The organism is Arthrobacter sp. Soil764 (assembly GCF_001428075.1).
In the GTDB taxonomy this organism is placed as follows: Bacteria; Actinomycetota; Actinomycetes; order Actinomycetales; family Micrococcaceae; genus Arthrobacter.
Genome location: NZ_LMSI01000019.1, coordinates 287,232 through 344,902, shown reverse-complemented (window position 1 = coordinate 344,902; position 57,671 = coordinate 287,232). Strand labels below are relative to the sequence as shown.

Genomic DNA, 57,671 nt, shown 5'->3' with positions numbered 1-57,671 from the left:
GTCGGCAGCGGAAAGAACCTTGATGATCAGCAGCTGGCTGGGCGCTGCTGCGGCGCTCGGGCTGGGGCTGGCGCCGTCAGACGGGCTGGGGTTCGTTGATGCTGCACTCTGCTGGCCGGGAACGGCCAGCGCCAGGTTGGAACCGACCTTTGCGCCCACGAAAGCGTTGTAGATGACTGCGCTGCTGGTCTTGAGCTCATCATTCAGCTCAAGGCTCTCAGGCTCGTTGGCGAACGTATCCTCAAGCTGGGAACCGTCCGTGCCGTTCAGCGCCAGGATGGAGATCTTGGCGATCTGGTTCGCCTTTACGGCGTCACCGCTGCCTTCGGATACCACTTTGATGGTTGGCTCGGTCACGGTCAGGGGCTTGTCGAAGTCCACGCCAGGGGCCTTCTTGTCCCCGTTGTCGGTCAGTTTGAGGGAGTCGAACTTTGCAGTCTCCCCGGCGGACTGGCTGCTGGGCTCCGGCTGGGAGGCGTTGCCTCCGCAGGCAGTGAGGAGCAGCAGGCCGGGAAGGAGGATTGCTAGTAGTCGGCGCACGTAGGAAAACTTTCGTCGGGGCAGGGTGGATACGACATTCCGCATGCCAGCGGAGCATGTCATGGTGAGGTCCCATTAAAAGGACCTTATCCAGAATAGACCCTGAAGCTGGACGTCAGCCCATAGAGTCCAGGAGCGCATCAACACGCTCATCGACGCTGCGGAAGGGATCCTTGCACAGAATCGTCTGGTGGGCGCGGTCATTCAGTTTCAGGTGCACCCAGTCCACCGTGTAATCCCGGCCCAGTTCCTGCGCGCGGCGGACAAAGTCGCCGCGCAGCTTGGCGCGTGTGGTCTGCGGCGGTGCGTCCACGGCTCCCTTGATGACGGTATCGTCGACAATCCGGCGCACGGCCCCACGCGACTGCAGCAGGTAGAACAGCCCGCGGCTGCGGGAAATGTCGTGGTACGTCAGATCCAGCTGGGCAATGCGCGGCGCGTCCAGGCCCAGGCCGTGGCGTTCGCGGTAGTTGTCCATCAGCTTCTTCTTGATGGCCCAGTCGATCTCGGTGTCAATTCCCTTGGTGTCACCGGATTCAATCGCGTGCAGAGTCCGCTCCCACAGATCGAGGATCAGCGGTACGTGCGGGTTGTGCGCGCCGTGCTCCTGGACGAAGGCCGTGACCTTGCTCAGGTACTCCTGCTGGATTTCAAGGGCGGTGAGCTGGCGTCCGTTGGCAAGGCGGACCAGTGCCCGCCCACTGAGGTCGTGGGAGATTTCGCGGATACTGCGGATGGGGTTCTCCATCCTCATGTCGCGCATGATCACGCCCGCTTCGATCATCCGCAGGACCAGGTCCACGGTGCCGACCTTCATCAGGGCAGTGGCCTCTGACATGTTCGAGTCGCCCACAATGACGTGCAGGCGGCGGTAGAATTCCGCGTCCGCGTGCGGCTCGTCCCTGGTGTTGATGATGGGCCGTGACCGTGTTGTCGCGGAGGACACTCCCTCCCAGATGTGGTCGGCGCGCTGGGAGAAGGCATAAGTGGCACCATGCGGGGTCTTCAGGATCTTTCCGGCGCCGGCGATGAGCTGGCGGGTGACCAGGAACGGAATGAGGATTTCGGCCAGGCGGGAAAATTCCCCACGGCGGGGAATGAGGTAGTTCTCGTGGCTGCCGTAGGAGTTGCCGGCGGAGTCCGTGTTGTTCTTGAAAAGGTACACCGTGCCGTTGAAGCCCTCGGCGGCCAACCGGGCCTGGGCCTCATCCACCAGGTCATCCAGGATCAGCTCACCCGCGCGGTCGTGGGCGATCAGCTGTGCGAGGTCGTCGCATTCGGCGGTGGCGTATTCGGGGTGGGACCCGACATCGAGGTACAGCCGCGAGCCGTTGGTGAGGAACACGTTGGACGAGCGCCCCCAGCTGACCACTTTGCGGAAGAGGTACCGGGCCACCTCTTCCGGGGCAAGTGGCCTCGAATCGGGGCTTGAGTAAGAGATCCCGAACTCGGTCTCGATGCCGAAGATTCTCTTGTCCATGTCGTCCTCCTAGGCCAGCAGTGCTGTGATGTCCGCGTCGTTCAGCCTGCGGAAGGCGCGCCGGGATCCGCGGGAGCTTTCGGAAAGCCGGTCCAGGACTGCCACTTCGAGCGCGCCCGGCGGCAGCGGTGCTGCCGGCTGCTCTCCCTCCTGGGCAGGCGTGAGTCCCTTTAAAGCCAGCCGGACAGCGTCAGCGAAGCCCAGGGAGGCCTGCCAACCCGCATCGATGGCTGAAGACACCTTTTCCGCCTGGCCGCCCATGACCACGAAACTGTGTTCATCGGCGATCGAGCCGTCAAAGGTCAGCCGGTACAGGTGGTCGTCCGCCTGGCTGGGTCCCACTTCGGCTACCGCCAGTTCCACCTCGAACGGTTTTTGCTCGGCGGTGAAGACCGCCCCCAGGCTTTGCGCATAGACGCTTGCCAGGCCGCGGGCGGTGACGTCTTCACGGTCATAGGAGTAGCCGCGGACGTCTGCATAGCGGACCCCGGCCTGGCGGAGGCTTTCGAATTCGTTATATTTGCCAACGGCAGCGAAGGCGATCTTGTCGTAGATTTCGCCGATTTTGTGCAGGGACGGCGAAGGATTCTCTGCGACGAGTGCGATTCCGTCGGCGCAGCTGATGACCACAACCGACCGGCCCCGGGCGATGCCTTTCCGCGCGAAATCCGCACGGTCCTTCATCAGCTGTTCAGGCGAGACATAGAACTGCTGGGTCATGTCAGGCCTCCCGTCCGGCGATGGTGCGTGCTTCAATCACGGCGCGCGAAGCAGCCGCGAGGTCGGCCTCGGACACCCGATGCGCTCCTGTCCTGTCCACCGTATAGACCACGGGCCACAACTGCCGGACGGTGTCAGGGCCGCCGGTGGCGGAGTCGTCGTCGGCGGCGTCATACAGGGACTCCACGGCCACAGACAGCGCCTCGGCAGCGGTGAGGTTGGGCCGCCAGAGCTTTTTCAGGGCACCGCGCGCGAAGACGGACCCGGAGCCCACGGTGTGGTGTTCGTGCTCCTCATACCTGCCTCCCGTGACGTCGTAGGAGAACAGGCGGCCCACACCGGCGCTGGTGTCGAAGCCTGCAAACAGGGGCACCACGGCCAGGCCCTGAAGGGCCATCGGGAGGTTGCCCCTGATCATGGCCCCCAGCCGGTTGGCCTTGCCTTCGAGGCTGAGCTGGGTTCCTTCAATTTTTTCGTAGTGCTCAAGTTCAACCTGGAAGAGACGCGTCAGGTCAATTGCTATGCCTGCTGTTCCGGCAATGCCAAGCACAGAGAAGTGGTCTGCCGGAAAGACCTTCTCGATGTGCCTGCTGGCAATGATGTTGCCCATGGTGGCGCGCCTGTCGCCCGCCATGAGGACACCACCGCCATAACTCATGGCAACGATGGTGGTGGCGTGTGGAACCTGCACCGGGACAGCCGTGGACGTGCCACCCTGGAGGGACCGGCTAAAGGGCAATAGCTCGGGCCGGTCCCGTTGCAGGTGCTCCGTAAAGGACGAGGTGGCGTTGGCGGCTACCTGGTTGGCGGTTGATTCCTGCACTCATCACTCCTTGAACGTGGTACTTCAACGTCGGTACAGATTCCGGCCGTCCGCGGCTTCCGCCACCTTCGGGGGTCCGGGTTACTGGCCGCCCTTTTGCACGAATGCCCGGACGAACTCCTCGGCGTTGGATTCCAGGACGCCGTCGATTTCGTCGAGCAGGTCGTCCACGCCTTCGGTCGATGCCGAAGCCTGGGCCTCGGGCGGTGCCGGTGGTGCCTCGGGGATGTCGTCCTCGACCTGGCTGTCACGTGACTGAGGCTGCTGCTGCTCCTGGCCTGCCATTGGTTTCCCTCCTTCTTCCTCCGGTGGATCCGGCGGATCCTCCGATATGCCCATCCTGCCACGGGACGGGCGTTCCGGCGCGGTTTATGCCGCAGGCGGAGTGCTGTTGTGTCCGAGCAGTTCCCCAAGGAACGGTCCCGCTTCCCGGTAGCGCTCGAACAACGCTCCGGTGAGGGCTTTGGTTCCCCTGAGGGGTTCCCTGGTGGGCACCCGTTGAAGCCGTCCGTAGCCCGGCACGTCGAAGATGACCGAATCCCAGCTTGCGCCAACTACATCCTTGCCAAAGCTGCTGATGCATTTGCCTCGGAAGAAGGCGCGGGTGTCGGCGGGGGGCTCTGTCACCGCAGCGGCAATGGCGGCATCCTCCACCACGCGCTGCATGCGGTTCCTGGACAACAGGCGGTAGTAGAGGCCCTTCTCCGGCCTGATGTCGGCCCACTGGAGATCCACCAGGCCAAGCCGGGCGTCGTTCCATTCCAGTCCATCGCGCTGCCGGTAGCCGTCAAGCAGCGTAAGTTTAGCCAGCCATTCCACGGAAGTGGCAGCGGAAGCCCTGTCAGTGTCCAGTTGGGTGAGAACGGAAGCCCACCGTTCCAGAACGTCATGGGTGTGCCCGTCACCGTCCAGGGCGTCGCCCACGCCGGTGTCCTGGGCCAGCTTGGCCGCGGCCTCGTGGTACATCCACTGAATGTCCAGGGCTGTGACCCGCCGTCCGTCCAGCAGGCGCAGCTTTGCGGTCAGCGAGGTATCGTGGCTGACCGTTTTGAGTGCCGCGACGGGCTCGTAGACCTCGATTTTGGGAGCCAGCCCTGCCTCGATGAGGCTAAGGACCATGGCCGTGGTACCGAACTTGAGATAGTTGGACACCTGGCTGAGATTGGCGTCACCGATGATGACGTGGAGGCGCCGGTACTTGTCGGCGGTGGAATGGGGTTCATCCCTGGTGTTGATGATGGGCCTGCGGATGGTGGTCTCCAGGCCCACCTCGGCCTCGAAGAAGTCCGCCCGCTGGCTGACCTGGAAGCCGGGCGTTGAGCTGTCCTGTCCTATCCCCAGCCGGCCGGCGCCGCACACCACCTGCCGGCTCACAAAGAAGGGCGTGAGCCCGCGGACAATGTCGCCGAAAGGGACAGACCGGGGCATGAGGTAGTTCTCGTGGGAACCGTAGGACACGGACTTGTTATCCGTGTTGTTCTTGTAGAGGTTGACCGGCGGGAGGGCGGGATCCGCGGCCAGCCGGCGGACGGCAGCGAGCCCCACCAGGTCGCCGGCAGCATCCCACGCCACCGCGTCCCGCGGGTTGGTGACCTCGGGGCTTGAATACTCGGGATGGGCGTGGTCGACGTACAAGCGGGCACCGTTGCCAAGGACCATGTTCATCAGCAGGGTCCCGGACTCGTCCTGGCCGTCCAGCTCGAGTTCCTCACGGCCGTAGGCCAGGGCCACCGCCTCAGCATCAAGCACGGGCGGCTGGTCGGTCAGCTGGCTGGGGTGTGCAGCGCCACGGTCCACGGTCCAGCCCCGGGCATCGTGCAGGGGCTCTTCATCGGTGTAGTCCCAGCGGGTTTCGGCACCGCCGGCCGCCCGCTGCCTGGTGACCTGGGCATAGGCCTGCACCACCCGGGCACTCATCATGGTGGCATTTGCCGAGGGAGCGGAGGGAGCGTGGATGCCGTACTCCGTTTCCGCCCCCATAACCCGCATGGCCCCGCCGACGGGGAGTGATTCCCCGGCGGCAGGTCCCTTTGCATCCGTCATAGATACTGCCCCGTGGTTGGCATCGTCTCGATGGACTTGCCTGGCTCCTGCCCGGCCTTGCCCTGGACGATGGTACGGATATAGGTGATCCGTTCGCCCTTCTTGCCGGAGATGCGTGCCCAGTCGTCGGGGTTGGTGGTGTTCGGCATGTCCTCGTGTTCGCGGAATTCATCCACCACCGCACGCAGCAGGTGCTCGATGCGGAGCCCCTTCTGGTGCGTGGTCAGCAGGTCCTTGATGGCGTACTTCTTGGCCCGGTCCACCACGTTCTGCACCACGGCGCCCGAGTTGAAATCCTTGAAGTACAGCATCTCGGTGTCGCCGTTGGCATAGGTGACCTCGAGGAACTCGTTGGACTTGTCCGTGGAGTACATGGCTTCAACGGTGCGCTGGACCATGGCGTCAACCGTGGCCTGGATGTCTCCGTTGTGTTCAGCGAGGTCCGACTCGTGGAACGGCAGGTCCGTGGTGATGTATTTGTTGAAGATGTCTGCAGCGGCTTCCGCGTCGGGACGCTGGATTTTGACTTTCACATCCAGCCGGCCGGGCCGGAGGATGGCGGGGTCGATCATGTCCTCGCGGTTGGATGCACCGATGACGATGACGTTGTCGAGGCGTTCCACGCCGTCGATCTCACTGAGGAGCTGGGGCACGATGGTGGTTTCGACGTCGGAGGAGATTCCGGTGCCTCGGGTGCGGAACAGGGAGTCCATTTCGTCGAAGAACACCACGACGGGGCTGCCGTCCGAGGCCTTTTCCCGGGCGCGGGAGAAGATCAGGCGGATGTGCCGTTCTGTTTCACCCACGTACTTGTCAAGGAGTTCAGGCCCCTTGATGTTCAGGAAGTAACTCTTCAGGTCCACGTTCCCGGACCGTTCGGCGGCGCGGGCAGCGAGGGAGTTGGCGACGGCCTTGGCGATAAGGGTCTTGCCGCAGCCCGGAGGACCGTACAGCAGGATTCCCTTGGGGGCCTTCAGCCCGTGTTCACGGTAGAGGTCGGGGTGCAGGAACGGCAGTTCGACTGCGTCCCTGATTTGCTCGATCTGGGGACCAAGGCCGCCGATGTCCTCGTAGGTGATGTCCGGAACTTCTTCGAGCACCAGGTTCTCCACCTCGGAGCGCGGCACCTTCTCAAGGGCATAGCCGGTCCGGGAATCGACGGAGAGGGCATCACCGACCCTGAGCTTCTCGGCTTGGAGCGCACCGGAAAGCCGGACCACGCGTTCCTCGTCGGCCCGGCCAACCACCAGGGCCCGGTCACGCCCCAGCATCTCCTTCAGGGTGGCAAGCTCGCCGGCGCGTTCATAGCCGAGTCCTGCGACGATCAGGAGTGCTTCGTTGAGCAGTACCTCCTGGCCAACCGCCAGTTGGTTGACGTTTACCAAGGGGCTGATGCCCACCCGCATCTTCCGCCCGGCGTTGAAGATATCCACCGATTCCTCGGTGGAAGCCTGGCCGCTGTTGCCCGGGGAAGGCTGCCGCTTCGGATTGATCTGGAGGATGGTGCCGAAGCTGTACGGCGGCTGCCCTTCCTGGTCCAGGGCATTTTTCAGCCGGAGAATCTCCGCCTTGGCCGTCTCAAGCATGCTGACCAGCTTGGTGTTGTTCTGCGTCGCCGCTGCCAGCTGGCGGTCGATGTGCCTGAGCTTGTCCCGAAGTATGTTGACCTGGCGGTCAGCAACCGAGAGGTCGTTGGCGGCAGACTGCTCTGCCGGTGTACGTCCGGAGTCCTGGTTTGGTGTCTCCATGATGTATCAGCCCCTTCCTGCGCTTCTCTTAAAGACATTAGTCCCAAGATGCCGGGTAGGGATGGAGACTCCCGAAATGTGGACTAGTTCGTAACCTCGGGCGTGTCCACCACGTTCGTTCCCGCGATGGCGTCCCGGGCCGCGCGCCGCAGCTTCTTGTCAGATACTGCCCGCTCCCCTACTGCGCCGGGAGTCCAGGCATTGACGTCCTCTTCGTTGAATTCGGTCTTGGACGGCCGGCGCTTGACCGAGATGCCGGTGACGCCGTCGGCGAGACGCCGGGTGACCAGCAGGAATCCGGTGTGGGCCACCATGCGGTGGTCCGGCCGGACCGCCAGCCCTTCCAGGTGCCATCCGCGGACCAGCGATTCCCAGGCGTCGGGTTCAGTGAAGCGGCCGTCCGCACGGATGGCTTCGGCCGTTCGGGAGAGCTGTGTGACGGTTGCTACGTAATTGATCCAGACGCCGCCGGGGGCAAGGACGGTGGCGACGGCGTCGAGGCATTCCCAGGGTGCCAGCATGTCCAGGACCACGCGGTCCACGGAGCCGGGCTCTTCAGCCTTGACCACTTCCTCCTGGAAGTCGCCGAGGGAAATCTGCCAGGCAGGGTGCGGGCCGCCGAAAATGGTCTCCACATTTCCACGGGCGATGTCGGCGAACTCTTCGCGCCGCTCGAAGGAGTGCAGGTAGCCGTGGTCGCCCACGGCGCGGAGCAGGGAGATGGACAGGGCGCCGGAGCCGACGCCTGCCTCCACCACGCGTGCGCCGGGGAAGATATCCGCCATGGTGACGATCTGCCCTGCATCCTTGGGATACACGACGGCGGCACCGCGAGGCATGGACAGCACGAAGTCGGAGAGCAACGGGCGGAGGGTCTGGTACTGCTGGCCAACATTGTTCACCACAACGGAGCCGTCCACCTTGCCGATGATCTCGTCGTGGTTGAGGAAGCCCCGGTGGGTGTGGAAGGCGCCCCCGCGCTCAAGCGTGATGGTATTCATGCGGCCGCGTTCGTCGGTGAGCTGGACACGCTCGCCTTCGCGGAAGGGGCCGCGGCGACGTGCAGCTCCCACCGGCTGCGAGCCGCCGGCTGGAGCACCGGCCTGCGCTGCTCCCGTGGCGTCGTTGACCGCAGTTTCGCTGCTCATGATGTTCCTCGCTCCTGTAAACCCTTTGTGCCGCAGCCAAAGTCCCAGGGAAACCGGGGCTTTGCGGCGGCAATGCACGACCGGCAGGTAACTCTACCGGTTCTGCCCCTGCGGGTGCTTATCGTTGCGCTGCCTCTTTCCGGTGATGGCCGCCAGGACAACGTCCTGGGTCAGCAGCCCGGTGACCCCGCCGTTGTGGTCCACCACTGCATAGTGGCGTCCCTCAACCTGCGATAGGAACTGGATCAGCTCCTGCCCTTTGGACCATTCGGGGACATAGGCGCCGGCAGCCAGGGGAAAAGAAATAGCGGTGACGGGGGTTGAATCAGCGGCTGCCCCGGGCACCGATGCCAGCGCACCGGGGTCCACAACGCCCTGCGGCCGGCCGTCGGGCGCGCACACCACCACGGACTTTGTTCCGGCAGCCGCCAGGCGGAGGGCCTCGCGGACGGTGCCACTGGCAGGTATGCCCACGGCCGGCGTCGACAATCCCGCTGCGCTGACCAGTGGGAGCCGTGCCCGCAGCGTGCCCTGCTGGATGGAAGCAGAGGCACCCATCCAGAGGAATCCGCCCACCAGCACCGTGATCATGAGGAGGCTGAAGTCCGGCTCCTCGCCGGCGAGGTACGGGCGAAGGAGGAACCAGTAGGCAATCGCCAGGACGATGATGCGCCCGCCCCAGCCGGCGGCCACGGTTCCTTTCGCCTGGCTGCCGGTGGCCTTCCATACGATGGACTCGACCAGGCGGCCACCGTCCAGCGGCAGGCCTGGCAGGACGTTGAAGACGGCGATCAGGAAATTGGCCCACATGAAGATGTTGGTCAGGATCTCCGCGACACTTCCCAGGCTGTTGGTGCCCAGCAGCAGCCAGGCCCCGCCGGCGAGGAAGAAATTGGCTGCCGGGCCGGCCAGCGCCACCAGTACGGACCGGCCGGGCGAAGCTGTGAAGCTTTCGAATTGCGTGTGCCCGCCCCAGAGGTTGAGGACGATTTTTTGCGTGGGCCATCCGTAGATTTTGGCGGTGAGGGCGTGGGCGAGTTCGTGCACCAGCACGGAAATCAGGAGCAGGACGGCGTACGCGAACGCCACGATATAGGCGCTCATGCCGAGCATGGGATTGTTCCGCGCCAGAACTGGCCCGTAGGCGATGACTGTGAAGGCTGCGATCACGAACCACGAGTAGGCAAGAACGACCGGAACGCCGGCAATGCGTCCCAGCGGGATCCCTTCACGTCGCCCTGTCGTGGCCGGGGTTCCGGGTTCCGTACCCTGTTGAGTGCCCGGTTCAGCCACGGGAGTCACCGACGGCCGCGGCGGCGGGCCGGGTTGCCCCCGCCTCCAACAGCAGGGCTTCGAGCTCTACCAGGCCGCGGCCGGACAGCGAGTCCCAAAGCGCATACCTGCCGTCGTCCGGCAATGGAACGATGTGCGGAACAGCCACGGTGGTGACGCCGGAGGCGACGGCCGCGGCAACGCCGGGGACGGAATCCTCAAGGGCTACGCAGTGGTGGATTCCGAGATCAGGGTCGCGTTCCTGCAGCATTTCGACGGCGGTCAGGTACGCCTCCGGGTGTGGCTTGCCTTGGGTAACAGTGTCGCCGGTGACCAGGACTTCAAAGTAGGGGCGGGGCAGGCTGGCCACCACTTCCCGGGCCAGCGGCCCCTCGGACATGGTGACCAGGGCGCAGCGCACGCCGGCCAGGTGCAGTTCCTCGAGGAGTTCACGGGCGCCCGGTCGCCATGGCACCTGCTGCTGGACGCTGCTGATGACCTGGGCCGTCAGGGAATCGATGATCTCGCGGATTCCGAGCTCGACGCCGGCCTGCTGGAGCAGGCCCGCGGAGAACGTCAGTGACTGGCCCACCAGTTGCATTGCCTGGTCATGGCTCCAGGTCCCGCCATGGGCTTCCACCAAGGCATGCTCGGCGGCGATCCAGTATGGCTCGGTGTCCACGATGGTCCCGTCCATGTCCCAGAGGACGGCTTTGAGCGGGGAACCGGCGGCAGGATTTCGCATGCAGCCAGTCTACGGGGCGGGGCTGGGCGGAGGCTGTGGGCTACGCCCTTGGCGAATATGAAGCAGGCCTGGTGCACTTTGCGCCGTTTACCGGCGTTTTGCGGCGCTTCATTCCATGCGCGAGTGTCCACCTTGGACGTAGGGTGAAGAAATGAATAGCTTCGAGGGAGACACCGCCGAACAAGGTGCCGGACCCGAGCGGGAACGGTTCCTGCAGCCGGTGGCTGACGGACAGCGCGTAACCGTAATGCTTGCCGCCTTCGAGGGGTGGAACGACGCCGGAGAAGCGGCCAGCGATTCGCTGCGGTACCTGAACAAGTTGTGGGGTGGCAAGAAGGTGGCATCGATCGATGCCGATGAGTATTACGACTTCCAGTTTACGCGCCCCACCGTCCGCAGGAACGCTGCCGGTGAACGCAAGATCAAATGGCCCTCCACGAGAATCTATAAGGCCAGCGCGCCCAACTCCAATGTGGATGTGATCTTCGTTCAGGGGACCGAGCCGTCCTATAAGTGGCGCGCCTACACCGCTGAGCTGCTGGTCCATGCGGAGGCTCTGAACGTGGACTACGTGGTGCTGGTGGGGGCGCTGCTGGCCGATGTCCCGCACAGCCGCCCCATCCCGGTCAGCACGTCATCCGATGATGCCCAGCTTCGGGAACGCATGAACCTGGAAGCGTCACAGTACGAAGGCCCCGTGGGCATCGTGGGGGTCCTGTCCGAGGTGGCGCTGCTGGCCGGAATACCGACCGTATCGCTGTGGGCCGCGGTGCCGCACTATGTGGCACAGGCGCCCTCGCCCAAGGCACAGCTCGCCCTCCTGCACCGCATCGAGGAGCTCCTGCAGGTGCCGCTGGATACCCAGGAGCTGGCGGAGGAAGCGGACGCCTGGGAGCGTGGCGTGGACGAATTGGCCACCGAGGACCCGGAAATTGCCGCCTACGTACGCCAACTGGAGGAAGCCAAGGACACCGCCGACCTGCCCGAGGCCAGCGGGGAGTCCATTGCCCGCGAGTTTGAGCGCTACTTGAAGCGGCGGGGCCAGGACCGGCCCTGACGCGGGAGAGACGTTAACAGGAAGGAGGCGGGGCCGAGAGAAATCCTGGCCCCGCCCCCGACGCTTCTATGTTTGTCAAGCGGGTGGAAAGTGGGCGCGGGTGCTGACCACCGGCTCGCCCTCTCCCCCGGGCGTTTTTTGCGTGCTGCCGGAGCATTGCGGAGCTGTGCCCGGCGAAGCGGGCACGTGCGATCCGCAGGACAGCAGCAGAAAACAGAAAAGCGCTTTTACAGCCCGAGCGAAGCGAGGACGGTGCAGTAGACCTGGGCGCTGGCCAAATGAGGCCGGAAAGCGGAGTCTTCGAGCAGCGCGTGGTTTTTCGGTCTAGGTTGTGGTGCTCTGGCGTGCGGCGCGGGCTTACTGGTGGCGGTAGAGCGTTGCGCTGCTCCAGACAACGAGACGGGCAGCGTCCTCGGCGGTGCGGCCTTTGGCGCGGGCGTCCCGGGCGATCGCGAGTTTGTCCGCGATGACGGCCGGGTCGGCCGAAGCGTGTGCCGTTCTGGCGTGCTGCGGCGATGCCGACATTGACGCGCTCGACGATGAGCTCGCGTTCATACTCGGCAAGAGTTGCGAGCATGTTCAGCATTAGCCGGCCGGTCGAGGTTGCCGGGTCGATGCCATCGGAGATGGAAAGGACCTGAACACCGCGGCCGGGCAGCAGGGCCACCGTGTTCAGCACGTCGATGAGCGACCGGCCCAGCCGGTCGACCCGCCACACAACAACGGTGTCACCCTCCTCGGCATACTCGAGGAGCCTCTTCATTCCGGGCCGCTCAATCGCCGTCTTGCTTCCGGACGTCACGTCAGCGAAGACATCGCGTTTTTGCACACCGGCAGCGACCAACGCATCCAGCTGGAGCTGGGCGTCTTGGCTGGAAGTACTGACGCGGGTGTAACCCAGTAGCCTCACACGGCAATTCTGACTCGAAAAAGCCCCGATGCACCTGCGGCGAGACGATTTACCGCGAGACGCCTTTACGAGACGACGGGTACGCGGCTATTCCGACTGCTGGCGCGGCCGTCGCTGGCCCTCTCGAGACCCGGGGCCAGTGTCTTGAAATGCTGTAGTTTTCCGGACAAGAGTTGGAAACTTCAGACCGACCTGGAGAGCCGTGCCACAAACCCGGTCACTTCCGACCGGGCGATCATCCAGGCGTCAGCAAGGGGTAGGAAACCAAGTTTCTCAATTCCTAGATATGATCGACACGCCAACTGATGCTAGGACACATACTCCGAAAGCCGCACAGTCCTGGTACTTCGCCCAACCAACTTTCCAATCCTCACGCAATCAGCAGGAATCATCGTGGACGAACACCTTCTACTTATGCGCCGGTAGACTCTTTTGAACTAATTCAATAAACAAGGCAAGATCCTTGCCGTTCTGACCGTAGTCAAACAGTGTCGTTTTCAGCCTAGGCCGACAACTCGCCTGCGCCACAGTGCCCTCGGCGTCCTCCATAAGCCTCACTTCTATGACTTCCCCCCACGTCCAAAAGTTGCCCCGCACATAGACTCGCAGTCCTATGGGCCCCTCCTCCATCCGACTGAATCTGCCGTTGCTGTGAACTACCGAGCGAATTCGATCGGTGACAGCATCAGGTTCGATATTGACGCGGAATGACTTATGCGCTTCAACACCCCTGTATTCAATACCAGCTTTCGCAGCTATCGCCTTCGACTTCCTCGTTCGTGTAGCCATAACCGGGCCTAGAATAATTACTACGAGGAGGCAGATTGCGAGGACCATCAGGAAAGGAAATCCCCAAACAGGTATGGATGGAGCCTCGGCGCGAACAGTAACAGCATCGAAAAAGTTTGGCATTTCAGCGCGCCCACTCGAACCCTGGCGTGCGGCAAATAAAATTCCCATAAACAATTGATGTCATTGCCATCCGACTACCCCCGATAACAGCGCCTGCCACAGCTCCACCTGCCAGCCCGAATAGGACGCCGACTGGATTTGCGCTTGAAGCGCCCGCAGCTGCACCCATGACGGCTCCTACCAGTGCACCAATGGCCATGCCTCGGAAGAAGCCATTGGTGATTTTTTGTTGCACGCAATCGTCGGCAGCATCCAGGCCAGTCGGATCCGTCATATTGCAGGGATTTGCTTGAGCATAGGCGTATCGGTTTTGTTCTTGTCCGGAGGGGTCGGGTTGGGTGAAGCGGCCGCGGGCGGGGTGGTAGTAGCGGGCTCCGAATTTGATGCGGTTGCTGGTGGTGTCGTTGTAGCCGCCGGCGTAGGTCCAGGGGTTGGTGGCGGCACTGGTTCCGGTGGTGCCGGTGTCTTCTCCCCAGGAGTCGTAGCTGTAGGTGGCGGCTTTGGCTTGGGCGCTGTCGGTGAGCAGGATGGTCGAGCCGAGAGCGTCGGTGGTGTAGTAGTAGCTTGCCCCGCCGCTGGTGCGCATGCTGATCAGCGTACCTCCGGGGTCCGGGATGAACGAAGTGGTCCCGCTTGTCCTGGTCTGCTGGGTGACGCCCAGAGAGCCGTTCAGGAACGAGGTGCTGCCGGCGGTGAGGCGTTCGTCGTTTCGGGTTCCGGCGTAGGTGTAGTTCGTTACCGTGGAGCCGTTCGTGCCGGCTGTGAATTGGTTGAAGACGTTGTAGGTCAGGTTTGAGGCGGAGCCGCCATCGATGAAGTTGCCGTTCGCGTCATAGGAGTACTTGGTGGCTCCCGTGGTCGGGGTGGAGCAGTTCCCGTTGGTGGGTCCGTACCAGCAGAGCTGGTCCGCGGCGTTGTGGGTGGAATAGCTGGTGGCGGTCCCGGTCTTGGCGGCGGTGAGTCGGTTGCTGTTGGCGTCGTAGGTCCAGAATTCGGTAACCGTGCCGGTGACAGCGGAGGTGAGCCGGTTGAGTTTGTCGTATCCGTAGGTGGTGACCGCTCCGGTGTCGGTGGTCATGGTCTTGCGCTGCGCACCGTCTTTCGTACCGTTGAGGGTGTAGGTGTAGGCCCGCTTGGCCAAGACCGTGTTGCCGGTGTTGGTCGCGGTGATGGCCGTGATCTTGCCTGCACCGTCGTAGGTGGTGGTGTTCCTGACCCCGTTAGGGTATTTGGTGCCGGTACGGCGGTTGGCTTTGTCGTAGTCGAAGCCCGTGCATTTGGTGCCGTTCGGGAACACCAGAGTGGCTGGGCAGGAGCCGCCAGGTTCGGCCAGGGCAGTCAGCCGATTCGCCCCGTCATACCGGTACGTCACGGTCCCGAGCGGGTCGACGTAAGTCAGGACGTTCGATGCCCCGTCGTAGGTGACGGTGGTGGTGACCCCGCCGATGGTCTTGCCGGTGGGCCGGTTCTGGGCGTCCCACGTGTACGTGGTGGTGCCGGCTGCATCGACCCTGGTGGTGAGGTTCCCGGCGTTGTCATAGGTGTAGGTGACGCAGGTCGCCGGAACGCAAGTCGCGGCGTAGCGGATCTGGGTGATCCGGTCGTTGTTGTCGTAGGTGAAGGTCGCGGTCTGGTTCTTGCCATCCTTGGCTGTGGTGACCCTGCCTGCCGCGTCATAGGTGTACGTCGTGGCCCCGAGCGGGGCGGGCGGGGCGACCGTGGCCGGGTTTCCAGCCGCGTCGTAGTTGTAGGTTGTTTGGTTGCCGTTCCCGTCCGTGGAGCGGCATAGTGACCCGGGCTTGGCGCCACAGATCGTCCCTGCAGCGTCCCCCTGGTAGTACTTCCGGGGTGTGCCTCCGAGGTTGTCAGGGGTCAGGATCGCCGACGGGTTTTTGGTGTTCGGGTCGTACTGGATGGTGCTGGTGTTGCCCTCACTGGTCGTGGAAGTGTCAGGGCGGTAGTTCAGCAGCGGGTCCCCGACCGCCGTGGGGTAGGTGAAGGACACATCCCCGCCGGTGCCCGTGGAACCGGCCAGCGGGGAGGTGATCTTCGTCAGGGAATTAGTGGCGTTGTACGCCGCGGAGGTGGTCTGGCCCAGACCATTGGTGATGGTCAGCCGGTTGTCGTGGCCGTCAAAGGTGGCCGAGGAATTGTTCCCGTTCGGGTCGGTGCTCGTCAGGACGCGGGTTTTGCTCGCGTCCAGGGTGTAGGTGGTTTGTTTGCTGTTCGGGTCGGCCAGGTAGGACAGGCTTCCGTCTGTGTTGTGCGTCAAGGTCCAGGTCGCGGCCGCGGCTGATCCTTGCCCGTAGGTGATGGTGTTGACCCACCCGTCCGTGGCGTAGGCGAGGGCGGTGATGTTCGTGCGGCCGTCGGTGAAGGAGCTCAGTTTCCCGTTGGTGTAGGCGAACGTGGTTATGGCGCCGGTGGCGTCGGTGATCTTGGACATCCGTCCCTCACCTCCGCCGTATTCGATGCTCACGGTGCGGTTCAGTGAGTTGTCCGTGATCGCGGAGGGCTGGTTAAGGTTCCTCGTGTCGTTGTAGACGTAAGAGGCTGTCCGGCCCTGGGTGTCGGTCGTCTGCGTCAGCCGGCCGTTGCCGTATGTATAGGTCACGGTGTTCGGGTTCGTGCTGTTCGCATCGACGGACCGGACCAGGGCGAAGTTGGTCCCGTCGTCCTGGTAGACGTTGGTGATCCCGCTGTCGTTTAACCGCAGCCAATACTCAGTGGTGGAGATTTTCGTCAGGGACGCGTTCAGCTCCGGCGCCATCGCGTACACGCCTCCAGTGTTCGCGAAGGTGTACCAGCCACCGTCCGGGGCCGTGTAGATCATGTTCCCCGTTGCGGGATCGGTTCGTAGGGCTGTTTCCAGCCGGCCCATGGACAAGGTTGGGCGGTGGTCGTACTTCGAGTTGTATCGCCATGCGACGTTCATGTCCTGCCCGACACCCCTGATACTGAAGAGCCGTCCGGTCAGCACCGTGTTGCCGCTGGTCGGGTTGATAGCGAGTTTGGCCGAGTCGGTCAGGGTGTGCGAAACCATCGAGGCCTTGCCGCGCGACCCTGACTCCGTCCCGTTCACCGTGACCGGGGGCAGGAGGTTCGCGTTGCTGAACCAGCCCTGCGAATCAATCACGACGTGCACCGGGCTGGCGCCCTCGTTGTAGATCTTCACCGTCCCCGTGATCGCACTGGGCCGGACCACCACATTGTTCGAGACCGGATCCGCGGAGTAGTTCACAGTGCTCAGGTTCGGCTCGGGCTCATCCGCAGGCCAGACCCGCAGGAACCCGACCCCTACCGAGTTCTGCGGGGTCACATTCAAGACGACACCTGCAAGATTCGTCGACGCAGCGGGCAGGCCGCCGACCCCCGGCGATCTGAACCTCGATCCTGCCATAGGCCGGGATCGGGCTGCTCGTCAGTCTTGAATCGTAGAGCCTGGATTCCACGGTAGTGAAGGCGCTGTTCGATACCTGCCCATCGAAGTAGCCCTGGATATCGACAATCACGTGCACACCAACGGCGTACGCGTAGTGCTTGATATCCACCACACCGGCAGAGTTGAGGTTCAACACCGCTGCCACTGCTGTGGTCTCATTTCTCCGGAAGTTCACCGATGTCCCAGCTCCACCGCCGGCGTCGAAGCCACCCCCGGGAAGCGTCTCAAGAATAGGGTCGGCAGTAGTGTCAGTGCTCACGACAGTGATGTTCGCGAAAACAGCCGTCGCCGTGTCCGGGACCCCGCCTTTGCCCTTTAAAGTCAGGCTCTTCACTCCCGTGCCCGTCCAGAGACCTGCAGGATAGCCGGTACCGTCACGGGTATCGATCACCCTGGAGGTCGGGACCGAGACGAAACCGCCCGGCGCGGGGGTGTCCCCCGCCGTGAAATAACCCTGCACGTCCACCATGAACTGCTGCGACGTGGAGGCAATCAGGGCAAGCTTCCCGTCCGTTCCCACTGCGACAATGGCGGAATTGGAAACAGTGTCTCCCGTCCCTGAAAACAGCACGGTCGTCTCGCGCTGCCTCCCCGTATTGGGGACCACCTGCGCGGCACTGGCACCGGTACTGTTCACCACCGTCAATGACACCAGCACAGCGTCCACACCCGTGGTGGGGACACCACCGGCCCCCAGGATCTGGAACGGGTACCAGGTATCGGGCGTCAACGGCCCCGTGATCCCGCCCAACCCTGTCCTCGTATCCACAACCCGGCCCTGCACCGGCACGAACACGCCCGCCTGCACCGAAGGAGTCGACTGCATGGGAGCCAACGATGGAGCCTGCACAGAGGCTGGAGCAACAGGGGCAGAACCCGCAATCTCAGGAACGGCGAAAGCGGGCGCACTCAGCCCAGCGATCGTAATGCCGAAAGCAACAACAGCGGTGATGGCAGCCCTGATGGCGAGAAAACCAACCGAGACAGGCCTAAAAACGGCAGAACGAATCGAGCCCTGAACAGTAGACATCCCCCACGAACTTTCTACGAACAGATCCGCGGCAATCCCCAGTTCCCGAAAGCCCGACCCCCCCCAACGAGTGATGCCCCGACGCTAAACCCACCCAACTCCAAGCGGCAACGATCCTGATCAAAACCTTGGACAAACCTGCGGAAGGGCCCCTCATCGTTCCAGAGAACCGTGCCTAGCTTTCGTATACTGGCGCGTTGCACTGGCTTAGCAATGCCTGGAAGTTCGGAGGACTCCCTCGCACGGGGCCGAGAATCCTAGGTGATGCGCTAGGTGTGCTCCTGTTCCAGGCAAGGGGCTGCCCCGGCAGTGTGGGATGGGGCCGGTTCCGCGGTGGCGTACAGGGTGTTGAGTTGGCGGTAGAGGGTTCGGGCGATGTAACGCTAGAGGGACCTCCGGACCTCGCGGGTAGCTGCGGCCTTCTTGAGTGCGTTTGGTGACGTAGTCCCTGTTCCGGGATCGTGGACCATCCGTGTCATCGTGATGGTGTGCAAGGCCCGATTGAGGCGCCTATCACCGCCCCGGTTGAGCCTGTGCCGGACAGTGTTACCGCTCGAAGCTGGCAAGGGACTCACCCCGGCCAGGGAGGCGAAGGCAGCTTCACTGCGAACCCTTCCCGGACGCGACCAGACTGTCACGCAGTAGCGACCGTGACAGCCCCGGCGCCCACCATCTCCAACAACGGTGCAGCGGGGCTTTGCTGGATCAAATCTGTCATGCGCTTCTGGTTCACAGCCAGCTGAGTGGTCACTTCCAGAACGCGGCGCGCCAACCGAACTGCTTCCTCCCGGGGGCGTCGAAGCCCTGGAGCCCGATGCCTTAGAGCCGGATGCCCAGGAGGGCGTCCACCGCATCCTTAACCAGGGCGCGGTCTGCGGGGCTGGCAGCAGCACCGCCGTCGTTCGCGGACCGTGCCCAGCGCGAGACAGCGCCAACCGCTGCCGGCGCGTTGAGGTCCGCCGCCAGTGCCTCACGCATTTCGGCCAGCAGGGCCTGGCCCGAACCTTCCGGAGCGTGGTCGAGCGCCTTCCGCCAGGCTGCCAGGTCCGCCTTGGCAGCAGTGAAGCCTTCGTCCGTCCACGACCAGTCGGACCGGTAGTGGTGGGCAAGGATTGCGAGGCGGATGGCTGCCGGGTCTTCACCGGCGGCGCGAAGCTTGGAGACCAGCACCAGGTTGCCCTTGGATTTGCTCATCTTCTCCCCGTCGAGCCCTACCATCCCCGCATGCGCGTAGTGCCGGGCAAGCGGCACCTCCGCCAGGGAGTAGGCATGGCCGGCCCCCATCTCGTGGTGCGGGAAGATCAGGTCCGAACCGCCACCCTGCACCGTGAAGGGCGACGGCAGGTACTTCTGGGCAATGACGGTGCACTCGATATGCCAGCCGGGCCTGCCTGCGCCCAGGCTGCCACCGGGCCAGCTCGGCTCGCCCTGCCGTTCCACTCGCCACAGCAGCGGATCAAGGGCCTGCCGCTTCCCGGCACGGCCGGGGTCCCCGCCACGCTCGGCGAAAAGCTCCAGCATTTCGCTTTCACCAAGGTGGGAAATGCATCCCAGGGCCCAGGCGTCCGGTGCCGTTGACTGCTTGCCGGCCGCTTCGACGTCGTAATAGACATCTCCGTCGGGTTCCCCGTTGGTGCCGGCGACCCGATACGCGAGGCCCAGGCTGACCAGCCTTTCCACCTCGGGCACAATCAGGCCGATGGATTCGACCGCGCCCACATAGTGGTCCGGCGCCAGCACATTCAGGGCCTCCATGTCTGTCTGGAAGAGCTGCACCTGTTCGGCGGCGAGGTCCCGCCAGTCGACGCCGGTGGCGGTGGCGCGTTCCAGCAGGGGGTCATCCACATCCGTCACGTTCTGGACGTAGGAGACGTCGCCGCCGGCGTCGCGCCACGCGCGGTTCAACAGGTCAAAGGCCACATAACTGGCGGCGTGGCCCATGTGGGTTGCATCGTATGGCGTGATGCCGCAGACGTACATGGATGGCCTGGCTTCCCGTTCCAGCGCCACTTCGCGGCCTGCCGCAGTATCGAACAGCTGCAGGGCGGGCATGTTTCCGGGCAGGGCAGGAACGGGGCGGGAAGTCCAGGATTTCACAAGCCAAGCCTAGTCCTAGGCGCTGATGACCCCGAAACCGAGCAGGAGGTACAGGGCCAGTCCCAGGAAGATCCGGTACCAGACAAAAAGCCGGTAGCTGCGGGTGGACACGAACTTCAGGAACCAGCCAATGATGACGTAGCCCACTACCAGTGCGATGACGGTGGCGAGGGCGGTTTCCGGCAGGCCAAACGGACCGGAGATGCCCTCCTTGGTCACCACCTTGTACAGCTGGTAGAGCCCGCTGCCGAAGACCGCGGGGATGGCGAGCAGGAATGAGTACCGCGCCGCAGCTTCACGGGTGTACCCCATCAGCAGGCCGGCGGTGATGGTGCCCCCGGAACGGGAGACGCCGGGAATCAGGGCCAGGGCCTGCGCCAGCCCGTAGAGGATGCCGTGCTTGTAGGTCAGGTGGGTAAGGTCCCGTTTCTGGGTGCCCACGGCGTCGGCCACAGCGAGGAAGAGTCCGAAGACGATCAGCATGGTGGCCACGATCCACATGCTGCGGAGCACGGATTCGATTTGGTCCTGGAAAAGCAGGCCCAGCACGATGATGGGAAGGCTGCCCAGGATCACCAGCCAGCCCATGCGGGCATCGGGATCGTGCCGCGGCACCCTGCCCCTGAGGGAACCTGCCCAGGCTTTGACGATGCGCACGATGTCGCGCCAGAAAAAGATCAGGACGGCGGTCTCAGTGCCGAGCTGGGTGATGGCCGTAAACGCCGCGCCCGGGTCCTCCGCGTTGGGGAGGAACTCCCCCACGATCCGCAGGTGTGCGCTCGATGAAATAGGTAGAAATTCGGTCAGTCCCTGCACTAGGCCCAGCAGGGCCGCTTCAAACCAGTTCACGCTAAGACCCTACGGCATGGCAGGAGGGCATCTGCCCGTAAGCTTGCTGCTATGCAGCAGCGTTACGTGGGGAACAGTGGATTGCGAGTCTCTGCCCTCTCCCTGGGCACCCGGTCCTGGGGCGGGGAAACTGATGAACAGGACGCGTCCGAGCTGCTGCGTACTTTCCTTGACGCCGGCGGCCGGCACGTGGACACCTCGGCGTCCTACGCGGGCGGGGGCTCGGAGGCGATCCTTGGCTCGCTCCTGGGTGATGTTGTGTCCCGGACTGAGATTTCCATCTCCACCAAAGCGGGGATGACGACGCCGGACGGGCGCCGTGCGGTGGACACGTCACGCAACGCAATGCTCACCGGACTTGACGCGAGCCTGGCCAGGTTGGGCACCGACTATGTAGACCTCTGGTTTGCCGAGGCGTGGGATGGCAATGTTCCCCTCGATGAAACGCTGGCTGCGCTGGAATTCGCGGTACGGACCGGGCGGGCGCGGTACGCCGGAATTTCGAACTTCAAGGGCTGGCAGGCGGCGAAGGCCGCGGCCACCAGCAGTGTGCCGTTGGTGGCTGTCCAGGCCGAATATTCCTTCCTTGAGCGGACTGCAGAGGCGGAACTGATCCCGGCAGCCGAGGACGCCGGGATGGGCCTGATGGCCTGGGCTCCGCTGGGCAGGGGTGTCCTTACCGGGAAATACCGGGGCGGCATTCCCGGAGGATCACGCGCGGCGTCGGCCAGCGAAGCGGCCTATGTGGAGCCTTACCTGGAGGAGAAGCCATCGCGCATCGTTGATGCCGTGTGCATGGCGGCCAACGGCCTGGGCCGGAGCCCGCAGGATGTCTCGCTGTCATGGCTGCTGTCACAGCAGGGAGTTGCCACCGCCATTGTGGGCGCCCGCACACCTGTGCAGTTGAAGGAGATCCTCGACGTCCAGCCCGCGCCGCTGCCGCCGCAGATTGCGCGCGCCCTGGAGGATGTTTCCGCCTTTTAGAGCCGGCCGCATTCGACCGGGGCTGCTATTCCTCGACGATTTCCAGGTCCTCGTCCTCATCCACGTCGGCTTCTTCGTCCTCTTCGTCCTCGTCGTCAAAGACCTGCAACGGAGTGACCTCGTTGTAGGCCTCGTAGAGCGCGTCCTCGTAAACTTCGAAGGCATCGGCAACGGCGAAGAAAGCTGACTCCACTGAGGGGTCACCGTCCCCGCGGCGGTTCGATGCTGCTATAAGGTGTTCTTCCAAAGCGGTGGTCAGGGACGAAAGCGCGACACGCGGATCGATGCTCATGACTTCACGTTAGCCGGAAAAGGACGAAAATGGAGAGCAAATGAAGGAACAATTTCTCACCAGCTCGGTCCAGCGGGAGCGGGATTATTTGCGGCAGTACGAGTACCTCGTACTGACCGTCAGCCCTGATGACTCCCTGCCGGAGGCACGCCGGCGCCTGGTGGAACACTCCGAATACGGCAAGTGGGAATTGGAACGCAGCAAGCTCTACGTGGGCGGCGGCAGGCGCTTTTGGCTCCGGCGCCGCGTGATGCAGGTCCAGCGGACCGTCTAGGGAATGACAGTCCAGCGGACCCTCTAATTTTCCAGCGGGCCCAGCCAGGCGTTGGCCACGGTGTTGTGTGCGGATTCGTCGTCGGAGGGGTGGAACATTCCCGCGAGCACGTCCCGGTAGAGCCGCTCCAGCTCGGAGCCCCTGAAGTAGCTCGATCCCCCGCTGACGCGGATGGCGAGGTCCACCACGCGCCGCGCCGTTTCGGTGGCATTCACTTTCAGCCCCACCAGTTTGGGGAACCATTGGGCCCCGTGGTCGGCCAGGGCGTCGACGTCGGCCGTGACTGACCGGAGCTGCGGGTACAGGGTGTCCATGGCCATGGCAGCGTCCGCCACTTTCCAGCGGATGTCCGGGGCCTGTGCGTAGCTGCGTCCACCGTTCTTGAACGAGGTGCGGCGCTTGACCGCCTCCACGCCCACGGCCAGTGCGCGTTCACCCAGCCCGGTGTAGACGGCGGCCAGGAGGCTTTCGAAGCACGCGAAGATCGCGAAGATCAGCGGGTCGGCGTTGGGGCCGACAGGCAGCTTCCGGAAGATCCGGTCCGGCGGGACTGTCACGCCGTCAAGGACCGTAGTGGCGGACTGGCTGGCCCGCATGCCCAGGGTGTCCCAGTCGTCCAGGATCCGGTAGCCGGGCGTTTCACGGCTGATGAACCCGTGGACGAGCTCCCCGGCCCCGTCACGCGCAGCAGCATCCTTCCCGAAAATTCCCAACCGGGTCCAGGCCGGCGAGAGGCTGGTGAAGATCTTGGTCCCGGTGAACGAGTAGCTGCCATCCGGATCCGGCGTGGCCACCGTCCGTGAGTCAAAGAGGACTGAGTCGTTGCCCGCCTCCGAGTTGCCAAACGCGAAGAGTTCGCCCTGGGCGGCTTCCTTGAGGACGAAGGCCAGGGAGTGGTCGCCGCGGGCTGCGAGGACGTGCGCGACGCCGGTCCACACCAGGTGCATGTTGACGGCCAGCGCGGTGGCCGGGGCGGCCGTTGCCAGCCTGCGCTGGCACTGCGCCGCCGCTTCGAGCCCAAGGCCCGGGCCGCCGTCGGACGCTGGCACGAAAAGCTTCAGGTACCCTGCCGCCGCAAGCTCCCGCAGGTCCTCGTGGAAAAAGGCGTTGACCTGGTCGTACCCTGCGGCGCGGCCCCGGATGCGCTCCAGGAGCTCATCCGGCAGCAGGTCCTCTGGAGTCACGGTAGATCCCTCTTAGTAGTTGGTGAGCAGCGTGTTCAGCACCCGGGCGCCGAACTTGAGGGAGTCCGCGGGCACACGCTCGTCCACGCCGTGGAACATGCCGGTGAAGTCCAGCTCGTCCGGGAGCATGAGGGGTGCGAAGCCGTAGCCGGTGATGCCCAGCCGGCTGAGCGACTTGTTGTCCGTACCGCCGGACAGCGTGTAGGGCAGCACTTTTGCGCCGGGGTCCTCTTTGTGCAGGGCATCGATCATAGAGTCCACCAGGTTGCCTGCGAACGGGACCTCGAGGGAGACGTCGTTGTGGACATAGCTGACGTCCACTCCGTTGCCGGCGAGTTCGCGCACGATTTCGAGGACCTGCTGTTCCTGGCCGGGCAGGGTGCGGCAATCAACCAGGGCCTCGGCAGACTCGGGGATGACATTGTGCTTGTAGCCGCCCTTGAGGAGCGTCGGGTTCGTGGTGTTCTGCAAGGTGGCCCCGACGAACCGGGCCACGGTGCCAAGCTGGTCGAGCAGGAGGTCAGGATTGTCGGCGTCGAACTCGACGCCCGTGAGTTCTGTCACTCCGTCAAGGAACTGCCGGGTGGTGGGCGTGAGCTCGATGGGCCACTTGTATTCACCGATGCGCGTTACGGCGGCTGCCAGGCGGGTCACGGCGTTGTCCGTGTTGATCTGCGAGCCGTGGCCTGCCCGCCCGTGGGCAACGAGCCGGAGCCAGGAAATGCCCTTCTCCGCCGTCTGCAGCAGGTAGGTCCGCTGCCCGCCAATAGTTGCGGAGAATCCGCCCACCTCGGAGATGGCCTCGGTGGCACCTTCGAAAAGTTCCGGGCGGTTGTCCACGGCATAGCGCGCGCCGTAGACGCCGCCGGCTTCCTCGTCAGCGAAGAACGCAAAGATGATGTCCCGCTTGGGCTTCCTGCCTTCCCGGGCGAAGTTCCGCAGGACTGAAAGGATCATGGCGTCCATGTCCTTCATGTCGACGGCGCCGCGGCCCCAGATGAGGCCATCCTTCAGTTCCGCACCGAACGGGTCCACAGACCACTGGTCGCGCAGGGCGGGAACGACGTCAAGGTGGCCGTGGACCACCAGGGCACTGGCGGAGGGGTCTTCCCCTGCCATCCTGGTGACAACGTTGGCCCTGCCGGGGGCGGATTCGAAGATCTCCGCTTCCAGGCCCACTTCCTCAATGAGTCCTGCGGCATACTCTGCCGCGGCACGCTCCCCCGGCCCTGACCCGTCGCCGTAGTTGGAGGTGTCGATCCGGATGAGTTCCTGGCAGATCCGGACAACTTCATCCTCGGGCAGGACGTCAGGCATTGGAGGCTCCTTGATGGGAATGACTGCTTGGCACGAGCTGAATCGCTGTCCTCAGCCTACCTACTCGCCTCGATTCGTTGTTCCCGGAAAGTCATGTTAGAGTTTTTCTCGCTGCTTCGGAGAGGCGCGAAACGCTGAAAGGCGGGACGCCTTCCCGAATTACCACCTGCGCGGGTGGCGGAATGGCAGACGCGCTAGCTTGAGGTGCTAGTCCTCGAAAGGGGGTGGGGGTTCAAGTCCCCCTCCGCGCACAAACGGAAGCCCCGGAAAATCACTGATTTTCCGGGGCTTTCTTGTATCACGAGCCATGTGTGGCCTGGTTCCAAGCATGCATGTATGGGACGGTGCGGAGTTGCGTCCCGGATTCCCGCCTTTTAAGTCCTAGGCTTTCGGCATGAACCCCTTAGTGGCGATCGGACTGGTGCTCCTGGCCGCGATTGCCTGGATGGGCACCATCCTGACCTTACTGATTGCCTTGGTCAAAGCCCGGAGCCGGCCGCCGGCCGACCCCAGGAGCGCTCTCCGGACCATGGAGAACCTCAACTCCAATGAGAGGGTTACCCAAATTTAGGTGGGTGCCGGATGCCGCGGAGCTGAGGCGGACCGTCCGGGAGAGCGCCCGCAATCACCAAACCACGCAGCGAGCAGGACCCGGAGTCAAGGTTCCAGGTGCTGGCCCGGGCGGTGGGAGAAGCCATCACATGGCCGGCTTGGGCGACCGCCACGGCTGTTGCTTTGAATCGCGGGCGTGGCGACCATGGAAAGCATGGACAAGAAAGGCCTCGGCGCCCGCCTGGCCGTTACGCTGTGCCTTCTGGTGCCGATAGCCGCCACGACGGGGTGCGCCTATGACTATCCGGATCCGGCGAGCACGCCGACAGCCGAACGCGGCCGCCCTGCGACAACTGACCCGTCACTGATCACGGAATCAGCCACAGGACCCGCTGATCCTCTGGTTCTTCAGCGCGAGGCAAGAAATTACCAGGACCTGGACGCACTCCTGAAAGCCGTGCCCGGGCCGGTCCTCCTCTTCCAGGAGGGTCCAATGGATGGCCCGGCCAGGGGCTTTGGGGGCAGGGAACAGGTGCCAGTTGCGGGCCAGTACACGGTTACTGCTGCCTGCGTCGGTGCCGCCAGCGCCACCATCTTTATCCGGCAGGAGCATCCCACGGTCACCCTCTGGCCGGTCGAGCTCACAGCTGACTGTCCGGGAACCACGTCCCAGGTCATCATGCTTCAGCAAGGCTACGTTTCCGCGCACCTCTCCCTGCCAAGCCCGGGTGATAGGCCCCGGACCGGGGCAGTCGCCGGAGTCCGTGTGACCGGTTTAGGCCCTCACCCGTGGTCGGCTCCGCTTCTCCACCAAGTTGAAAGGGCGGTGTCCCCGTTGTCTCCCATAAAGTTAAGCTGTCCGGCGAGGGATCCAGGATCGTTATATGAGCCGCCCCTTAGTAGTCGATGGCTTTCCGATCGATGGACTTGAGGGCGGCGAGGCGGGCTTCCACTTCGGTCTGCTCCCCGAGGTCTTCCAGGGACGCGAACTGGGCCTCCAGGGACGAAGCGGCGAGTTCCTGCTGGCCGCGGACAGTGGCTTCCTGCCGGCGGATGTTCTCCTCGTACCGGCCGATCGCCGACGTCGGGTCTCCGGCGTCAAGGGCCTTGAGCGCATCGTGGACCTGGGACTGGGCTGCGGCGACCCGGGAACGGTTGACCAGTTCGTTCCGCTTGGCGGTCAGCTCCCCGAGCTTGCCCCGCATCTCGCCCAGACCGTTCTTGAGCTTGTCGACGACCTGGTTCTGCGCGGCAAGATCTGGTTCCTGCGCTTTGGCAGTGGATTCAGCGGTCATCTGCCGGCCGATGGCGACCTTGGCCAGGGCATCGAACTTGTCAGCGTCCACGGCGTTCCCGGCGGCCCGGAACTCGTCGGCCTTGCGGGAGGCAGCGATCGCCTTACTACCCCAGGTGTTGGCCTCGTTGACGGCGCGGGCGTGGTCTTCCTCGGCCATCCGGAGGTTGCCGATGGTCTGCGCCACCGCGGACTCGGCTTCACGGATGTTCTCCGAGTAGTCCCGGACCATCTGGTCCAGCATCTTCTGCGGGTCTTCCGCGGAGTCCAGAAGGGCGTTCAGGTTGGCCTTGGCCAGCTGGGCGACGCGGGCGAAAATACTTTGCTTCACGGGGATCTTTCTATTGGTGATGGATTTCGCATTTTATGTGTACGGCATCGACGGATGCCAGCACCTCGGAGCGGGCTGAAGGGATCGCCGCTGATTTCCGGGGACGCTCGGCTGATGGTTTCAGTGATGACGATGATGTCGTAGGTCCTCGTCCCCCGCCGTGCACATGGTGGCGTGAGCAGGTCAGCAGGAGGGGTAGCCTAGGTGCAGCCGCGCCAGAACGCGTGTTTGCCCACGTCAATCGGGGTTTACGGCCTTCTGCGCTTCACCGCTCATGAGGATGGCGCCCGGCTGCGCCGACAGGAAGAAGGAACTGTGCACAAAACCAAACCGCTATCTCTGGCGATGGCGGTGATCGCCGTCGCTGGCAGTGCCTTCCTTGGAGCCGGCAGCGCCCAGGCAGCATCCCAGGTGAACAACCCCTGCCAGCGGCTGTCCGCGGGTCAGGTCAAATACAACAGCTTCGGCGCCAACCGCGTCACGTTCGCCACCGCCACAAGCCGTGACTCCAACGTTGTCACCATCACCGGCTGCGTCCGGTCCGGCAACAGCTACATGCAGGAATGGCAGGACTGGGGCTACTCCGGCCTCAAGGGCTTCGCCCCGCCGGGATTGACTTGGGAGGACACCTTCAAGTCCCCCACCGGCTCATACAGTGTCACGGAGGCCCTTGGCCGGGCCAACCCCGGGACAGCTTTGGCGTACCACACGGTCAATGCGGACTCCCGATGGGGCGGGGAATATGGCCCCACCTACAACCAGTACTTCGAGGGCCGCGGCGGGCCCTCTGACGAGAACCTCTACACCTACATGAACCAGGGCTACTACGAGCAGGCGGCGGTGATCAACTACAACCGCCCGCCCGACATGAACACTGTGCAGGGCGCCTCCTATGCGATCTTCCTGCACGCCGGGAGGACCACCTCCGCCGGCTGCCTCTCCACGAGCCTGGATGTGGTCAACCGGTTCCTGCGAAGCAACCGGCCCGGAGACCGGATCATCATGGGAGCTATCGATGACGTCTTCACCCCGTACTCATCCAACCCCTTCGGATCCATCACCGGGAAGTACTCCCAGACCGACGGGCCCGCCGGCGGCCTGGGCAGCCCGGCTTCCAATGAGACCGGCGGCTTGAGGAACGGCGGCGCCTTCCAGAACTTCCAGGGCGGAGCCATTGTCTGGTCCCCCGCCACGGGCCCGAAGCTCTCCGTAGGTGCCACCCGCAGCAAGTGGGCTGAGTACGGATTTGAGAACGGCCGCCTCGGCTACCCCGTCACCGATGAGGTGGCTGGCCTCAAAGGTGGCGGCGTGTATCAACTGTACGAAGGCGGAGCGATCCTCTGGTCGCCCGCAGGCGGGGTACACATTTCCGTTGGCGCCATCCGTGACCGCTGGTCGGCTACGGGATTCGAGAACGGTTTCCTGGGCTACCCCGTGAGCGACGAAATCAGCGGACTGAAGGACGGCGGGCTCTACCAGGCCTACCAAGGGGGAGCGATCTTCTACTCGCCGAAGACCGGCGCGTTCGCCGTCGCCGGCGTGATCAACAGCAAGTGGCGGGAACAAGGGGCCGAGAATGGTGTGCTGGGCTTCCCCGTCACCGGCCAAAACGGGGGGATCAAGGGCGGCGGATCCTGGCAGGGCTTCGAAGGCGGCGCCATTATGTGGTCCCCGGCCACCGGTGCCTTCATCAGCAGCAACGGTCCCATCCGCGACAAGTGGGCCTCCACCGGTTTCGAGTCGGGCGGCCTTGGCTACCCGGTCAGTGACGTCGTGACCGGACTGAAGGACGGCGGCGCGTTCCAGAGCTACCAGGGCGGCGCCATCCTGCTGACACCTGGCGCCGGCCCAATCCTGTCCATCGGTTCCATCCGTAACGTCTGGGCCGGGCAGGGCTTTGAGCACGGCTCACTCGGCTACCCGACCACGGATGAGTACGCCATCTCCGGCGGCGTCGCCCAGAACTACCAGGGCGGCGTCATCTACCACGTGCCGAACGTTGGGACCTACGCCGTCACCGGGGACATCTTGGCCAAACACGAAGAGATGGGCCGCTCCCTCGGCGCGGCCGTCAGCCCGCAAGTGGCCATCAAGGACGGCGGCCTGTACCAGAACTTTCAGCGCGGCTCCATACTGTGGTCCCCTGCCAGCGGAGCCCATGTCTCCATCGGCGGCACCCGGGGTGCATGGGCACAGGCAGGATTCGAAAACGGCTACCTCGGCTACCCCACCAGCGATGAGATTCCTGTCGGCGGCGGCGTCAGGCAGAACTACCAGGGCGGGACCATCTTTTGGTCCCCACAGCTGGGCGCGTACTCGATGTCCTCGGACTACAGCTCCAAATTCGACGCCATCGGCGGCCTGGTGGCCCTGGGGTTCCCCGGGACCAACAAGGTGACCGGGCTGAAGGACGGCGGCTCGTACGTGAACTTCGAGAGGGGGGCGCTGATTTCCAGTCCGGCCACCGGTGTTCGGCTCTCAACCGGCAAGACCCGCGACGCCTGGGCGGCCACCGGCTTCGAGTTCGGCAGGCTCGGCTATCCGACGACCGACAACTATGTCACGGCCGACGGCGGGACCGGCCAGGATTTCCAGGGCGGACGGATCACCGTTCCCACCGGCGGCCAGGCCAGGATCGAGTACGGCAGCTTCTAGCCCTCCGGAGCGGCTGTACCAAGGAACCCTCCCCGGCCTCCACGGGGAGGGTTTTTTGCTGTCACTTTGGGATGCAGGGCTTGGAGTAGCCGTTGAGCCGTCTACCGCAGGAATACTGCGACAAAAAACTCGTCCTAATACCGCTGAGGCCAACCCCACTCCGGCCGGGAATCGAGTACTACAGTGGATGCATGGCTCCCAGCCGCCGTCCGCTCGATGACCTGCGCGAAACCATCGGCCATCTGGCCGATCAACTCAAGCTGCCTGGTTCAGAACGCGTCGACGACCTGGTCGGTGATCTCATCGGGGCAAGGCCGGGGCCGGCCAGGCCGCTGTCGGAAGTGCAGGCCGAGCTCGACGCGCTGGTGGGCCTGGAGACCGTGAAGGAACAGGTGCGGGCCCTCGTAGCACTGCTCCAGGTCCAGGCCCGCCGAAAGGCGCATGGCCTGCCGGAGGTGGCCACCTCACAGCACCTGGTGTTCCTCGGAAACCCGGGCACGGGCAAGACCACCGTGGCGCGGCTCCTGGCCGAGATGTACCGCGCGGTGGGACTGTTGCAGAAAGGCCACCTCGTTGAGGTCGACCGTTCGGGTCTGGTGGGACAGTACGTAGGCGCGACAGCCATCAAGACGGACCGGGTGATCCGGCGAGCGCTGGACGGCGTCCTGTTCATTGACGAGGCCTACGCGCTGGCCCCCGAGGACGGCCGGATGGACTTCGGTCCCGAGGCGATCGAGGTCCTGCTCAAACGGATGGAGGACCATCGCCACCGCCTGGTCGTGATCGTAGCCGGGTACCCCCGGTTGATGGAGTCCTTCCTGCTCTCGAACCCCGGTCTGCGCTCCCGGTTCGCCCGAGAGATCACGTTCCCCGACTACTCGGTCGACGCACTCCAAACGATCTTTCACCAGATGCTGGCGCAGCACGAGTACACGCTGGAGCCGGGGGCTGACCAGATGCTACGCCGTATCCTCACCGGGCTTCACGCGGGCGAGGACTCGGGCAATGCACGGTTCGCCCGCACCCTGTTCGAGCAGGCGCTCAACCGCCAGGCGCTGCGACTGTCGCTCGACGAGGAACAAAGCCTCGATGCGCTCGACCGCGAGGCTGTCATGACGCTCACCGCGGACGACATTGTCCAAGCCGCGCTGGCTCTGGGTGAGGAACCTGAACCGGAACCGACGCCGGAACCGGAGCAGCCGCGCTGGTGGCGCTGGCTGGTCTGACCACAGTCCGCCACGCTCCTTTTCGTGCCCCCGGGAAGAGGGCAAAGCTGCCGCCGCATGCTATTGCCAGGCCGTCCGCACGAGCGGAAACTTGACTCATTGGGCTATGAAGTCAGCCGAACCATTGCGGAAAGCCACGCGCCATGTCCACCCCTGCTGGCCATCATCCAGCGCCTGACCTTCCGTTCGCGGGATTCCTGTCGAAACAGGCTCCCTGGATCTTCCGTCCATCACCTCACCTGTCGGCTGCCGTTGCGCCATGCATCGGCGACGAGGGTGATCGCTCGAGAAGCCTTCGCAGGAACGGTTCCACGTCTACGCAGACAGTCGAGTCATGAGTACGGTTCAGGCGGTAGCTTTGATATTCGTTGCCGCCTTCGTATGGATCGGCCTGACCATTCTCGTTCTCCTGGAGATGCGGCGCCGCAGGAAGGGCTCGTCGAGAGTTGCTTCAGCGCCTGCGTCTCCCGACCCCATCAGCTACCGGCCTCACAGGCCCTGGGGGCGCCCCCGACCCCTAACCAGTCCCACCCCGGCTCAAAGGCGGCACAGGGTGAGGATCAGGAGAGTCCGCGGCTGACGACCCTCCCCTGGCCAGGGCGCAAAGGCAGCCCGCCAACCAGCCGGGCAGTCATCGATTCAATGGTCGACACGATCATATTGGAGCCAGCGATACTCGGGCGGCCGGGCTACCCGCCCGCCGGGCCTGAAGCATGGCCCCTGGGTCTCGGCTACCGGGGCAAAAATGTTCGAACTGAAATCAATACAGCGGCTGGCCGTAGCCTGCCGCCGGCGAGCCCCGGCATCACTTTGCCAGGGGCACTGCCGTCCGCACCGAACCCACGACGTCCAGGATTGCTTGGGCGGTGATTGCTGCGGCGTCAGGTTCGGCGACGAGCGCTTCATGGGACGCAAAATCGATGGTTTTGTGAAGGCTGTTGGCAGACAGCGTGGCCAGCCCGTTCTGCGAAGCCTCGTGCTTGGCGTCATTTCCGACGCCCGCTGTCAGGACGACAAGGGGTTTGCCCGCAAAGTCCTGCAACGATGCGGCTTCTTCCATCGAGGTGTTTGCTTGAACGTACTCGTCAAGAGTGCTGCGCATGTTGCCTGCGTCAGCAATATTGGCGCGGACTTCGCCCCGTTGATGTGGCGGGAGGCTGTTGACGTCCTCGAAAGGGGCATACAAACGCAGCGCACCAACCCGGCCCAGTATTGAGATGAAGGCCGTGACCCGGCCAAGGAGGTCATATCCGCCGCGGACTGCAACCGGCCGGGGCACCGGTGCTGGTGCGCGGTCCGTAGAGTCGATAAGCACCATGCCGGCGACCTCGTCCGGGTAGTTGGCGGCGAAGGTCTGCACGTAGAGACCGCCAAAGGAATGACCAGCCAGCACGTAGGGTCCCGGAACGTTTCCGCTGTGCAGCAGGGTGTGGAGGTCCGCAGCTATCTGTGTGGCGTCCTGGACTGTGTCGGCAGGCCCGCTCCAGCCCCTGCCGGCCCGATCGTAGACACACACCCGTGTCCGGCCGGAGACTGCAGTCGAAAGCAAGGCGTGGTTGGATGACATCTCACCGGCTCCGGGCTGGAGCAACACGGTGGGGCTTCCCGTGCCTGTGCAGTTGAGGTGCAGGCTGTAGCCGCCGACGTCCACCAGCTGGCCGGGCATTGGGAAGGCTCCCGCATCAGCCGCGGCGCCCAGGGTCTGGTAAGCGCCACCTAGCGAGGCAAGCGCCAGCACCGCGATGACCGGGTACAGCACCCATCGCCTGCTCCGGCTATGCAGTTGCTGGCGTGAACGGAAAAACATCCAGATCACCAAAGCCAGCAGGACGGGCGGCCACACCCAGCTGACCACGATATCCACCGGGGCGCCGAACCACGCCAACAGCAAACCGGAAACGCCCATGAAGAGTGCAGGTGCCACGGCCCCCCGCTGCGGCTGGTCAGTGAAACGGACTGACAGAAGGGCCAACAGGCCCCACCCCACCGCAAAGCCGCACAAAACGGCACCCATGACCTCACTCTCACGCGCCCGGATGAAAGGGGCAGCTGCCAGGAGCATTCCAGCGAAGAGGCCTACTGCCATTGTTCCGGCCACAACCCAGCCAATGCGCCATCTTGCTGCGGAACTCTGGCCGGATGGGTGTGTTCGACCACTGCGCAGGGGACGGGGGCCGGGAAGGGGCGTTCTGGGGGTAGCGGCCACGGTGGGCTCGATTCGTTGTAATGCGGCTCCGCGCGAGGACAGTCAATCCCCCACACAAATGGCACGTGCCGTCTCTTTGACTATAGGCCCGGATCGCAGGGTTTGACCCTGCTTTCGTTGGGATTCCGATGCGTGCCCGGGAACGTCGAATCCAAGAGGCTGCCGGGCCCAGTCTTGAGCGAAACTTGCGGCGAACGTGGGCTGCCGTTTCGGAACCGGCCTTACCGTTGAAATCAAGGTCCTGCTGCTGGGGCAGGGCCTTACACATAGGGACAGGGCCGGCGGCCAAGGTATCTCTGAGACCGGATGCCGCCCCCCAATCGCCGCCGGCCCATATCCCATGTCCCCGTGTGAGCCCGGCCTTCAGGATCAGGCCAAACGGGCCTTCACAATCTCGCTGACGGCCTTGCCGTCGAAGCGGCCGCCAATTTTGGGGGTAACGGATTTCATGACCGCGCCCATGGAGCGCATGGTCAGTTCCGTGCCATCCGCTGTCAGGGCGGCGATGACCTCATCGACGATCTGTTCAGCTTCCGCCCGGGTCAGGGCTTTAGGGAGGTAGGCTTCGATGATCTCAGCTTCGGTGATCTCCGCCTGGGCCCGGTCGTCGTGGCCGGCAGAAGAATAGGTGGCGGCGGTGTCACGGCGTTTGGCCGCTTCCTTCTGCAGGAGGGCGGTGATCTGTAGGTCGTCGAGCTCCACCGGGGTTTTGCCGGATTTTTCCCGCGTCTCGATTTCGCCCAGGACGTTGCGCACAGTTGTCAGGCCAACCTTGTTGCCCGCCTTCATGTGGACGATGACATCGGCCTTCAGCTTTTCCTTCAGTGACATGGGTCTGACTCATTCTCTCGTTGCAGATGGGAGTTATAGGGATCGCGGCCGGGGGTCCAATACCACCGGACGCACTTTTGCGGGAGCCGGACCACGGCCACGGCGAGCGCGCCCTCGTTTGGGACGATCCTGCATAAGCCTATTCCCGCCGCCCCGTTTGGGCGTTTCTGCTTTGAACTTTTTCGGTTCCGTCTACCAGCAGCGGCAGGTTCATGCCCGGCCGTAGGCTAGTTTGAAAACCGCAGCGGCCTGTTCCCCGGGCCCGGAAGGAGCGCCGAGTGGACAGCACGGTTGGCAGGTGGTTTCTGAATTGGGCTGAGTGGGGCAGCGCTGCATCGGATGTACATGCTGCCGGTACGGAATCCGGACCCTGGTCAGAAGGCAATCTGGTGCGTCCCCTGATTCATGGGGCAACCTACTTTTCCAGGCTGCATGAGGAGCTGTCGGTGCTGCAGGCGGGAGACCGCGTGTGGTTCACGGACTGGCGCGGCGATGCCGACGAGCAGCTGGAGGCAGGCGGCACGACCATTGGCGGGTTGCTCGCAGGGTTGGCGCGCTCCGGCGTGGAAGTACGGGGCCTTGTCTGGAGATCCCATGGCGAAAAGGTGTCCGCCCCTATCAGCGGCCGCTCGAATGAACTTCTCAGCCGGAAGATCAACGACTCCGGCGGAGAGTCGCTGTTGGATCAGCGAGTGCGTCTCTTCGGCTCCCATCACCAGAAGCTGGTGGTCATCCGCCGTCGTACCGATCCCTCCCGCGATGTGGCGTTTGTGGGCGGACTGGATCTTTCACACAGCCGTCGCGACAACGCAGGCCACGCGGGAGACCCCCAGGCGGTAAAAATGGATTCCCGTTACGGGCAAAGGCCCCCGTGGCACGATGCCGCCCTTGAACTGCGAGGCCCGGTGGTTGCAGATGTGCTGGCGGTGTTCGCCGAGCGGTGGAACGATCCCCACCCGCTGGACCGGCGTACCCCGTACCGGATGCTGCTGCAGCGCCTTGCCCGTATGCCCAGGCATCCCAAGCCGCTCCCTGAGTCCGCTCCTCCCCCTCGGCCGGCAGGTCCGCATGCCGTGCAGCTCCTGCGGACCTACGGCGTGAAGCACCCGCCATTCCCCTTCGCACCACATGGCGAGCGGAGCATAGCGCGCGCTTACACGAAGGCGTTCGCCCAGGCCCGTTCGCTCATCTACGTCGAAGATCAATATCTGTGGTCCACAGAGGTGGCGGCGGGAATCGCAAGCGCCCTGGAACGCAACCCCGGGCTGAACGTGATCATCGTTGTGCCCAGGTACCCGGACACCGATGGCCCGCTGAGTGGACCGCCCAAGCGCCTGGGGCAACTGCGCGCCATCAGCATGCTCCGCCGGGCCGCGCCTGACAGGGTAGGGATATTCGACCTCGAAAACAGTCAGGGGACTCCGATCTACGTCCACGCCAAGATCTGCATCATTGACGACACCTGGTTCACCTGCGGATCAGACAATTTCAACCTGCGGTCCTGGACCACCGACAGTGAGCTCACCTGTGCAGTAATGGACACCTCCGCCGACAGCACGCCGCATGCTGACTCCGGAACCTTCCCGCACCAGCCGCTCGCCAAGGAACTGCGGCTCGAGCTCTGGGCGGAACACCTGGGCCTTGAGAAAGACGATCCACGGCTCCACGGAAACGGGGCAGCACTGCAGCTGTGGAACAGCACGGCCGATGCCCTGGACCAGTGGCACAGTGAGGGCCGCCATGCGCCCCGCCCGGCAGGTCAGGTGCGCCACCATGTCACGGAACCCGTCCCGCCCCTCCACCGCCTGTGGGCCGATCCCATCTACCGGTTCCTCGTGGACCCTGACGGCCGGCCCCGCCGGCTCCGCGGCACGCCCCGGTTCTAGGGAACACCCGCCGGCCGCGTGCCCGCTTCCAGCCCCGGGGCATGTCCCCTGCCCCTTCCTGCCTCCTGGGCGGCAGGGGTTCGGTAGGTTTGAGGCGTAAAGCAAATGCATCCGGACGTGGGAGAAGACGTGAAGGCAATTGTGTACGGGGAAACCGGTCCCTCATCAGTGCTGCAGCTCCGGGACAAGCCTGTGACGGACCCAGGTCCGGGCGAGGTCCGGGTCCGTCTGGTGGTGTCGGGAGTGAACCCCACTGACTGGAAGTCACGGGCCGGAAGCGGCAGCAGCAAACTGGACACCGCCAAGGTTCCCAACCAGGACGGAGCCGGCCTTATCGACCAGCTCGGTCCGGGAGTGGCAGGATTCGGCGTGGGCGACCGTGTCTGGCTGTGGGATGTGGCCTGGGGCAGCAACGAAGGAACCGCGCAGGAATATGTCGTGGTGCCCGCCCACAAAGCAGTGGCGCTTCCCGACGCCGAATCCTTTGACACCGGCGCCTCGCTCGGGATCCCCGCACTGACAGCGCACCGGGCGCTGACGTCAAGGGAGGATGGACCGGCGAAGCTCTCCCCCGGCGCCCTGGCAGGCCGGACCGTGCTGGTCACCGGCGGTGCAGGCGCGGTGGGCCATGCAGCCATCCAGCTGGCACGGTGGGCCGGTGCTGACGTCATCACGACCGTCAGCGGAGACCGGAAAGCGGAACTCGCCCTCCGCGCCGGCGCAGCCGAGGTCATTAACTATCGGAAGGCCGACGTCGTCCAGGCCGTCCATGAGGCAGCCCCCGGCGGGGTGGACATCATCGTGGACGTCAACGCACCAGCGAACATCGGCTCCGACCTGCACGTGCTCAAGCCTGGCGGCACCATCGCAATTTACGCCGCCAACCCCGGCGAATCACTCACGGTCCCCATCCGCGAAAGCATGACCAGGAATGTCCGCTATCAATTCATCCTCACTTACACGGTCACGGACGAGCAGAAACAGAATGCGGTAGCCGGCGTTGCCGAGGCCCTCGCCGCGGGCGCGCTCAGGGTAGGCGAAGAACATGGCCTGCCCCTGACGCGGTTAACCCTCGCGGAGACGGCCGCAGCCCACGATGCAGTGGAGCAGGGAACAGTCGGAAAGGTGCTTATAGACGTGGCACCGGCGCCCTGAAAAGGCAGTGGCACTATCGCGCCAACCGGTCCCTGGCAGCATGTTCAACCAGGACCGGTATGAACGCACGGACCCTGCCGGCGTCGAGCAGGCTGTGCTCCTGGTGCACCACGTCCTCAATGCGTTCCCGGGGCAGCGCGGGAAACCGTGCCGCAAGCCGGTCCACCACGCCAGTCAGTGCCCGCAACTCCTCGCTTACTCCCATCGGGAAAGTGTCAGGGTTCCGACGAACGCCGTCAAGACTTGACAGCCCGGCCAACTGACCGGCTGCGGGGCCTTCAGCGCAAGGCGTACGACGGCGGGCGCCTGGCTGGGCGTGCTTACCCGCCCCAGGTGCTCCACGCCGATGCACCCGGGGCGGGTCCGCCGTCGTCAATGCAGGTGCAGCCTGCGGCCGCGCGGATGCCGGGTCCGTGCCTGGGGATGGGAACCCGCGGCAACCGGACGGTACCCAATCCGCCGATTCTCCATGCGGAGTTCGCGCCGTTCCTGCCGGCGCGCTTTCCTTTCGGGCCGGTCAATGGCAGACAGGATGGTCAGCGTTATGGTGACCCATAAGAACGCCGACCCCAACACCAAAGCAATCACCAGCTCAGTGCTCATGCACCCAATTTTAGGCCCTCGGGCCCAAAGCCACCCCCTGCAGACCCGCATTAATGCGGCTCAAACCCGCAGGCCTAGAGCAATCCCAGCCCCCTGACGGCAGCCATGACGTCGGGAACCTGGACGGCAAGCAGGGCAGGGTCCGGCTGGGCCGCGAACGTGTCCCCGCGCCGCAATTCAGCGCGGGTCAGGACAACGTGGGGTCCCGGGGGCGGCCCCCAGATTTCCGGCGGTGCCGGTCCAAAAAGCACGACGGAAGGAGTGCCGTAGGCGGACGCCAGGTGTGCGGCGCCGGTGTCGGCAGAGACCACCAGGCGTGCGGCCGCGATGGTGGCCGCGAACTCCCCGAGGCCCAGCACACCGGCCAGCATGGTGGTGCCCGGGAGCCCCGCCAGCCGGCATACTTCCTCGGCGCGTTCCCTTTCCGAGGTCCCGCCGGTGAACACCACCTGGTGCCCGGCCTCTGCGAGCGCCGCTGCCACCGCCGCAAAGCGTTCCGCCGGCCACAGCCTGCTGCCGTAGGCAGCCCCGACGTGGAGGACCGTTGCGCCGGGGACGGGACTGGGGACGTGGGGCGTGTTCAGGCCTACATCCAGCGGGTCCGCATCGATGCCATGCCACTCCAGGAGCCTCACCCAGCGTTCGCGCTCGTGCAGTTCAGGCCGCCACGGCGGGCCCTCCCGGAAGGCGCTGCGGTGGCCAACGGTCTGCCTGGCCTTCAGCGCCTCAATCCGCCCCTGGCTCTCCGGGCCGCTGCCGTGCAGGTTCACGGCCACATCCACCAGTCCTGGTTCCATCGCCAATGGCTCGTCCAAGCCGTGCGTGGGGAACAGTTCGTATCCGCCCACCAGCCCCAGTGCTTCCGACAGCCACCCCTGCGCCGCATAGCGCAGCCGGTGTTCGGGAAACGCACGCCGGATGCCTTTCAGGGCAGGTACGGCCACCAGCAGGTCGCCCAGCTTCAAGGCCCGCAGGACCAGGAGCTCCGGTTTACCGTCAGCGGGAAGCCGCTGGCTGGCTTGCTCCGCTGCCGCCGGGCCGCTCATGCGTCCTGCTTTGCATATACCGTGGCAGCGAGGCTGCGGACATCCTCGTAGACCTCCTGCACGCCGATAGCCGCCACCATGGAGTCGTCATGGATGCACCGGGGTGCGGTCCAGCCCACCTGCGTCACGTCAATGCCGCAGGTGGGGCAGGCCGTAACCCAGGAAGCGTGCACGCGGTGCAGGCTCCGGCCCAGCGCACCCGCGTTGATGACGTTGCCGGCCCAAAAGATACCCACCGTAGGCACGCCCAGCGCCTGGGCGAGGTGCCGGGGGCCACTGTCATTGGCAACCACCACGTCTGCTTCCGCCAGCAGCGCCACAAGCCCTTCCATATCCAGGGCGCCGGCAGCGGAATGGACAGCCGCCGCCCCCGCCCGGGACGCGATCCCCTCCGCGAGATCCTGCTCGCTGCTGTCGCCTATGATGACCACCTGCGAGCCGTCGGCTGCGCAGGCTGCGGCAAGTTCAGCGAACTTTTCAGCGGGCCAACGACGGCGGGGGTCAGTGGCGCCGGGATGGATTACCACCAGCGGACCGTCGCCACCGCCGTTGCCGGCTTTGTGGGTTGCCAGCCCGGCAGCGGGTGCCAGCCGGGCTTCGAGATCGACAGGGAAGGCGCCGGCGAAACCGGCCACTTCCAAGGCCCTGAGTGGTTCGTGCTGGTAATAGAGGTAGGGAATGGTGCGCTCCAGGCTGGCCGCATCGGCGGTCCGTGTCCCTACGGTGTGGCGGGCGCCGAGCCGCAGCAGGAAGGGATTCGAATAGCGGCCGCCGCCATGCAACTGGACAGCGAGGTCGAAGCTGCGGCCGCGCATGTCAGCAAAAAAACGGTCCAGTTCAGCTGAATCTTCTTCCCCGGGCCGGACTCCTTCGGCGAAAGGCAGGACTACCACCTCATCCACCGGGCTTTCCAGGGCTCCCAACAGCGCCTTGTGGATGGGGGTCCCCAGCAGTGTGATGGTTGATCCCGGATACGCCGCCTTCAACGCGGCCATCGCCGGGATGGCGAAAATCAGGTCGCCCAGGCCCCCACCACGCAGGACCACAATCCTCGACACGTCGATGAACTTCTCCAGCACAGGACCGACGCCCACGCCGATTTGTCCTGCACCTCCGAACTCTGCCGTGAGTTGTTCCACACACTGCCCCTTCCGTCATGCAGGGGGACCGGCACACTGTCCCCGCACTGCCCATGCAGCCACACTGCGCTAACAAAGCCTGCGGCTTCTCCTTTGAACCTTTACCCAATAGGCAGCGGATCTACCCTCCCTGTTGGGGAATACCCGCCCTATGCTGTACGTTTCATACCCGACAGCCAATCAAAGAAAAGAGAAGCACCCAAAGTGGCAACCGATTACGATGAACTGCGTTCCGACGTCAAGGAATCGCAGGACAACTCACTCGAGCAGCTCCAGTCAGCAAATGCTCCCGACGCCCGCAGTGTTGTGCAGGAGTTGGACGAGGCTGACGGACTGGACGGCGCCGGCGTCCCTGGCGGCGAATTTGTCGCTGAGGAGCTCGTAGTCCAGGTCATCCCGCAGGCCGAGGATGAGTTCACCTGCTATTCCTGCTTCCTGGTCCGCCACCGGTCGCAGATTGCCCGTCAAAAAGACGGCCACAGCTACTGCACCGAGTGCGAAGGATAATCAAGAACCTTCCCGGGGCGGTAATCCCAACGATACGTCCCAAGCCGAAAGGCACGCCGCACACGGCGTGCCTTTCGGCTTTAAGCCGGCGCCCAGCTGGAGTGCGTAGCGTTGGAGAAGACAATTACGACGCCGACCGGCAGCCAAGGAGGCAACGGTGGACAGCGCAGCCAGCTTATGGAACGCCTTCACCTCAGCGTTCACTCAGTCAGAGGTGCCAAACATCACGTGGGTGGAGATGCTGCTGTCCCTGGCTGCCGCCGTCGCGCTGTCCATACCGCGCCGCACCTGGCGCTACTTTGGGCTCCTGGCCACTGCCATTCATGAACTGGGCCACGCGTTCGCGGCGGTGACGTCCGGGCAGCGGCTGTCCGGAATCCGCCTCAGACTGGACCATTCCGGCACCACCACCTCCTACAGCAGGAGCAGGGTTGCGACGGCCTGGTCCTGCTTCTGGGGGTATCCGGTACCCGCAATGGCCGGCGCCGCTTTTGTATGGTGCGGGCTCCGCGGGTGGGGCCCCGCCGCCATGGCCGTCAGCGCGCTGGTCCTGGCTGTATCGCTCATCTTCCTGCGCAACCTGGCCGGTTTCCTCATCACTGCCGCCGCCATTGCCGCCGCGGCCGCCCTGACAATCCTTGCGCCGGCATCAGTCGTGGGCCATGTGGCCGTCATCTTCGGCCTTGCACTCCTGGTGGCTGCTGTCCGCGACCTGCTCAAACTCACCCAGGTCCACGTCCGGCGTCGGGGAAGCCTTGGGACCTCCGACGCCTACCTGCTGTATCGGGCCACGTCTGTTCCCTCCGTGGTGTGGATTGCCCTGTTCACCCTCCTGGTGGCGGGGTCCTGGCTGGTCGCCTGGCAGCCCGTCTCGGTAATCCTGTTGGAAGGCGCCTGGAACCGGTAGGTGGCGCATAGGCTTGGGGCATGAGCCAGGAAACGCACAGTACCCGAGGAGCCTATGTGACCGGCGGTGCCGAATTCACCCGGGACACCAATTACATTGAGGACCGGATCACCAGGGATGCCGCTCCGGGGAGCAACGGAGAACCGGGGTGGCCGGTGGAAGCAGGCCGGTACCGCCTCATCGCCGCCCGCGCCTGCCCGTGGGCAAACCGGACGGTCATTGTCCGCAGGCTCCTGGGGCTGGAAGAAGCGATCTCACTGGGCCAGCCCGGCCCCACACACGACGCGCGGTCCTGGACGTTCGACCTGGACCCCGGCGGAGTTGATCCGGTCCTTGGCATAGAGCGCCTTCAAGAGGCCTATTTCAAACGTTTTCCGGGTTATCCGCGGGGAATCACCGTGCCTGCCATCGTGGATGTGCGCACCGGCGAAGTCGTGACCAATAACTTCCCCCAGATCACCCTGGACTTCTCCACCGAGTGGACCGAGTTCCACCGGCCAGGTGCGCCGCAGCTCTACCCGGAACACCTTCGGGACGAAATCGACCAGGTCAACAAGCGCGTCTTCACCGAGATCAACAACGGGGTCTACCGATGCGGTTTCGCCGGTTCCCAGGAAGCGTATGACACGGCGTACGACCGCTTGTGGACTGCAATGGACTGGCTCGAAGACCGCCTGTCGCGGCAACGCTACCTGGTGGGCGACACCATCACCGAAGCAGATGTGCGCCTGTTCACCACACTCGCCAGGTTCGACCCCGTGTACCACGGCCACTTCAAGTGCAACCGGCAGAAACTGAGTGAGCTGCCCAACCTGTGGGGCTACGCACGGGACCTGTTCCAGACGCCGGGTTTTGGGGACACCATCGACTTCGTGCAGATCAAGCAGCACTACTACATCGTCCACGAGGACATTAATCCCACCGGCATTGTTCCTGCCGGCCCGGACCTGGGTGGATGGCTGGAGGACCATGGCAGGGAGTCCTTGGGCGGCCGTCCATTCGGCGACGGCACGCCGCCGGGGCCGGTGCGCCAGGGCGAAGAAGTCGCGCGGGGACACGGAGCTTCCCGCTAAGCTGATCACTTAGCAGGAAACCGCTTTCCTCCTACACTGGAGGACATGCAGACATCTCTTGGTTTCGTGGCCGACGGGTACGAAAATGTCCTGGCCTTGTTTGAGTCGTTCCTTGCTGAGGACCCCCGCTACAGCGCGCAGCTTGCCGCCTACCGGCACGGGGTACCGGTAGTGCGCCTGACAGGTGGCCCCGACATGGGTGTCGAAACCCTGACCGGAGCCTATTCCTGCTCAAAGGGGGTTGCGGCCATGGTCATCGCCCTGCTTGTTCAGGATGGTGTCCTTGACCTGGACAAGACAGTCGCCCATTACTGGCCGGAATTCGGCGCCCAGGGAAAGGACAGGCTGCTGGTCAGGGAAGCGTTGTCGCATCAGGCGGGGCTGATGGGTGTCGAGGGCGGATTCAGCCTGGACGAGTTCACCACGCCCGCTGCCGCGGCACGCCTTGCCGCTGCCGCTCCGTCCTGGGAACCCGGGCGGCAGTTCGGCTACCACGCCCTGACCATTGGAATCCTGATGGAGGAGCTGTGCCGCCGTGTCACAGGCGAGGCGCTGCAGGATATGTACCACCGCAGGATCCGGAAGCCGCAGGAAGTGGATTTCTTCCTGGGGCTCCCGGAGGATCTTGAGCCGCGATACCGGGACGTGCTCTACGAGGAAGGCCCCGGCCAGGTTTGGATTGACCCGCTCAGCCTCGAAGGCCTCAACAGCAATGCGCCCGTCAGCACCATCATGGAGCTGCCGAACAACCCCGGCGTCCGGGCCGCCGGAATGTCCGCCGCCGGCGGGGTGGGCTCAGCGGAGGGCCTGGCGCGGCTCTACGCCGCCGCGACCACAGGTGTCGACGGCGGGCAGCCGTTCCTGACGAGCCGGACGGTGGAGGCCATGAGCCGGGAACAGGTGTGGGGCCTGGACCGCTCTTCCGGCCTGGACAACGCCTTTGCCGTCATCTTCATGAAGCCCCACCCGTCGCGGAATTTTGGCAGCCACCGGGCTTTCGGCCACGAGGGCGCCAACGCGGCGATCGGTTTTGCGGACCCCGCCTACGGGCTGGGCTTCGGCTACATCCCGCGCCGCCAGGAGGAAGGCCGCACGCCGGGAAGGGCGCATCGCCTGGCAGCGGAAGTGCGGCGTTCCGCAGCCGGTTTGTCCTGACGGGCCTCCGGCCCTACTGTGGTCCGGATGGGCAATACTCAAGCACGACCGGATGCACGGTGGGCTCGGGGGACCCAACTTCTCAAACAATCGGTGGCGGGGCTTTCCGCTGCCTTTGCGGCGCAGCGGCTGCAGTTGGCTGCCAAGGCCGCGCTTGCCGCGGGCCTTGCGTTCGCCATTGCGCCCCTCATGCCGGGCGCGGCCTCGCATTACGCGTACTACGCGCCCCTGGGCGCCCTGGTGGCCATGTACCACAATGTTGCCGGCTCGGTGCGGCAGGGGGCGCAGGCGCTCGCGGGGCTGGCGATGGGAATCGGCCTCGCCTTCATCCTGGTCAGTATTGCCGAGCCCTCCCCGTTGACGGTGGCACTCTTCATGGGAGTAGGCGTGCTCCTTGGCGGTTTGCCCGGCATCGGTTCGGGAAGCGACTGGATTCCGACGGCGGCCCTGCTGGTCCTGTTGGTGGGCGGCAGCAACGCGGACGATTTCTCGTTCGGATACCTGGTCCAGATGGGTGCCGGCGTGGCCGTGGGCATCGCCGTGAACTTCCTCGTTTTCCCGCCACTTCACTTTGACGCGGCGGCTTCAAGCCTGAATGAACTGCGCATTGCCCTTGGCCGGCAGCTGACCGACATGGGGGCGGCGATCACCGAGGAGTGGCCGCCGAAACATGAGGACTGGTCGCGGCGGTCGGATGAACTGGCCTCCGCCGCAAGCTCGGTGCGTCACCTGGTCAAGGAGGCAGACGCCAGCCGCCGTGCCAACCCCCGGCGGAAACTGCACCCCAGGGACGTGGACAAGGACTACCGCGACCTGCGGGAACTTGAGCGGGTGACGTTCCATATCCAGGACATGACGGACGTGCTCTCCGACGTCATCTGGGAGAGCGAGGTCCCGTACGAAATCCCGTTGCAGGACAGCGAGCCGCTTGCCGCTGCCATCACGGCAACCGGAGAGCTGCTGTCCTCCTACAGCGAGGCTGACGAAGAGACCCAGAATCAGCGGTTCGATGCCGCGAAGGAAGCACTGGAATCCTGCATGGCAGCTGCCGCGGGCAGGGAATCGACCGAAGGTGCCCTGCCCGCCTCCGAGTCGGTCCTCCTCAGCCTCCACCGCATCCTGCGGGCTGTTCGCCCGCAGGACTAGGCCCCGCTGCGGAACACGGGCCGGCTAAAGCGCGGCAACTGTCCCGCTGAAATGCCGGCGCCCGGAGCGGGGGCTCCAGGCGACGAACCGGGAGTGCTTCCACGACCCGGAACCGCTGTGCTCGGTGGCAATTTCCAAGGCAACCCGGGAGGGCAGGAACACCGGAGCCTCGAACTCCACGTCCCATGTGAAAGAGTCGCCACGGGCAGGCCCGACATCTGCGAGCGCACGCGAGGCCAGGTACATCCCGTGTGCTATCGAACGCCGCATGCCCAGGGCCTTGGCCGAGAGCACGCTCAGGTGGATCGGGTTGAAGTCCCCTGACACTGCGGCGTAGGCACGCCCCGTATCGACGCCGAGGTGCCACAGGGCCGTGGGGTCCGGCGGCTGGAAGTCGGCCCTGGGCGGAACGGCAGTGGGTTTGTCGATCCCGGGCAGGAACACCCCCTTGGAGAGGTAGGTGGAGACGCCCCGCCAATACACTTCCCCCGAGCCCCCAGGGCGCACTTCCGCCACGACGTCCACCTGCGTTCCGGACCGGTGGCCGCGGAGGTTTTCCACCCTGGCGGTCATGTCCAGGACGTCCGTGAAGACCAGTGGCGACCTTTGCTGCACGCTGTTGCGCAGGTGGATCATTCCCAGCAGGGGCAGCGGGAAGTCATCGCGGTTCAGGACGCTCATGGCCAGCGGGAACGCGATGGCGTGGATAAAACCTGCGGGCAGGACGTCACTTGCCGTCTCACCGATGAGGTGCTGGTAGGCGGTGAGGTTTTCGACCCCTACCCTCACTCCCCTGACCTCATGGCTCTCGGCCGGGAGGACGGCGGAGTCGTGGGTTCCCAGGAGCCTGCGCCTTGCTGCCTGGGCGGCGGCATTGACGTAGAGCTTGGACAAGGACGGCATCTCGGCCAGGATGACCGGCTGTGCGAGGGTCATGCCCCCACCAGGTTTTGCCCGCACACCCGCAGCACCTCCCCGTTGATTCCGCCTGCAGCATCGCTTGCCAGGAATGCTATGGCCTCGGCAACGTCGGAGGGCAGGCCGCCCTGCTGCAGGGAGTTCAACCGGCGTGCCACCTCCCGGACGCCAAAGGGAATGCGTGCGGTCATGTCGGTTTCGATGAATCCGGGGGCCACGGCATTGATGGTTCCGCCATTGGACGTAAGCAGCGGGGCGCTGGCACGGACCATTCCCATGACTCCCCCCTTGGACGCAGCGTAATTCGTCTGCCCCCGGTTACCGGCGATACCGCTGGTGGAGGCAACAGAAACGATACGCGGCGAAGAGCGGAAGTGTTCGGAGGCCAGCAGTGCCTGGTTGATCCGGAGCTGGGCGGCGATGTTGATGTTGATGACCTGGTTCCATCGTGCCTGGTCCATGTTGGCCAACAGCTTGTCCCGTGTGACTCCGGCATTGTGCACCACGATGTCCAGCCGTCCGTGCCGCTGCACCGCGTGGTCGATGATCCGCCGTCCCGCGTCGGCGCCGGTAATATCCAGCTGCAGTGCAGTGCCGTGTACCTCGTTGGCTACGGCTGCCAGCTGGTCTCCCGCTCCGGGGATGTCCACCAGGACCAGCGTGGCGCCATCGCGGTGCAGCGTCCGGGCAATCTGGGCACCGATGCCGCGGGCCGCACCGGTTACTACGGCCACTTTTCCTGCAAGTGGCCGCTCCACGTCCTCGGGCAGCGCGCCGTCCTCCGTTGAGACCATCAGGAACTGCCCGTCCACGAACGCTGAACGTGCTGAAAGGAAGAACCTGACAGCACCCAGGGCGCTGGGGCTGGTGGAGGTGGTGCCATCAGCAAGGAGCACGCCATTACCCGTTGCTCCCGCCCGGAGTTCCTTGGCCAGGGAGCGCAGGAAACCATCCACCCCCTGCCGTGCCGCGGCAGCTTCGGGAGTAGAGGCTTCCCCCGCGGGGCGGGACAACGTTATGACCCGGCCGCCGGCTCTCAGGTCCCGGAGGGAACCTGCTGCGGCCAGAACGGGCATTTCCAGGTCTGCCGGGTGCCCGAGCTCATCGAGGACCAGGATGATGGCGCCCAGCTTTTCGGCCGGAACGGCATGCCTCCTGACGTCCAGGCCCCAGGACAGCAGCTCAGCGGCAAGTTTGTCTGCGCCGGCTGTGTCGCCCAGGACAACGACGGGGCCCGCAACCAGGGGCTGGCCGGGCTCGTAGCGCCGCAGGACAGCGGGCTGCGGAAGGCCGAGTTTCCTGGCGAGGTTGCGGCCCGGGCCGCTGTTGACCAGTTGGGCGTAAGTATCAGCCATGCCGTCCCCCTACAGAGATTCCAGGATCGCGACGACGCCCTGGCCGCCGGCTGCGCAGACCGAAACCAGGCCGCGGGCAGGACGACCGGTGGAAGCCGCCTTGGCGTGGAGCATCTTGGCGAGCGTGCCAACGATGCGGCCACCGGTCGCCGCAAACGGGTGGCCTGCTGCGAGCGAAGACCCGTTGACGTTGAGGCGCGAACGGTCAATGCTGCCAAAGGCGCCGTCCAGGCCCATGCGGGTGCGGCCGAAGTCTTCGTCCTCCCATGCGGCCAGGGTACTGAGGACGGTGGCGGCGAATGCTTCGTGGATTTCGAAGTAGTCGAAGTCCGCCAGCGTAAGGTTTTGGCGGGCCAGGAGCCTGGGTACGGCGAACACGGGGGCCATCAGCAGCCCGTCCTTGCCGTGGACGAAGTCCACCGCTGCAGCTTCGGCGTCCACTACCGTTGCCAGCTTGGGCAGGTCACGGGCATCTGCCCATTCATCGGATGCCAACAGCACGGTGGAGGCACCATCTGTGAGTGGTGTTGAGTTGCCTGCCGTCATGGTTGCATCTGCCCCGAGGTTCCGGCCAAACACCGGCTTCAGGGAGGCGAGCTTCTCAAGGGACGTGTCGGCCCGCAGGTTGCCGTCCCGCGTCAGTCCGCGGTAGGGGGTCATCAGGTCATCGAAGAAGCCGGACTCGTAGGCGGCCGCCAGGTTGCGGTGGCTGTTCAGCGCCAGTTCGTCCTGTGCTTCCCGCGGGATCTTCCATTGCGCTGTGGTGAGGGCCTGGTGCTCGCCCATGCTCAGGCCGGTGCGGGGCTCGGCCGTGCCGGGCGCCAGGGGTGCCAGGTCCTTGGGCCGCAGCCGGGCCAGGATCTGCAGCCGCTGGGGCAGCGTCTTGGCCCGGTGAAGGTCCAGGACCACCTCGCGCAGTCCCTCGCTGACCACTACCGGCGCGTCGGAGGCTGAGTCCACTCCACCGGCAATGGCCGAATCGATCTGCCCGAGTTTGATCTTGTTGGCCAGGCCAACCACGGTTTCAAGACCTGTGGCGCACGCCTGCTGGAGGTCGTACACGGGGGTCTCGGCGGAAAGTGCCGAGCCCAGGACGGCCTCACGGGTGAGATTGAAGTCCCTGGAGTGCTTGAGTACGGCTCCCGCGGCCACCTGGCCGATTCTTTCGTCCTGGAGGCCGAAGCGTGCGATCAGGCCGTCGAGGGCGGCTGTCAGCATGTCCTGGTTGGAGGATTTTGCGTAAGCGCCGCCGGAGCGGGCGAACGGAATCCGGTTGGCCCCGACGATCACCGCCCTGCGGGTGGCCGGGACGGAGGCGCGGGGCGATCCCTCTGCTGCGGGGGTGGACTGTCCGTCTGTGGACATGATGGCTCCTCTGGTCACAAGTGGTTACCGATACCCAGCGTACCTGATACGCTAGGTATCGTGAACTTCCCGGACACAACTCTCCCCCCGGCCATGGAGGCTCCGTCTTCCGCAGCCCCTGACGGACGTTCCGCACGCTGGCAGACCCACCGGGAGGAACGGCGCCGCGAACTGATTAAGCAGGCCCGCCGTGCGGTGCACGCGCTGGGCAGTGACGCCTCCATGGAGGACATCGCCACGGCCGCAGGCACCTCGAAATCGGTTTTCTACCGGTATTTCGGGGACAAAGCCGGGCTGCAGCAGGCCGTGGGCGAAGTTGTGCTCAGCCAAATGCAGCAACGCATCCAGGAAGCTGCCCAAAGTGCCGTCACTCCCCGGGAAGGCCTGCTGGCCATGGTGGCTGCCTATCTTCAAATGGCGGACACCAGCCCTAATGTCTATACGTTCGTCACCAGCTATGCCCCAGCGGAACCTTCCAACCCGCCACATCCGGCCGCCCTGGGCGGCCCTCTGGGCCACTTCTTTGACGCCATCGCCGACATGATCGCCACCCCCATGCGTTCGCATCTGGGCGACGTCGGCGAAACCGTCATCGGCTACTGGCCCAAAGCGGCCATCGGCCTGGTGCGGAACGCCGGCGAGCAATGGCTCAGCACCCCGGACTCCCCCGCCAAGCCAACCCAGGAAAACATGGCCCGCCAGATCACGGCGTGGCTGTGTGTAGGCATAGCTCCCGAACTCACTCCCGCCCCATCGACCACCAAGTTATCCGCCAAAGAAGGACTGTGACATGACTGACGTAGTGGACCGCCCTGCCCGCAAGGGGCTTCGGCCCGCGGCAACCCCTGCAGCCACACCCATGGGCGACAGCCCTGCCCCCGCCGTCGACGTCGAGGCACTGGGGCGGCAACTCCTCGGCAAGTGGGCCGACGTACGGCTCCAGGCAAGGGAGCTGGCCGCAAGGCCGGAATTGCACAAGATCGAGGGCCTGACGCATACGGAGCACCGTGCCCGGGTGTTCGGCCAGCTGAAATACCTCGTAGAGCATGAAGCCGTGCACCGCGCCTTCCCCGCAGAGCTGGGCGGCGCCGATGACCACGGCGGAAACATCGCAGGGTTCGAGGAACTGGTGGTGGCTGACCCTTCGCTGCAGATCAAGGCCGGCGTCCAGTGGGGACTCTTTGGATCCGCGGTGATGCACCTGGGCACCGCAGAGCACCACACCAAGTGGCTGCCCGGAATCATGAACCTGGAAATACCCGGCTGCTTCGCCATGACCGAAACCGGCCATGGCTCGGACGTGGCCAGCATCGCCACCACCGCAACCTATGACCCCGCCACCGAAGAGTTCATCATCCACACCCCGTTCCGCGCGGCATGGAAGGACTATATCGGCAACGCTGCCATCGACGGCCTGGGCGCTGTTGTCTTTGCCCAGCTGGTCACCCGCGGGGTGAACCACGGGGTACACGCCTTCTACGTCGACCTGAGGGACCCGGCCAGCAGGGAATTCCTGCCCGGAATCGGCGGGGAGGACGACGGCATCAAGGGCGGCCTGAACGGCATCGACAACGGCCGGCTGCACTTCACCAATGTCCGCATTCCACGGACAAACCTCCTGAACCGGTACGGCAACGTCGATGCCGACGGAACCTACACCTCGCCCATCGCCAGCCCCGGCCGGCGTTTCTTCACCATGCTGGGCACGCTGGTCCAGGGCCGGGTTTCGCTTGACGGCGCCGCCGTCGCGGCCTCTAAGGTGGCCCTGAAGGCGGCCATCCAGTACGCCACCGAACGCCGCCAGTTCAACGCCTCCTCGCACACGGAGGAAGAGGTCCTGCTGGACTACCAGCGGCACCAGCGGCGCCTCTTCACCCGGCTTGCCACCACCTACGCGGCCGGCTTTGCCCACGAGCAGCTGCTGCAGAAGTTCGATGATGTCTTCTCCGGCGCCCATGACACGGACGCGGACCGCCAGGACCTGGAAACCCTTGCAGCTGCACTGAAGCCCCTGAGCACCTGGCATGCCCTGGACACCCTTCAGGAATGCCGGGAAGCGTGCGGCGGGGCCGGCTTCCTGATCGAGAACCGGTTCGCCTCACTGCGCGCGGACCTGGATGTGTATGCCACCTTCGAGGGCGACAACACGGTGCTGCTGCAGCTGGTGGCCAAGCGCCTGCTGGCTGATTACGCCAAGGAATTCCGCAGCGTGGACTTCGGCGTGCTGGCCCGCTACGTGGTGAACCAGGCTGCGGGTGCAGCTGTCCACCGCACCGGTCTGCGCCAGGTGGCCCAGTTCGTGGCCGACACCGGCTCGGTCCAAAAGGCTGCGATCGCGCTGCGGGACGAGGAAGGCCAGCGCGCCCTGCTGACCGACAGGGTGCAGACCATGGTGGCCGAGGCCGGGACCGCCCTGAAGGGCAGCAAGCGGCTGCCGCAGGACAAGGGCGCCGCGCTGTTCAACCGGCACCAGAACGAACTCATCGACGCCGCCCAGGCACATGCCGAACTCCTGCAGTGGGAAGCGTTCACGGACGCGCTGCGGCAGGTGGACGATCCCGGGACCAGGAAGGTCCTGACCTGGCTGCGGGACCTCTTCGGCCTGTCGCTGATCGAGAAGAACCTGTCCTGGTATCTCATGAACGGCCGGCTTTCCATGCAGCGGGCCCGCACTGTGGGCGGATACATCAACAGGCTGCTGGAGAGGATCCGGCCGCATGCCCTGGACCTGGTGGACGCCTTCGGCTACGGCGATGACCATGTGCGGGCTGCCATCGCCACTGGCGCCGAGAAGACGCGGCAGGACGAAGCGCGTGCCCACTTCCGGAGCGAGCGGGCCAGCGGGCAGTCGCCCGTGGACGAGAAGGTCCTGCTGGCGCGCACGGCCGGGAACCGGAAGTAGCCGTCCCCCAACAGCAGCAAGGACGACGGCGCCGCCCACCTTGCAAGGCGGGCGGCGCCGCCGTCGTTAATGCTTCACGTGGGTCAGCTCTGTGCCGGCAGCACCGAGCGGTACACCTCGAGGGTGGTTTCCGTAATCGACTCCCAGGAGAAGTGCTTCTCGGCCCGTTCCCGGCCGGCCTGCCCCATGGCGCGGGCCCGTTCGGGATCGGACACGACCTCGGTGAGAGCCGCAGCGAACTCCTTGACGAACTTTTCAGGGTCCAGGGGCGTGCCGGTGCCGTCGGTGACCTGTTCCAGGTCCACCAGCAGTCCGGTCCGGCCGTGCTCAACCACCTCGGGAATGCCGCCCGTGGCGCTGGCTACGACAGCAGCGCCGCAGGCCATGGCTTCGAGGTTGACGATCCCCAGCGGTTCGTAGATGGAGGGGCAGGCGAAGGCGGTGGCGTGGCTGAGCACCTGGATCAGTTCGTGGCGCGGCAGCATCCGTTCGATCAGGACAACGCCCGTCCGCTGCTTCTGCAGGTCCTCGATGAGGGCGGCGGTTTCGGCTGCCAGTTCCGGGGTGTCCGCCGCGCCCAGGCACAGGACCAGCTGGACGTCGGCCGGAAGCTTCGCGGCCGCCCGCAGGAGGTACGGGACGCCCTTCTGCCTTGTGTTTCTTCCCACAAAGACGACGCTTGGCTTGGCGGGGTCGATGCCCAGGGCACGGACGGCGTCGTCGTTTTCATCACGCTGCCACAGCTCCACGTCGATGCCGTTGTGGACCACCCGGACCTTTGCCGGATCAACGTTGGGGTAGCTGCGCAGGATGTCCTGGCGCATGCCCTCGGACACGGCGATGATGGCCGCTGCCGCTTCATAGGCAGTCTTTTCCACCCAGGAAGAAAGGGCGTAGCCGCCGCCGAGCTGCTCAGCCTTCCACGGCCGCAGTGGCTCGAGGCTGTGGGCGCTCAGAACGTGCGGAATTCCGTGCAGCAGGGAGGCCAGATGCCCCGCCATGTTGGCGTACCAGGTATGCGAATGGACCAGGTCCGCGCCTTGGACGTCCGGCACAATGCGCAGGTCCACGCCCAGGGTCTGCACCGCCGCGTTCGCCCCGCCGAGGTCCTCCGGGACCTGGTATGACGTCACCGCGGCGCCATGGTAGTCGGCGTCGCGGGGAGCACCAAACGCACGAACCTGCAGGTCAACGTGCTTGCTAAGCACCCTGCTCAATTCGGCGACATGCACCCCGGCGCCACCGTAGATCTCGGGCGGGAACTCTTTAGTCACAATGTCTATTCGCACAAGACCCAAGGTAGTCCTTCACGCATAACTGTTCTAGTGTGAAGGAGTCCGGGCCTACCGGACTGTCTTGGGGAGTTACGAAGGCGTACAGGAGCGACCATCATGCCGTTAACGAAAAAAGTCCTGGCCATTGTCCTCGCAGGTGGCGAGGGAAACAGGCTGATGCCACTGACGGCAGACCGGGCCAAGCCCGCCGTGCCCTTCGCCGGCAGCTACCGCCTGATCGACTTCGCGCTGTCCAACCTGGTCAATTCTCGCTACCTCCAGATCGTGGTGCTCACCCAGTACAAGTCGCACAGCCTCGACCGGCACATCTCCGAGACCTGGCGGATGTCCACCCAGTTGGGCAACTACATCGCTTCGGTTCCCGCCCAGCAGCGCGTGGGCAAGAGCTGGTTCCTGGGCAGCGCCAACGCCATCTACCAGTCCCTGAACCTCATCCACGACGCCAACCCCGACATCGTGGTGGTGGTCGGCGCGGACCACGTGTACCGGATGGACTTCGCCCAGATGGTGGCCCAGCACGTGAACAGCGGAGCCAAAGCCACCGTGGCGGCCGTACGTCAGCCGCTGCACATGGCCGACCAGTTCGGCGTCATCGAAGTGGACCAGAACGATCCCCAGAAGATCGCCGCCTTCGTGGAAAAGCCCGCCAGCACCCCCGGGCTTGCCGCAGATCCTTCCCAGTTCCTGGCCTCCATGGGCAACTACGTGTTCGACGCCGACGCCCTGGTGGCCGCGCTGCACGTCGATGCCGAGCGCCTGGACACCAAACACGACATGGGCGGGGACATCATCCCGTACTTCGTGAACCAGGGCGAGGCGGGCGTCTACGACTTCACCCTCAACGACATCCCCGGCTCCACCGAACGCGACCGCACCTACTGGCGCGACGTTGGCACCATCGACTCCTTCTACGACGCCCACATGGACCTCATCTCCCCGCTGCCCGTGTTCAACCTGTACAACTCCGAATGGCCCATCTACACCCGGCAGAGCATTTCCCCGCCGGCCAAGTTCGTCCGGGGCCAGAACAACACCGTGGGTACGGCCCTGGACTCCATCGTTGCCAACGGTGTGGTGATCTCCGGCGGCATCGTGGAAGGCTCAGTGCTCTCCAACGACGTCTACGTGGCCAGCAGCAGCCGGGTCATCGACTCGGTCCTGATGGACAAGGTGCAGGTGGGGGCAGGGGCAGTGATCAACCGCGCCATCCTGGACAAGAACGTCAAGGTCCCTGCCGGTGCCGCCATCGGGCTGGACCCGGACCTTGACCGCGCACGCGGCTTCAAGGTCACCGAGTCCGGCATCACGGTCCTGTCCAAAGGCCAGGAAGTACCGGAACCGGACGATGAAGAACGCCAGCTCGCCGCCAGGCACCTGAGCCAGCTCCCCAGCGCCGTGAAGGCGGCCGCGGACCAATACCCCGACATGCGCGAGGCTGCGGACAAGGTGGCCAGCACCCATGCGGCTGCGGCTGCGGAAGCCGCACCCGGCGCCCGGGTTTCCTGACCCGGACACTGCTTCCCCAAGGCATCTGCGGGCCGGGGCACCACTGATGGTGCCCCGGCCTGCGGCGTACGCTGTAAAATTTTCCCAATGAGCTCCCCCGATCTGACCCCTGAGGACATCCAGGCCTGCCTCAAGGTCCTGAACACCATCCACGCGTACGACGAGGAGCACCCGGACTACATCTCGGTGCGCCGCGCAACCGGCAAGATGTTCAAGGCGGTCAAGCGCCACCGCAGGGTCACCAAGCGGGATTCCATTGCCGACGCCGACCGCGCCGTCATTGCCCAAACGGCCACCGCTGCGCCGGACCGGATCGACGACGAGACCCGCGGCAACAAGCTGGCACCGTCGGCCACGGGCAACATCGCGGGGCACCTCATCCGGTCCCGCCCCTGCTATATCTGCAAGCAGCACTACACCCAGGTGGACGCCTTCTACCACCAGCTCTGCCCCGAATGCGCTGCCTTCAGCCACAGCAAGCGCGACGCCCGGACCGACCTGACCGGACGGCGGGCCCTGCTGACCGGCGGCCGCGCGAAGATCGGGATGTACATCGCCCTCCGGCTGCTGCGCGACGGAGCGCACACCACCATCACCACCCGTTTCCCCAAGGACGCGGCCCGCCGCTTCGCCGCCATGGAAGACAGCGGGGAATGGCTGCACCGGCTCCGGATCGTGGGCATCGACCTGCGCGATCCTGCCCAGGTCATGGCCCTGACTGACTCCCTCAACGAGGCCGGTCCGCTGGACATCATCATCAACAACGCCGCCCAGACCGTGCGCCGTTCCGGCAACGCGTACAAGCCGCTGGTGGACGCCGAGGACGAGCCGCTGCCCGCAGCACTGGAAGAGGCCAACGGCGGCCCCGAACTGCTGACCTTCGGCCATGCCCACGACAAGCATCCGCTGGCGCTCGCCGGCAGCGTCACCGAACATCCGGTCCTGGCCGGCGACGCCATCACGTCACTGGCACTGTCCACCGGGTCCGCCTCGCTGGAGCGGATCGCCTCCGGCACCGCCATCGACGCCGGCGGCCTGGTCCCTGACCTTGCCACCATCAACAGCTGGACCCAGGTGGTGGACGAAGTGGATCCGCTCGAAATGCTCGAGGTTCAGCTCTGCAACGTCACCGCGCCGTTCCTGCTGGTCAGCCGGCTGCGCGGGGCCATGAGGCGCTCCAGCGCACGGCGGAAGTACATCGTGAACGTCTCCGCGATGGAAGGCCAGTTCTCCCGGGCCTACAAGGGGCCGGGACATCCGCACACCAACATGGCCAAGGCCGCGCTGAACATGATGACCCGCACCAGCGCCCAGGAAATGCTGGACACTGACGGCATCCTGATGACGGCCGTCGATACCGGCTGGATTACCGATGAACGCCCCCACTTCACCAAGGTCCGGCTGATGGAGGAAGGGTTCCACGCTCCGCTGGACCTGGTGGACGGTGCGGCACGGGTTTACGACCCCATCGTCATGGGCGAGAACGGCGAGGACCAGTACGGCGTCTTCCTGAAGGATTACAAGCCCAGCCCCTGGTGAAGGGCGTATGCTCACCGCATGAGCAACGAGTCATCTACCCCAGTCCAAAACCTCGAACACCATGAATGCTGGGCCTTGCTGCGGACGGTCTCCGTGGGCAGGCTGGCTGTGCTCGTGGATGGGCGCCCGGACATCTTCCCGGTCAACTACACCGTGGACAGCGGCACGCTGGTCTTCCGGACCAGCCAGGGGACAAAGCTGTCGGCAGCGTCCGGCGATGCCCCTGTGGCCGTGGAGGCGGACGGCGTGGATCCGGAAACGGGGCTGGCCTGGAGTGTGGTGATCAAGGGCACCGCGGCCCTGGTCAAGAGCACTGAGGACGTGCTGGAAACCTCCCGCCTGTACCTCTTCCCGTGGCAGTCGGGGCGGAAGGACGCTTTCGTCCGCATCACCCCGGATTCGGTCACCGGCCGCCGCTTCCAGGTCACCGATCCGATGACGTGGTGGACCCAGATCAGCAGCGCCGCCAGAACGGCGCCGGAATAAGGCAGGCGGCATCAGGTTTCCCGGCCGTGGCGGCCGGGAAACCTGGCGCCTCAGGCGAGCTGGGTGATCTCCACGCTGACGTTCAGGGCGGACCCGCCGCCGCCGGACAGGATGCCCTTGAGCGGGGGCACGTCCCGGTAGTCGCGGCCCCGGGCCACCGTGACGTGGAAGTCACCGGCAGGTTTGTGGTTGGTGGGGTCCCAGCTGCGCCAGTCACCGTCCCACCATTCCAGCCAGGCATGCGACTGTCCGGCCACGGTCTCGCCGATTCCCGCGCTTGACCGCGGGTGCAGGTAGCCGGAGACGTAGCGTGCCGGAATGCCGCAGCTGCGCAGGGCACCGATGGCCAGGTGAGCCAGGTCCTGGCACACGCCCTGGCGCTGGCCCCAGGCCTCCTCCGCATTGGTGGTCACAGCGGTGGAGCCGGACATGTAGGTCATCTCGCCCCGCATCCAGGCAAAGACGGCCATGGCAGCTTCGTGCGGGTTCTTCCCCGCCACAACGTCCGGGATGATGCCCAGTACTTCCTCGCCCGGCCCACTTAGACGGGATTGCGGCAGCCAGTCACTGAAGGTGTCCAGTGTTTCCGGTGCGGCCAGGACGTCCCAGCCCACGATGTCCGCTTCCGCAGGGATTTTCCCCGCCCGGTGCACCTCCACCGTGATGTTGGAGACCACCTCGAGGTTCTCGTGGGGCATCTGCATGTCAAAGGCCGTGACCCTGGTCCCCCAGTAGTCGCGGTAGGTGCTCACCGCCGCCTGGGACGGGGACACCTTCACCACGGACTCCAGCACCACCTGCTGCGAATCCGTCAGCGGCGTCATCCGGGCCTCGTTGTAGGACAGGGTGACGCGCTTGTTGTACTTGTAGGCCGTCCTGTGGACGATGCTCAACCGGGTCATGACACTTCTCCCACCCAGGCCAGTTCGTCCGCCTGATTGAAGTACTTACGGGAAATGGCGTCCGAGGCCTGGGACACTGCCTTCTGGACCCGTTCCATGTGCTCGGGAAGCTCGGACATGAGGTCATCCGTCCGGTGGAACTCAAGGAAGGTCCTGGCCTGCCCCACGATGCGGCGGGCATCGTTGATGAAACCCACCCGCTGCGCGGACGGGTCCAGCTTGGCCAGGCACTCGTCGGCGTCCCGCAGCGCGTAGACGATGGAGCGGGGGAAGAGCCGGTCCAGCAGCAGGAATTCGGCGGCGTGCTGGTCGCCGAACGCGGCGCGGCGGGTGCGCAGGAAGGACTCGTAGGCGCCGGCGCAGCGCAGCATGTTCACCCAGGACATGCCGGCGGAGAGCACGTCGCGGGTGGACAGCATCCGGGCCGTCATGTCCGCACGTTCCAGGGAACGGCCCAGGACCAGGAAGAGCCAGCTTTCGTCGTGGCTCACCGTGGTGTCGGCAAGTCCGCTGACCATGGCGGTGCGTTCCAGGGTCCAGTTGCAGAAGCGGTAGGTACCCACCACGTCCTTGCGGTGCTGGCTCAGGCCGTAGTACGTGGTGTTCAGGCTCTCCCAGAGCCCCGAGGACACGGTTTCACGCGCCCGGCGGGCATTCTCACGGGCAGCGCCCAGGGAACCGGCGATGGACGTGGCGCTGGTCTTGTCATAGGCCAGGGCATGGAGCAGTTCGGGCAGGCCGAAATCCTCGCTCTGGGGGCGGGCGCCCATGACCGCGAGCAGTTCCTGGGCGACGCTCCTGCGCTCCTCCATGGGGAGGTGGTT

General features: G+C 64.9%; 50 protein-coding genes, 1 tRNA gene and 1 pseudogene (2 of these 52 cut by a window edge). 19 read left to right on the top strand and 33 right to left on the bottom strand.

Annotated elements, in window-relative coordinates; genetic code table 11:
* The 10 genes from ASG86_RS11250 to ASG86_RS11205 form a co-directional block, all read right to left on the bottom strand.
* Positions 1–540: the 5' portion of an FKBP-type peptidyl-prolyl cis-trans isomerase gene (locus ASG86_RS11250; protein WP_056334035.1), read on the bottom strand. It extends 429 nt beyond the left edge of the window; the window shows 540 of its 969 coding nt (coding positions 1–540); it begins with the start codon at positions 538–540; its stop codon lies beyond the left edge, outside the window.
* Between the two features lie 115 nt (positions 541–655).
* Positions 656–2,020, bottom strand: coding sequence for a Pup--protein ligase (gene pafA / locus ASG86_RS11245; RefSeq protein WP_056333920.1), 1,365 nt, complete (start codon positions 2,018–2,020; stop codon positions 656–658).
* A gap of 9 nt (positions 2,021–2,029) precedes the next feature.
* Entirely contained in the window at positions 2,030–2,740 is a 711-nt protein-coding gene (gene prcA, locus ASG86_RS11240; protein ID WP_056333918.1) for a proteasome subunit alpha, read from the bottom strand.
* A 1-nt stretch (position 2,741) separates the two neighbouring features.
* Positions 2,742–3,563, bottom strand: a complete 822-nt coding sequence (gene prcB, locus ASG86_RS11235; protein WP_056333914.1) for a proteasome subunit beta — start codon at positions 3,561–3,563, stop codon at positions 2,742–2,744.
* Between the two features lie 81 nt (positions 3,564–3,644).
* Positions 3,645–3,848 carry a ubiquitin-like protein Pup gene (locus ASG86_RS11230; protein WP_018761343.1) on the bottom strand — a complete coding sequence of 68 codons (204 nt, stop codon included), beginning with the start codon at positions 3,846–3,848 and terminating at the stop codon, positions 3,645–3,647.
* An 84-nt stretch (positions 3,849–3,932) separates the two neighbouring features.
* Positions 3,933–5,606 (bottom strand): depupylase/deamidase Dop, encoded by a 1,674-nt coding sequence (gene dop, locus ASG86_RS11225; protein ID WP_056333910.1) that lies wholly within the window; start codon positions 5,604–5,606, stop codon positions 3,933–3,935.
* Positions 5,603–7,354 (bottom strand): proteasome ATPase, encoded by a 1,752-nt coding sequence (gene arc, locus ASG86_RS11220; protein WP_056333908.1) that lies wholly within the window; start codon positions 7,352–7,354, stop codon positions 5,603–5,605. Before arc ends, dop begins: the two co-directional genes overlap by 4 nt.
* Before the next feature lie 83 nt (positions 7,355–7,437).
* Positions 7,438–8,502: a tRNA (adenine-N1)-methyltransferase gene (locus ASG86_RS11215; RefSeq protein WP_056333904.1), complete on the bottom strand. Its 1,065-nt coding sequence runs from the start codon at positions 8,500–8,502 to the stop codon at positions 7,438–7,440.
* Positions 8,503–8,595: 93 nt separating this feature from the next.
* Complete coding sequence (locus ASG86_RS11210) at positions 8,596–9,795, bottom strand: site-2 protease family protein (protein ID WP_056334033.1); 1,200 nt, start codon at positions 9,793–9,795, stop codon at positions 8,596–8,598.
* A complete protein-coding gene (locus ASG86_RS11205) occupies positions 9,788–10,471 on the bottom strand; it encodes an HAD family hydrolase (RefSeq protein ID WP_440151918.1) in 684 nt (227 codons plus the stop codon). The genes ASG86_RS11210 and ASG86_RS11205 overlap by 8 nt, the downstream gene beginning before the upstream one ends.
* 199 nt (positions 10,472–10,670) lie before the next feature.
* Here ASG86_RS11205 and ASG86_RS11200 point away from each other — a divergent pair, with 199 nt between their 5' ends.
* On the top strand, positions 10,671–11,576 hold the full coding sequence (locus ASG86_RS11200) for a PAC2 family protein (RefSeq protein ID WP_056333897.1): 906 nt from the start codon (positions 10,671–10,673) through the stop codon (positions 11,574–11,576).
* Positions 11,577–11,933: 357 nt separating this feature from the next.
* Here the strand turns inward: ASG86_RS11200 and ASG86_RS11195 are convergent.
* From ASG86_RS11195 to ASG86_RS11170, 7 genes and pseudogenes are all read right to left on the bottom strand, one after another.
* Positions 11,934–12,486, bottom strand: a pseudogene (locus ASG86_RS11195) (recombinase family protein).
* A gap of 408 nt (positions 12,487–12,894) precedes the next feature.
* Complete coding sequence (locus ASG86_RS20540; RefSeq protein ID WP_156386175.1) at positions 12,895–13,323, bottom strand: hypothetical protein; 429 nt, start codon at positions 13,321–13,323, stop codon at positions 12,895–12,897.
* A 76-nt stretch (positions 13,324–13,399) separates the two neighbouring features.
* Entirely contained in the window at positions 13,400–16,717 is a 3,318-nt protein-coding gene (locus ASG86_RS11185; protein WP_056333891.1) for an RHS repeat-associated core domain-containing protein, read from the bottom strand.
* Positions 16,662–17,666 carry a hypothetical protein gene (locus tag ASG86_RS11180; protein WP_056333888.1) on the bottom strand — a complete coding sequence of 335 codons (1,005 nt, stop codon included), beginning with the start codon at positions 17,664–17,666 and terminating at the stop codon, positions 16,662–16,664. Before ASG86_RS11180 ends, ASG86_RS11185 begins: the two co-directional genes overlap by 56 nt.
* A 587-nt stretch (positions 17,667–18,253) precedes the next feature.
* Positions 18,254–18,724 (bottom strand): transposase, encoded by a 471-nt coding sequence (locus ASG86_RS21210; RefSeq protein ID WP_082566762.1) that lies wholly within the window; start codon positions 18,722–18,724, stop codon positions 18,254–18,256.
* The gene (mshC, locus tag ASG86_RS11175; RefSeq protein WP_056333885.1) at positions 18,690–19,967 is read right to left on the bottom strand and encodes a cysteine--1-D-myo-inosityl 2-amino-2-deoxy-alpha-D-glucopyranoside ligase; all 1,278 of its coding nucleotides are present in this window, start codon (positions 19,965–19,967) and stop codon (positions 18,690–18,692) included. The genes ASG86_RS21210 and mshC overlap by 35 nt, the downstream gene beginning before the upstream one ends.
* A 15-nt stretch (positions 19,968–19,982) precedes the next feature.
* Entirely contained in the window at positions 19,983–20,816 is an 834-nt protein-coding gene (locus ASG86_RS11170) for an undecaprenyl-diphosphate phosphatase (protein ID WP_056333882.1), read from the bottom strand.
* Positions 20,817–20,867: 51 nt separating this feature from the next.
* Here ASG86_RS11170 and ASG86_RS11165 point away from each other — a divergent pair, with 51 nt between their 5' ends.
* Positions 20,868–21,800 carry an aldo/keto reductase gene (locus tag ASG86_RS11165; protein WP_056333879.1) on the top strand — a complete coding sequence of 311 codons (933 nt, stop codon included), beginning with the start codon at positions 20,868–20,870 and terminating at the stop codon, positions 21,798–21,800.
* Between the two features lie 25 nt (positions 21,801–21,825).
* On the opposite strand, the gene ASG86_RS11160 is transcribed toward ASG86_RS11165, so the two are convergent.
* Positions 21,826–22,092, bottom strand: a complete 267-nt coding sequence (locus ASG86_RS11160; RefSeq protein WP_056333876.1) for a hypothetical protein — start codon at positions 22,090–22,092, stop codon at positions 21,826–21,828.
* Between the two features lie 40 nt (positions 22,093–22,132).
* Between ASG86_RS11160 and ASG86_RS11155 the strand changes: the two genes are divergently transcribed.
* The gene (locus ASG86_RS11155) at positions 22,133–22,366 is read left to right on the top strand and encodes a DUF5703 family protein (protein ID WP_018771130.1); all 234 of its coding nucleotides are present in this window, start codon (positions 22,133–22,135) and stop codon (positions 22,364–22,366) included.
* Positions 22,367–22,389: 23 nt separating this feature from the next.
* On the opposite strand, the gene ASG86_RS11150 is transcribed toward ASG86_RS11155, so the two are convergent.
* Positions 22,390–23,550 (bottom strand): acyl-CoA dehydrogenase family protein, encoded by a 1,161-nt coding sequence (locus ASG86_RS11150; RefSeq protein ID WP_056333874.1) that lies wholly within the window; start codon positions 23,548–23,550, stop codon positions 22,390–22,392.
* A 12-nt stretch (positions 23,551–23,562) separates the two neighbouring features.
* Positions 23,563–24,867 carry a M20/M25/M40 family metallo-hydrolase gene (locus ASG86_RS11145; protein ID WP_056333871.1) on the bottom strand — a complete coding sequence of 435 codons (1,305 nt, stop codon included), beginning with the start codon at positions 24,865–24,867 and terminating at the stop codon, positions 23,563–23,565.
* A 168-nt stretch (positions 24,868–25,035) separates the two neighbouring features.
* Here ASG86_RS11145 and ASG86_RS11140 point away from each other — a divergent pair.
* Together ASG86_RS11140 and ASG86_RS20530 are read left to right on the top strand one after the other, a co-directional pair.
* Positions 25,036–25,118 (top strand) — tRNA-Leu (locus tag ASG86_RS11140).
* Positions 25,119–25,261: 143 nt separating this feature from the next.
* Positions 25,262–25,438, top strand: a complete 177-nt coding sequence (locus ASG86_RS20530; RefSeq protein ID WP_156386174.1) for a hypothetical protein — start codon at positions 25,262–25,264, stop codon at positions 25,436–25,438.
* Positions 25,439–26,315: 877 nt separating this feature from the next.
* Here ASG86_RS20530 and ASG86_RS11130 read toward each other — a convergent pair.
* Positions 26,316–27,044 (bottom strand): PspA/IM30 family protein, encoded by a 729-nt coding sequence (locus tag ASG86_RS11130; RefSeq protein ID WP_056333865.1) that lies wholly within the window; start codon positions 27,042–27,044, stop codon positions 26,316–26,318.
* A 315-nt stretch (positions 27,045–27,359) separates the two neighbouring features.
* Between ASG86_RS11130 and ASG86_RS20195 the strand changes: the two genes are divergently transcribed.
* Positions 27,360–29,699, top strand: coding sequence for a hypothetical protein (locus ASG86_RS20195; protein WP_082566761.1), 2,340 nt, complete (start codon positions 27,360–27,362; stop codon positions 29,697–29,699).
* A gap of 191 nt (positions 29,700–29,890) precedes the next feature.
* Positions 29,891–30,925, top strand: a complete 1,035-nt coding sequence (locus ASG86_RS11120; RefSeq protein WP_056333862.1) for an AAA family ATPase — start codon at positions 29,891–29,893, stop codon at positions 30,923–30,925.
* A gap of 805 nt (positions 30,926–31,730) precedes the next feature.
* On the opposite strand, the gene ASG86_RS11115 is transcribed toward ASG86_RS11120, so the two are convergent.
* On the bottom strand, positions 31,731–32,939 hold the full coding sequence (locus ASG86_RS11115) for an alpha/beta fold hydrolase (protein ID WP_200946249.1): 1,209 nt from the start codon (positions 32,937–32,939) through the stop codon (positions 31,731–31,733).
* 561 nt (positions 32,940–33,500) lie between these two features.
* The gene (locus tag ASG86_RS11110; protein ID WP_056333858.1) at positions 33,501–33,962 is read right to left on the bottom strand and encodes a GatB/YqeY domain-containing protein; all 462 of its coding nucleotides are present in this window, start codon (positions 33,960–33,962) and stop codon (positions 33,501–33,503) included.
* A gap of 389 nt (positions 33,963–34,351) precedes the next feature.
* On the opposite strand from ASG86_RS11110, the gene ASG86_RS11105 reads away from it, so the two are divergent.
* Together ASG86_RS11105 and ASG86_RS11100 are read left to right on the top strand one after the other, a co-directional pair.
* Positions 34,352–35,848 (top strand): phospholipase D family protein, encoded by a 1,497-nt coding sequence (locus ASG86_RS11105; RefSeq protein WP_235565162.1) that lies wholly within the window; start codon positions 34,352–34,354, stop codon positions 35,846–35,848.
* A 129-nt stretch (positions 35,849–35,977) separates the two neighbouring features.
* The gene (locus tag ASG86_RS11100) at positions 35,978–37,003 is read left to right on the top strand and encodes an NADPH:quinone reductase (protein WP_056334027.1); all 1,026 of its coding nucleotides are present in this window, start codon (positions 35,978–35,980) and stop codon (positions 37,001–37,003) included.
* A gap of 13 nt (positions 37,004–37,016) precedes the next feature.
* Here ASG86_RS11100 and ASG86_RS11095 read toward each other — a convergent pair whose 3' ends face one another.
* From ASG86_RS11095 to ASG86_RS11080, 4 genes are all read right to left on the bottom strand, one after another.
* Positions 37,017–37,208, bottom strand: a complete 192-nt coding sequence (locus ASG86_RS11095; protein WP_056333853.1) for a three-helix bundle dimerization domain-containing protein — start codon at positions 37,206–37,208, stop codon at positions 37,017–37,019.
* Positions 37,209–37,375: 167 nt separating this feature from the next.
* Complete coding sequence (locus ASG86_RS11090) at positions 37,376–37,606, bottom strand: hypothetical protein (RefSeq protein WP_056333850.1); 231 nt, start codon at positions 37,604–37,606, stop codon at positions 37,376–37,378.
* Positions 37,607–37,680: 74 nt separating this feature from the next.
* On the bottom strand, positions 37,681–38,652 hold the full coding sequence (locus ASG86_RS11085) for a glycosyltransferase family 9 protein (RefSeq protein ID WP_056333847.1): 972 nt from the start codon (positions 38,650–38,652) through the stop codon (positions 37,681–37,683).
* Complete coding sequence (locus ASG86_RS11080) at positions 38,649–39,791, bottom strand: glycosyltransferase family 9 protein (protein ID WP_056333844.1); 1,143 nt, start codon at positions 39,789–39,791, stop codon at positions 38,649–38,651. Before ASG86_RS11080 ends, ASG86_RS11085 begins: the two co-directional genes overlap by 4 nt.
* A 204-nt stretch (positions 39,792–39,995) precedes the next feature.
* On the opposite strand from ASG86_RS11080, the gene ASG86_RS11075 reads away from it, so the two are divergent.
* From ASG86_RS11075 to ASG86_RS11055, 5 genes are all read left to right on the top strand, one after another.
* Positions 39,996–40,298, top strand: a complete 303-nt coding sequence (locus ASG86_RS11075) for a DUF4193 domain-containing protein (RefSeq protein ID WP_018761323.1) — start codon at positions 39,996–39,998, stop codon at positions 40,296–40,298.
* A 157-nt stretch (positions 40,299–40,455) separates the two neighbouring features.
* Positions 40,456–41,205: a M50 family metallopeptidase gene (locus tag ASG86_RS11070; RefSeq protein WP_056333841.1), complete on the top strand. Its 750-nt coding sequence runs from the start codon at positions 40,456–40,458 to the stop codon at positions 41,203–41,205.
* A gap of 20 nt (positions 41,206–41,225) precedes the next feature.
* Positions 41,226–42,278, top strand: coding sequence for a glutathione S-transferase family protein (locus ASG86_RS11065; RefSeq protein WP_056333838.1), 1,053 nt, complete (start codon positions 41,226–41,228; stop codon positions 42,276–42,278).
* A 45-nt stretch (positions 42,279–42,323) separates the two neighbouring features.
* Entirely contained in the window at positions 42,324–43,433 is a 1,110-nt protein-coding gene (locus tag ASG86_RS11060) for a serine hydrolase domain-containing protein (RefSeq protein WP_056333835.1), read from the top strand.
* A gap of 93 nt (positions 43,434–43,526) precedes the next feature.
* Positions 43,527–44,579 (top strand): FUSC family protein, encoded by a 1,053-nt coding sequence (locus ASG86_RS11055; protein ID WP_056333833.1) that lies wholly within the window; start codon positions 43,527–43,529, stop codon positions 44,577–44,579.
* Between the two features lie 24 nt (positions 44,580–44,603).
* On the opposite strand, the gene ASG86_RS11050 is transcribed toward ASG86_RS11055, so the two are convergent.
* From ASG86_RS11050 to ASG86_RS11040, 3 genes are read right to left on the bottom strand one after another with little or no spacing between them, the layout of a single operon-like run.
* Positions 44,604–45,515 (bottom strand): MaoC/PaaZ C-terminal domain-containing protein, encoded by a 912-nt coding sequence (locus tag ASG86_RS11050; protein WP_056333830.1) that lies wholly within the window; start codon positions 45,513–45,515, stop codon positions 44,604–44,606.
* Complete coding sequence (locus tag ASG86_RS11045; protein WP_056333826.1) at positions 45,512–46,852, bottom strand: 3-oxoacyl-ACP reductase; 1,341 nt, start codon at positions 46,850–46,852, stop codon at positions 45,512–45,514. The genes ASG86_RS11050 and ASG86_RS11045 overlap by 4 nt, the downstream gene beginning before the upstream one ends.
* Positions 46,853–46,861: 9 nt before the next feature.
* The gene (locus ASG86_RS11040; protein ID WP_056333824.1) at positions 46,862–48,217 is read right to left on the bottom strand and encodes an acetyl-CoA C-acetyltransferase; all 1,356 of its coding nucleotides are present in this window, start codon (positions 48,215–48,217) and stop codon (positions 46,862–46,864) included.
* Between the two features lie 93 nt (positions 48,218–48,310).
* Between ASG86_RS11040 and ASG86_RS11035 the strand changes: the two genes are divergently transcribed.
* Entirely contained in the window at positions 48,311–49,006 is a 696-nt protein-coding gene (locus ASG86_RS11035; protein ID WP_200946255.1) for a TetR/AcrR family transcriptional regulator, read from the top strand.
* Position 49,007: 1 nt separating this feature from the next.
* Entirely contained in the window at positions 49,008–51,119 is a 2,112-nt protein-coding gene (locus tag ASG86_RS11030) for an acyl-CoA dehydrogenase family protein (RefSeq protein ID WP_056333819.1), read from the top strand.
* Positions 51,120–51,202: 83 nt separating this feature from the next.
* Here ASG86_RS11030 and glgA read toward each other — a convergent pair whose 3' ends face one another.
* Positions 51,203–52,408 carry a glycogen synthase gene (gene glgA / locus ASG86_RS11025; protein WP_056333817.1) on the bottom strand — a complete coding sequence of 402 codons (1,206 nt, stop codon included), beginning with the start codon at positions 52,406–52,408 and terminating at the stop codon, positions 51,203–51,205.
* A gap of 102 nt (positions 52,409–52,510) precedes the next feature.
* Between glgA and glgC the strand changes: the two genes are divergently transcribed.
* From glgC to ASG86_RS11010, 3 genes are all read left to right on the top strand, one after another.
* Entirely contained in the window at positions 52,511–53,920 is a 1,410-nt protein-coding gene (gene glgC / locus ASG86_RS11020) for a glucose-1-phosphate adenylyltransferase (RefSeq protein WP_056333814.1), read from the top strand.
* Between the two features lie 87 nt (positions 53,921–54,007).
* Positions 54,008–55,459, top strand: a complete 1,452-nt coding sequence (locus ASG86_RS11015; RefSeq protein ID WP_056333812.1) for an SDR family NAD(P)-dependent oxidoreductase — start codon at positions 54,008–54,010, stop codon at positions 55,457–55,459.
* 18 nt (positions 55,460–55,477) lie between these two features.
* Positions 55,478–55,945 carry a pyridoxamine 5'-phosphate oxidase family protein gene (locus tag ASG86_RS11010; RefSeq protein WP_056333809.1) on the top strand — a complete coding sequence of 156 codons (468 nt, stop codon included), beginning with the start codon at positions 55,478–55,480 and terminating at the stop codon, positions 55,943–55,945.
* Positions 55,946–55,995: 50 nt separating this feature from the next.
* Here ASG86_RS11010 and ASG86_RS11005 read toward each other — a convergent pair whose 3' ends face one another.
* Positions 55,996–56,847: a transglutaminase family protein gene (locus ASG86_RS11005; protein WP_056333806.1), complete on the bottom strand. Its 852-nt coding sequence runs from the start codon at positions 56,845–56,847 to the stop codon at positions 55,996–55,998.
* Positions 56,844–57,671: the 3' portion of an alpha-E domain-containing protein gene (locus tag ASG86_RS11000; protein ID WP_018761308.1), read on the bottom strand. 99 nt of this gene lie beyond the right edge of the window; the window shows 828 of its 927 coding nt (coding positions 100–927); the start codon falls outside the window, past its right edge — the gene reads right to left on this strand; the stop codon is at positions 56,844–56,846. The genes ASG86_RS11005 and ASG86_RS11000 overlap by 4 nt, the downstream gene beginning before the upstream one ends.

Bases quoted from the DNA above. Each gene is read 5' to 3' on its own strand.
- ASG86_RS11035 (WP_200946255.1), top strand. From the start codon at position 48,311: ATGGAGGCTCCGTCTTCCGCAGCCCCTGACGGACGTTCCGCACGCTGG.
- ASG86_RS11120 (WP_056333862.1), top strand. From the start codon at position 29,891: ATGGCTCCCAGCCGCCGTCCGCTCGATGACCTGCGCGAAACCATCGGC.
- ASG86_RS11155 (WP_018771130.1), top strand. From the start codon at position 22,133: ATGAAGGAACAATTTCTCACCAGCTCGGTCCAGCGGGAGCGGGATTAT.
- ASG86_RS11090 (WP_056333850.1), bottom strand. From the start codon at position 37,606: ATGAGCACTGAGCTGGTGATTGCTTTGGTGTTGGGGTCGGCGTTCTTA.
- ASG86_RS11015 (WP_056333812.1), top strand. From the start codon at position 54,008: ATGAGCTCCCCCGATCTGACCCCTGAGGACATCCAGGCCTGCCTCAAG.
- ASG86_RS11030 (WP_056333819.1), top strand. From the start codon at position 49,008: ATGACTGACGTAGTGGACCGCCCTGCCCGCAAGGGGCTTCGGCCCGCG.
- ASG86_RS11065 (WP_056333838.1), top strand. From the start codon at position 41,226: ATGAGCCAGGAAACGCACAGTACCCGAGGAGCCTATGTGACCGGCGGT.
- arc (WP_056333908.1), bottom strand. From the start codon at position 7,354: ATGGAGACACCAAACCAGGACTCCGGACGTACACCGGCAGAGCAGTCT.
- ASG86_RS11110 (WP_056333858.1), bottom strand. From the start codon at position 33,962: ATGTCACTGAAGGAAAAGCTGAAGGCCGATGTCATCGTCCACATGAAG.
- ASG86_RS11200 (WP_056333897.1), top strand. From the start codon at position 10,671: ATGAATAGCTTCGAGGGAGACACCGCCGAACAAGGTGCCGGACCCGAG.
- ASG86_RS11010 (WP_056333809.1), top strand. From the start codon at position 55,478: ATGAGCAACGAGTCATCTACCCCAGTCCAAAACCTCGAACACCATGAA.
- ASG86_RS11230 (WP_018761343.1), bottom strand. From the start codon at position 3,848: ATGGCAGGCCAGGAGCAGCAGCAGCCTCAGTCACGTGACAGCCAGGTC.
- ASG86_RS11050 (WP_056333830.1), bottom strand. From the start codon at position 45,515: ATGACCCTCGCACAGCCGGTCATCCTGGCCGAGATGCCGTCCTTGTCC.
- ASG86_RS11085 (WP_056333847.1), bottom strand. From the start codon at position 38,652: ATGAGCGGCCCGGCGGCAGCGGAGCAAGCCAGCCAGCGGCTTCCCGCT.
- ASG86_RS11045 (WP_056333826.1), bottom strand. From the start codon at position 46,852: ATGGCTGATACTTACGCCCAACTGGTCAACAGCGGCCCGGGCCGCAAC.
- ASG86_RS11165 (WP_056333879.1), top strand. From the start codon at position 20,868: ATGCAGCAGCGTTACGTGGGGAACAGTGGATTGCGAGTCTCTGCCCTC.
- ASG86_RS11060 (WP_056333835.1), top strand. From the start codon at position 42,324: ATGCAGACATCTCTTGGTTTCGTGGCCGACGGGTACGAAAATGTCCTG.
- pafA (WP_056333920.1), bottom strand. From the start codon at position 2,020: ATGGACAAGAGAATCTTCGGCATCGAGACCGAGTTCGGGATCTCTTAC.
- ASG86_RS20530 (WP_156386174.1), top strand. From the start codon at position 25,262: ATGAACCCCTTAGTGGCGATCGGACTGGTGCTCCTGGCCGCGATTGCC.
- ASG86_RS21210 (WP_082566762.1), bottom strand. From the start codon at position 18,724: ATGCGGTGGACGCCCTCCTGGGCATCCGGCTCTAAGGCATCGGGCTCC.
- ASG86_RS11095 (WP_056333853.1), bottom strand. From the start codon at position 37,208: ATGGGAGTAAGCGAGGAGTTGCGGGCACTGACTGGCGTGGTGGACCGG.
- ASG86_RS11180 (WP_056333888.1), bottom strand. From the start codon at position 17,666: ATGCAGTCGACTCCTTCGGTGCAGGCGGGCGTGTTCGTGCCGGTGCAG.
- prcA (WP_056333918.1), bottom strand. From the start codon at position 2,740: ATGACCCAGCAGTTCTATGTCTCGCCTGAACAGCTGATGAAGGACCGT.
- ASG86_RS20540 (WP_156386175.1), bottom strand. From the start codon at position 13,323: ATGGTCCTCGCAATCTGCCTCCTCGTAGTAATTATTCTAGGCCCGGTT.
- ASG86_RS11215 (WP_056333904.1), bottom strand. From the start codon at position 8,502: ATGAGCAGCGAAACTGCGGTCAACGACGCCACGGGAGCAGCGCAGGCC.
- glgC (WP_056333814.1), top strand. From the start codon at position 52,511: ATGCCGTTAACGAAAAAAGTCCTGGCCATTGTCCTCGCAGGTGGCGAG.
- ASG86_RS11160 (WP_056333876.1), bottom strand. From the start codon at position 22,092: ATGAGCATCGATCCGCGTGTCGCGCTTTCGTCCCTGACCACCGCTTTG.
- ASG86_RS11145 (WP_056333871.1), bottom strand. From the start codon at position 24,867: ATGCCTGACGTCCTGCCCGAGGATGAAGTTGTCCGGATCTGCCAGGAA.
- ASG86_RS11115 (WP_200946249.1), bottom strand. From the start codon at position 32,939: ATGGGTGCCGTTTTGTGCGGCTTTGCGGTGGGGTGGGGCCTGTTGGCC.
- ASG86_RS11205 (WP_440151918.1), bottom strand. From the start codon at position 10,471: ATGGACGGGACCATCGTGGACACCGAGCCATACTGGATCGCCGCCGAG.
- dop (WP_056333910.1), bottom strand. From the start codon at position 5,606: ATGACGGATGCAAAGGGACCTGCCGCCGGGGAATCACTCCCCGTCGGC.
- ASG86_RS11040 (WP_056333824.1), bottom strand. From the start codon at position 48,217: ATGTCCACAGACGGACAGTCCACCCCCGCAGCAGAGGGATCGCCCCGC.
- ASG86_RS11005 (WP_056333806.1), bottom strand. From the start codon at position 56,847: ATGACCCGGTTGAGCATCGTCCACAGGACGGCCTACAAGTACAACAAG.